The sequence below is a fragment of the Leclercia sp. UBA5958 genome (genome assembly GCF_002430365.1).
In the GTDB taxonomy this organism is placed as follows: Bacteria; Pseudomonadota; Gammaproteobacteria; order Enterobacterales; family Enterobacteriaceae; genus Enterobacter; species Enterobacter pneumoniae.
The window spans coordinates 1-55,618 of sequence record NZ_DJCE01000011.1 but is presented as its reverse complement, the minus strand read 5'-3'; the positions used below and the strand labels follow the sequence as shown (position 1 = coordinate 55,618).

General features: G+C 52.5%; 62 protein-coding genes, 3 tRNA genes and 5 pseudogenes (1 of these 70 cut by a window edge). 55 read left to right on the top strand and 15 right to left on the bottom strand.

Translation table 11 applies throughout. From position 1 onward, the window contains the following. From B2Q93_RS15755 to shiA, 3 genes are all read right to left on the bottom strand, one after another. Positions 1-1,719 carry the 5' portion of an aminopeptidase P family protein gene (locus B2Q93_RS15755; RefSeq protein ID WP_286933723.1) on the bottom strand. 57 nt of this gene lie to the left of the window's left edge, so the window shows 1,719 of its 1,776 coding nt (coding positions 1-1,719); its start codon is at positions 1,717-1,719; its stop codon lies off the left edge, out of view. A gap of 18 nt (positions 1,720-1,737) precedes the next feature. Continuing rightward, complete coding sequence (locus B2Q93_RS15750; protein WP_040074940.1) at positions 1,738-3,192, bottom strand: AMP nucleosidase; 1,455 nt, start codon at positions 3,190-3,192, stop codon at positions 1,738-1,740. Positions 3,193-3,305: 113 nt separating this feature from the next. After that, a complete protein-coding gene (gene shiA / locus B2Q93_RS15745) occupies positions 3,306-4,619 on the bottom strand; it encodes a shikimate transporter (RefSeq protein ID WP_286933722.1) in 1,314 nt (437 codons plus the stop codon). Between the two features lie 332 nt (positions 4,620-4,951). On the opposite strand from shiA, the gene B2Q93_RS15740 reads away from it, so the two are divergent. The 4 genes from B2Q93_RS15740 (at position 4,952) to B2Q93_RS15725 (ending at position 9,702) form a co-directional block, all read left to right on the top strand. Further along, positions 4,952-5,626: a fimbrial biogenesis chaperone gene (locus tag B2Q93_RS15740; RefSeq protein WP_286933721.1), complete on the top strand. Its 675-nt coding sequence runs from the start codon at positions 4,952-4,954 to the stop codon at positions 5,624-5,626. A 34-nt stretch (positions 5,627-5,660) separates the two neighbouring features. Further along, positions 5,661-8,195 (top strand): fimbria/pilus outer membrane usher protein, encoded by a 2,535-nt coding sequence (locus tag B2Q93_RS15735; RefSeq protein ID WP_286933720.1) that lies wholly within the window; start codon positions 5,661-5,663, stop codon positions 8,193-8,195. Further along, positions 8,179-9,132 (top strand): fimbrial protein, encoded by a 954-nt coding sequence (locus tag B2Q93_RS15730; RefSeq protein WP_286933719.1) that lies wholly within the window; start codon positions 8,179-8,181, stop codon positions 9,130-9,132. Before B2Q93_RS15735 ends, B2Q93_RS15730 begins: the two co-directional genes overlap by 17 nt. A 195-nt stretch (positions 9,133-9,327) precedes the next feature. After that, a complete protein-coding gene (locus B2Q93_RS15725; protein ID WP_207292015.1) occupies positions 9,328-9,702 on the top strand; it encodes a fimbrial protein in 375 nt (124 codons plus the stop codon). A 116-nt stretch (positions 9,703-9,818) separates the two neighbouring features. Here B2Q93_RS15725 and B2Q93_RS15720 read toward each other — a convergent pair. Continuing rightward, a tRNA-Asn gene (locus B2Q93_RS15720) sits at positions 9,819-9,894 on the bottom strand. A gap of 322 nt (positions 9,895-10,216) precedes the next feature. Between B2Q93_RS15720 and nac the strand changes: the two genes are divergently transcribed. From nac to B2Q93_RS15705, 3 genes are all read left to right on the top strand, one after another. Beyond that, positions 10,217-11,134, top strand: coding sequence for a nitrogen assimilation transcriptional regulator NAC (gene nac / locus B2Q93_RS15715; protein ID WP_040074943.1), 918 nt, complete (start codon positions 10,217-10,219; stop codon positions 11,132-11,134). A gap of 96 nt (positions 11,135-11,230) precedes the next feature. Beyond that, the gene (gene cbl, locus B2Q93_RS15710; protein ID WP_286933718.1) at positions 11,231-12,181 is read left to right on the top strand and encodes an HTH-type transcriptional regulator Cbl; all 951 of its coding nucleotides are present in this window, start codon (positions 11,231-11,233) and stop codon (positions 12,179-12,181) included. A gap of 317 nt (positions 12,182-12,498) precedes the next feature. Then, positions 12,499-13,506, top strand: a complete 1,008-nt coding sequence (locus B2Q93_RS15705) for a hypothetical protein (RefSeq protein ID WP_286933716.1) — start codon at positions 12,499-12,501, stop codon at positions 13,504-13,506. 61 nt (positions 13,507-13,567) lie between these two features. Here the strand turns inward: B2Q93_RS15705 and B2Q93_RS15700 are convergent. Both B2Q93_RS15700 and mtfA read right to left on the bottom strand, forming a co-directional pair. Beyond that, positions 13,568-13,643 (bottom strand) — tRNA-Asn (locus B2Q93_RS15700). 100 nt (positions 13,644-13,743) lie between these two features. After that, the gene (mtfA, locus tag B2Q93_RS15695) at positions 13,744-14,541 is read right to left on the bottom strand and encodes a DgsA anti-repressor MtfA (RefSeq protein ID WP_207292012.1); all 798 of its coding nucleotides are present in this window, start codon (positions 14,539-14,541) and stop codon (positions 13,744-13,746) included. Between the two features lie 93 nt (positions 14,542-14,634). Between mtfA and B2Q93_RS15690 the strand changes: the two genes are divergently transcribed. Next, a tRNA-Ser gene (locus B2Q93_RS15690) sits at positions 14,635-14,724 on the top strand. An 87-nt stretch (positions 14,725-14,811) separates the two neighbouring features. On the opposite strand, the gene B2Q93_RS15685 is transcribed toward B2Q93_RS15690, so the two are convergent. The 6 genes from B2Q93_RS15685 to B2Q93_RS15660 form a co-directional block, all read right to left on the bottom strand. Beyond that, complete coding sequence (locus B2Q93_RS15685; RefSeq protein ID WP_286933990.1) at positions 14,812-15,834, bottom strand: tyrosine-type recombinase/integrase; 1,023 nt, start codon at positions 15,832-15,834, stop codon at positions 14,812-14,814. Continuing rightward, entirely contained in the window at positions 15,773-16,099 is a 327-nt protein-coding gene (locus B2Q93_RS15680; protein ID WP_286933714.1) for a DUF4224 domain-containing protein, read from the bottom strand. The genes B2Q93_RS15685 and B2Q93_RS15680 overlap by 62 nt, the downstream gene beginning before the upstream one ends. 21 nt (positions 16,100-16,120) lie before the next feature. Further along, positions 16,121-18,706 carry an exonuclease gene (locus tag B2Q93_RS15675; protein WP_286933712.1) on the bottom strand — a complete coding sequence of 862 codons (2,586 nt, stop codon included), beginning with the start codon at positions 18,704-18,706 and terminating at the stop codon, positions 16,121-16,123. A gap of 152 nt (positions 18,707-18,858) precedes the next feature. Further along, positions 18,859-19,188: an Rrf2 family transcriptional regulator gene (locus tag B2Q93_RS15670; RefSeq protein ID WP_286933711.1), complete on the bottom strand. Its 330-nt coding sequence runs from the start codon at positions 19,186-19,188 to the stop codon at positions 18,859-18,861. A 43-nt stretch (positions 19,189-19,231) separates the two neighbouring features. Next, complete coding sequence (locus B2Q93_RS15665) at positions 19,232-19,414, bottom strand: DUF1482 family protein (RefSeq protein ID WP_286933710.1); 183 nt, start codon at positions 19,412-19,414, stop codon at positions 19,232-19,234. A gap of 397 nt (positions 19,415-19,811) precedes the next feature. Continuing rightward, positions 19,812-20,216 carry a helix-turn-helix domain-containing protein gene (locus B2Q93_RS15660; protein ID WP_286933709.1) on the bottom strand — a complete coding sequence of 135 codons (405 nt, stop codon included), beginning with the start codon at positions 20,214-20,216 and terminating at the stop codon, positions 19,812-19,814. A 122-nt stretch (positions 20,217-20,338) separates the two neighbouring features. On the opposite strand from B2Q93_RS15660, the gene B2Q93_RS15655 reads away from it, so the two are divergent. From B2Q93_RS15655 to B2Q93_RS15620, 8 genes and pseudogenes are all read left to right on the top strand, one after another. Next, positions 20,339-20,569, top strand: a complete 231-nt coding sequence (locus tag B2Q93_RS15655; protein ID WP_286933707.1) for a transcriptional regulator — start codon at positions 20,339-20,341, stop codon at positions 20,567-20,569. Positions 20,570-20,571: 2 nt separating this feature from the next. Then, complete coding sequence (locus B2Q93_RS15650) at positions 20,572-21,126, top strand: toxin YdaT family protein (RefSeq protein WP_286933706.1); 555 nt, start codon at positions 20,572-20,574, stop codon at positions 21,124-21,126. 27 nt (positions 21,127-21,153) lie between these two features. Beyond that, entirely contained in the window at positions 21,154-22,194 is a 1,041-nt protein-coding gene (locus B2Q93_RS21235) for a DnaT-like ssDNA-binding domain-containing protein (protein WP_349679666.1), read from the top strand. After that, positions 22,106-22,651 (top strand): replication protein P, encoded by a 546-nt coding sequence (locus B2Q93_RS15640; RefSeq protein ID WP_286933705.1) that lies wholly within the window; start codon positions 22,106-22,108, stop codon positions 22,649-22,651. Before B2Q93_RS21235 ends, B2Q93_RS15640 begins: the two co-directional genes overlap by 89 nt. A gap of 15 nt (positions 22,652-22,666) precedes the next feature. Further along, positions 22,667-23,086, top strand: coding sequence for a PerC family transcriptional regulator (locus B2Q93_RS15635; RefSeq protein ID WP_286933704.1), 420 nt, complete (start codon positions 22,667-22,669; stop codon positions 23,084-23,086). Beyond that, positions 23,083-23,409, top strand: coding sequence for a hypothetical protein (locus B2Q93_RS15630; protein WP_286933703.1), 327 nt, complete (start codon positions 23,083-23,085; stop codon positions 23,407-23,409). Before B2Q93_RS15635 ends, B2Q93_RS15630 begins: the two co-directional genes overlap by 4 nt. 521 nt (positions 23,410-23,930) lie before the next feature. Then, positions 23,931-24,185: a hypothetical protein gene (locus B2Q93_RS15625; protein WP_207291864.1), complete on the top strand. Its 255-nt coding sequence runs from the start codon at positions 23,931-23,933 to the stop codon at positions 24,183-24,185. A gap of 55 nt (positions 24,186-24,240) precedes the next feature. Next, a pseudogene (locus tag B2Q93_RS15620) lies at positions 24,241-24,469 on the top strand (DNA cytosine methyltransferase); the annotation flags it as partial. Positions 24,470-24,559: 90 nt separating this feature from the next. On the opposite strand, the gene wcaA reads toward B2Q93_RS15620, so the two are convergent. Then, on the bottom strand, positions 24,560-25,444 hold the full coding sequence (gene wcaA / locus B2Q93_RS15615) for a colanic acid biosynthesis glycosyltransferase WcaA (RefSeq protein WP_286933988.1): 885 nt from the start codon (positions 25,442-25,444) through the stop codon (positions 24,560-24,562). A gap of 9 nt (positions 25,445-25,453) precedes the next feature. Beyond that, positions 25,454-25,765: pseudogene (locus B2Q93_RS15610) on the bottom strand (pentapeptide repeat-containing protein); the annotation flags it as partial. A gap of 422 nt (positions 25,766-26,187) precedes the next feature. Between B2Q93_RS15610 and B2Q93_RS15605 the strand changes: the two are divergent. From B2Q93_RS15605 to B2Q93_RS15420, 38 genes and pseudogenes are all read left to right on the top strand, one after another. Beyond that, positions 26,188-26,421 carry a DinI-like family protein gene (locus tag B2Q93_RS15605; RefSeq protein ID WP_207291862.1) on the top strand — a complete coding sequence of 78 codons (234 nt, stop codon included), beginning with the start codon at positions 26,188-26,190 and terminating at the stop codon, positions 26,419-26,421. A 40-nt stretch (positions 26,422-26,461) separates the two neighbouring features. Beyond that, positions 26,462-26,707, top strand: a complete 246-nt coding sequence (locus B2Q93_RS15600) for a hypothetical protein (RefSeq protein ID WP_207291861.1) — start codon at positions 26,462-26,464, stop codon at positions 26,705-26,707. A 130-nt stretch (positions 26,708-26,837) separates the two neighbouring features. Further along, positions 26,838-27,044 (top strand): hypothetical protein, encoded by a 207-nt coding sequence (locus B2Q93_RS15595; RefSeq protein WP_286933700.1) that lies wholly within the window; start codon positions 26,838-26,840, stop codon positions 27,042-27,044. Further along, positions 27,041-27,397: a RusA family crossover junction endodeoxyribonuclease gene (locus B2Q93_RS15590; RefSeq protein WP_207291859.1), complete on the top strand. Its 357-nt coding sequence runs from the start codon at positions 27,041-27,043 to the stop codon at positions 27,395-27,397. Before B2Q93_RS15595 ends, B2Q93_RS15590 begins: the two co-directional genes overlap by 4 nt. Next, positions 27,397-28,404, top strand: a complete 1,008-nt coding sequence (locus tag B2Q93_RS15585; RefSeq protein WP_286933698.1) for a DUF968 domain-containing protein — start codon at positions 27,397-27,399, stop codon at positions 28,402-28,404. Before B2Q93_RS15590 ends, B2Q93_RS15585 begins: the two co-directional genes overlap by 1 nt. A 17-nt stretch (positions 28,405-28,421) precedes the next feature. Beyond that, on the top strand, positions 28,422-29,243 hold the full coding sequence (locus B2Q93_RS15580; protein WP_286933697.1) for an antitermination protein: 822 nt from the start codon (positions 28,422-28,424) through the stop codon (positions 29,241-29,243). 326 nt (positions 29,244-29,569) lie between these two features. Next, a complete protein-coding gene (locus B2Q93_RS15575; RefSeq protein ID WP_286933696.1) occupies positions 29,570-29,758 on the top strand; it encodes a hypothetical protein in 189 nt (62 codons plus the stop codon). A 127-nt stretch (positions 29,759-29,885) separates the two neighbouring features. After that, the gene (locus B2Q93_RS15570; RefSeq protein ID WP_212477837.1) at positions 29,886-30,287 is read left to right on the top strand and encodes a putative holin; all 402 of its coding nucleotides are present in this window, start codon (positions 29,886-29,888) and stop codon (positions 30,285-30,287) included. Further along, positions 30,284-30,559, top strand: a complete 276-nt coding sequence (locus B2Q93_RS15565) for a phage holin family protein (protein ID WP_286933694.1) — start codon at positions 30,284-30,286, stop codon at positions 30,557-30,559. The genes B2Q93_RS15570 and B2Q93_RS15565 overlap by 4 nt, the downstream gene beginning before the upstream one ends. Before the next feature lie 3 nt (positions 30,560-30,562). Beyond that, a complete protein-coding gene (locus tag B2Q93_RS15560) occupies positions 30,563-31,039 on the top strand; it encodes a glycoside hydrolase family 104 protein (protein WP_286933693.1) in 477 nt (158 codons plus the stop codon). Continuing rightward, complete coding sequence (locus B2Q93_RS15555) at positions 31,036-31,503, top strand: lysis protein (RefSeq protein ID WP_212477839.1); 468 nt, start codon at positions 31,036-31,038, stop codon at positions 31,501-31,503. The genes B2Q93_RS15560 and B2Q93_RS15555 overlap by 4 nt, the downstream gene beginning before the upstream one ends. Positions 31,504-31,609: 106 nt before the next feature. Further along, positions 31,610-31,798 (top strand): hypothetical protein, encoded by a 189-nt coding sequence (locus B2Q93_RS15550; protein WP_212477840.1) that lies wholly within the window; start codon positions 31,610-31,612, stop codon positions 31,796-31,798. Between the two features lie 129 nt (positions 31,799-31,927). After that, positions 31,928-32,191 carry a hypothetical protein gene (locus tag B2Q93_RS15545; RefSeq protein ID WP_286933692.1) on the top strand — a complete coding sequence of 88 codons (264 nt, stop codon included), beginning with the start codon at positions 31,928-31,930 and terminating at the stop codon, positions 32,189-32,191. Positions 32,192-32,349: 158 nt separating this feature from the next. Beyond that, positions 32,350-32,571: a hypothetical protein gene (locus B2Q93_RS15540; protein WP_207293398.1), complete on the top strand. Its 222-nt coding sequence runs from the start codon at positions 32,350-32,352 to the stop codon at positions 32,569-32,571. Between the two features lie 102 nt (positions 32,572-32,673). Further along, the gene (locus tag B2Q93_RS15535; protein ID WP_286933691.1) at positions 32,674-33,132 is read left to right on the top strand and encodes a hypothetical protein; all 459 of its coding nucleotides are present in this window, start codon (positions 32,674-32,676) and stop codon (positions 33,130-33,132) included. A gap of 489 nt (positions 33,133-33,621) precedes the next feature. Beyond that, on the top strand, positions 33,622-34,011 hold the full coding sequence (locus tag B2Q93_RS15530) for a hypothetical protein (RefSeq protein ID WP_286933690.1): 390 nt from the start codon (positions 33,622-33,624) through the stop codon (positions 34,009-34,011). 11 nt (positions 34,012-34,022) lie between these two features. Continuing rightward, positions 34,023-34,217: pseudogene (locus B2Q93_RS15525) on the top strand (glycosyltransferase family 2 protein); the annotation flags it as partial. A 390-nt stretch (positions 34,218-34,607) separates the two neighbouring features. Further along, entirely contained in the window at positions 34,608-35,096 is a 489-nt protein-coding gene (locus B2Q93_RS15520; protein ID WP_286933689.1) for a DUF1441 family protein, read from the top strand. Beyond that, positions 35,096-37,198: a phage terminase large subunit family protein gene (locus B2Q93_RS15515; protein WP_286933688.1), complete on the top strand. Its 2,103-nt coding sequence runs from the start codon at positions 35,096-35,098 to the stop codon at positions 37,196-37,198. Before B2Q93_RS15520 ends, B2Q93_RS15515 begins: the two co-directional genes overlap by 1 nt. Continuing rightward, the gene (locus B2Q93_RS15510) at positions 37,195-37,410 is read left to right on the top strand and encodes a hypothetical protein (RefSeq protein WP_001704123.1); all 216 of its coding nucleotides are present in this window, start codon (positions 37,195-37,197) and stop codon (positions 37,408-37,410) included. The genes B2Q93_RS15515 and B2Q93_RS15510 overlap by 4 nt, the downstream gene beginning before the upstream one ends. Then, positions 37,407-38,906, top strand: a complete 1,500-nt coding sequence (locus B2Q93_RS15505) for a phage portal protein (RefSeq protein ID WP_286933684.1) — start codon at positions 37,407-37,409, stop codon at positions 38,904-38,906. The genes B2Q93_RS15510 and B2Q93_RS15505 overlap by 4 nt, the downstream gene beginning before the upstream one ends. Then, positions 38,851-40,866 (top strand): ClpP-like prohead protease/major capsid protein fusion protein, encoded by a 2,016-nt coding sequence (locus B2Q93_RS15500; RefSeq protein ID WP_286933682.1) that lies wholly within the window; start codon positions 38,851-38,853, stop codon positions 40,864-40,866. Before B2Q93_RS15505 ends, B2Q93_RS15500 begins: the two co-directional genes overlap by 56 nt. Positions 40,867-40,949: 83 nt before the next feature. Further along, positions 40,950-41,276, top strand: coding sequence for a DUF2190 family protein (locus B2Q93_RS15495; RefSeq protein WP_286933681.1), 327 nt, complete (start codon positions 40,950-40,952; stop codon positions 41,274-41,276). 25 nt (positions 41,277-41,301) lie between these two features. Continuing rightward, positions 41,302-41,544, top strand: coding sequence for a DNA breaking-rejoining protein (locus tag B2Q93_RS15490; protein WP_230852446.1), 243 nt, complete (start codon positions 41,302-41,304; stop codon positions 41,542-41,544). Positions 41,545-41,553: 9 nt separating this feature from the next. Beyond that, positions 41,554-42,132, top strand: a complete 579-nt coding sequence (locus B2Q93_RS15485; protein WP_020884618.1) for a phage tail protein — start codon at positions 41,554-41,556, stop codon at positions 42,130-42,132. Then, positions 42,129-42,530 carry a phage minor tail U family protein gene (locus B2Q93_RS15480; protein ID WP_020690721.1) on the top strand — a complete coding sequence of 134 codons (402 nt, stop codon included), beginning with the start codon at positions 42,129-42,131 and terminating at the stop codon, positions 42,528-42,530. The genes B2Q93_RS15485 and B2Q93_RS15480 overlap by 4 nt, the downstream gene beginning before the upstream one ends. 9 nt (positions 42,531-42,539) lie before the next feature. Then, positions 42,540-43,283, top strand: coding sequence for a phage tail protein (locus tag B2Q93_RS15475; RefSeq protein WP_286933679.1), 744 nt, complete (start codon positions 42,540-42,542; stop codon positions 43,281-43,283). Between the two features lie 10 nt (positions 43,284-43,293). Beyond that, positions 43,294-43,725, top strand: a complete 432-nt coding sequence (gene gpG / locus B2Q93_RS15470; protein ID WP_286933678.1) for a phage tail assembly chaperone G — start codon at positions 43,294-43,296, stop codon at positions 43,723-43,725. Further along, positions 43,722-44,039 (top strand): annotated as a pseudogene (locus B2Q93_RS15465) (phage tail assembly protein T); the annotation flags it as partial. The gene gpG and the pseudogene B2Q93_RS15465, both read left to right, overlap by 4 nt. Continuing rightward, positions 44,032-47,169 carry a phage tail tape measure protein gene (locus B2Q93_RS15460; RefSeq protein WP_286933674.1) on the top strand — a complete coding sequence of 1,046 codons (3,138 nt, stop codon included), beginning with the start codon at positions 44,032-44,034 and terminating at the stop codon, positions 47,167-47,169. The pseudogene B2Q93_RS15465 and the gene B2Q93_RS15460, both read left to right, overlap by 8 nt. Then, complete coding sequence (locus tag B2Q93_RS15455) at positions 47,166-47,504, top strand: phage tail protein (protein WP_286933672.1); 339 nt, start codon at positions 47,166-47,168, stop codon at positions 47,502-47,504. The genes B2Q93_RS15460 and B2Q93_RS15455 overlap by 4 nt, the downstream gene beginning before the upstream one ends. A 53-nt stretch (positions 47,505-47,557) precedes the next feature. Further along, on the top strand, positions 47,558-48,295 hold the full coding sequence (locus B2Q93_RS15450; protein ID WP_286933671.1) for a phage minor tail protein L: 738 nt from the start codon (positions 47,558-47,560) through the stop codon (positions 48,293-48,295). A gap of 2 nt (positions 48,296-48,297) precedes the next feature. Continuing rightward, positions 48,298-49,017: a C40 family peptidase gene (locus tag B2Q93_RS15445; protein WP_286933670.1), complete on the top strand. Its 720-nt coding sequence runs from the start codon at positions 48,298-48,300 to the stop codon at positions 49,015-49,017. Beyond that, complete coding sequence (locus B2Q93_RS15440; protein WP_050863240.1) at positions 49,010-49,627, top strand: tail assembly protein; 618 nt, start codon at positions 49,010-49,012, stop codon at positions 49,625-49,627. Before B2Q93_RS15445 ends, B2Q93_RS15440 begins: the two co-directional genes overlap by 8 nt. 86 nt (positions 49,628-49,713) lie before the next feature. Continuing rightward, complete coding sequence (locus B2Q93_RS15435) at positions 49,714-50,190, top strand: hypothetical protein (RefSeq protein ID WP_286933668.1); 477 nt, start codon at positions 49,714-49,716, stop codon at positions 50,188-50,190. A gap of 64 nt (positions 50,191-50,254) precedes the next feature. Further along, positions 50,255-53,719, top strand: a complete 3,465-nt coding sequence (locus B2Q93_RS15430; RefSeq protein ID WP_286933667.1) for a host specificity protein J — start codon at positions 50,255-50,257, stop codon at positions 53,717-53,719. After that, positions 53,713-54,015 (top strand): hypothetical protein, encoded by a 303-nt coding sequence (locus B2Q93_RS15425; RefSeq protein ID WP_286933666.1) that lies wholly within the window; start codon positions 53,713-53,715, stop codon positions 54,013-54,015. Before B2Q93_RS15430 ends, B2Q93_RS15425 begins: the two co-directional genes overlap by 7 nt. Beyond that, positions 54,012-54,653, top strand: coding sequence for a hypothetical protein (locus B2Q93_RS15420; protein WP_061350382.1), 642 nt, complete (start codon positions 54,012-54,014; stop codon positions 54,651-54,653). Before B2Q93_RS15425 ends, B2Q93_RS15420 begins: the two co-directional genes overlap by 4 nt. Here the strand turns inward: B2Q93_RS15420 and B2Q93_RS15415 are convergent. Continuing rightward, positions 54,618-54,980: a hypothetical protein gene (locus B2Q93_RS15415; RefSeq protein ID WP_286933665.1), complete on the bottom strand. Its 363-nt coding sequence runs from the start codon at positions 54,978-54,980 to the stop codon at positions 54,618-54,620. The two genes, B2Q93_RS15420 and B2Q93_RS15415, sit on opposite strands and share 36 nt — an antisense overlap. A 126-nt stretch (positions 54,981-55,106) precedes the next feature. Between B2Q93_RS15415 and B2Q93_RS15410 the strand changes: the two are divergent. Beyond that, positions 55,107-55,618, top strand: a pseudogene (locus tag B2Q93_RS15410) (tail fiber domain-containing protein); the annotation flags it as partial.

Genomic DNA, 55,618 nt, shown 5'->3' with positions numbered 1-55,618 from the left:
ACTCTCTACCAGCGGCATGAGTACCTCCCGCACCTGCTGGTGGTAGTCGTCCAGCCACTGTTTTTCCTGCTCGCTCAGCAGGTGCAGTTCCACCTGACTCAAATCGATCGGGATAAGCGTCAGCGAGGCGAATTTGCAAAAGCCCGGCAGGCTCTCTACCACTTCCACCTGGTTTTCAATACGAATGCCATACGCATCGGCCAGATAGTAACCCGGTTCGATGGTCATAATATTCCCCGCCACCAGCGGCCATGGATTGACCTTTTTCGCGATGCGGTGCGGGTTTTCATGAATTAGCAATTGATGCCCCACGCCGTGGCCGGTGCCGTGATCGAAATCGAGACCCAGCTCCCACAGAGGTCTGCGGGCAAAGGCGTCAATCTGGTGTCCCTGGGTGCCGGACGGGAACTGCAGGCTAATCATCGACAGAAAACCTTTGAGCACGGCCGTATAGTGCAGACGACACTGAGCGCTCAGCGGGCCGTAGGCCAGGGTGCGCGTAGCATCGGTGGTGCCATTATGATACTGGCCGCCCGAGTCGTTCAGATAAAAGTCGCGGTGGGTGATGGCCTTGTTGGTGCTTTCGCTTGAGTGGTAGTGGCACATTGCCGCATTACTGGCGGAGGCTGAAATGGTGGCAAAACTGGGTTCGATAAAGCCGGGCTGTTGCGCGCGGAAAGCCAACTGCTGTTCTTGCGCTTCCAGCTCGGTGAGCGGATTGCCTGCCGCCTCACGCCGGGGCACTTCGCGTGCCAGCCAGGCGAGGAAATTAATCCATGCCGCGCCGTCATACTGGTGAGACTGACGATAGCCCGCCAGCTCCACCGGGTTTTTTAGTGCCTTCATCAGGGTGATGGGATCGGCATTCCAGACGATCTCACCCGATTTTTCTACCGCAAAACGCAGGGCTACGGGGGCGGTATCGGCATCCATCATCACGCGCTTGCCCGCCGAAAGATGCTGGCTCCGGGAGAGGAAATCACCTTCTGCAGAGAGGGTAAGGCTCGCCAGTAGCGCAGGCGAGAGCGAGCGGGTCTTATCGGCGTTAACAAACCACTCGACGCGACCATCGCGTCCCAGCAGGGCAAACGAGTTGGGCACCGGGCTGGTTGGAATATCACTGCCACGCACATTCAACAGCCAGGCGATGTTGTCCGGCTGGGTAATCGCCAGGTAATCCGTATTGTGAGCATCAAGCAGGGCGGCGATGCGCTGGCGTTTGTCGGCGCTGTTCTCCCCGTTGTACTCATAGGGCATTTCGCGGATAGCCCCAACCGGAGCCGGGGGGCGATCGTGCCAGATGTCGTCGAAGGGGGAGTCATTCAGCGGCACCAGCGTACACTGGCTGGCACGCAGAGCGTCGTATTGCGCCGGGGTCATCAACATAGCTTCAAACGCGATACGCGCACCGGGGCGGAGATTCTCGCGCAGCCAGGGGGCCAGCGGATCATTGTGCAGATGCAGGATCTCGAAGGCGTCTAAATCAACCTGCTCACGAACCTGAACCTGATAGCGGCCATCGACGAACATCAGTGCGCGATCCTGGAGGATCAACGCATGGCCCGCCGAGCCGTCAAAGCCGGTCAACCAGGCCAACTGGTCATCGTGCGGCGCGCAGTATTCGCTTTGAAAGGCATCGGCCCGCGGCACGATAATGCCGTCAAGGTTCTGCGCACGAAGCCATTCGCGCAGCGCGGATAGAGGGGATGGGGTTTGCATATCGCTCCTTTTTTATTATTAGCGAAACGGCGGCTCGTTAAAGGTTCGCAGTTTGCGCGAGTGCAGCTTATCGCCTTCGGCCCGCAGCCGATCAATGGCCCGAATGCCAATCTGTAAATGTTCGGAGATCGCTCCCTCGTAGAAGCGGTTCGCCTGCCCGGGCAGCTTAATTTCGCCGTGTAACGGTTTGTCGGATACGCACAGCAAGGTGCCGTAAGGGACGCGGAAACGGTAACCCTGGGCAGCGATAGTGGCGCTTTCCATATCAATGGCCACCGCGCGGCTCAGGTTGAAGCGCAGCGCTGAGGCGGAGTAACGCAATTCCCAGTTGCGGTCATCGGTAGTCACCACCGTACCGGTACGCAGGCGCTGTTTAACCTCTTCACCCGGCATACCGCTCACCTCTTTCGTGGCGTCGTAGAGCGCGCGTTGTACTTCGGCAATGCTTGGAATAGGGATGTCCGGAGGCAGGACGGCATCCAGCACGTGGTCATCACGCAGGTAAGCATGCGCCAGCACGTAATCGCCAATCAGCTGGCTTTCACGCAGGCCGCCGCAGTGACCAATCATCAGCCAGACATCCGGGCGCAGCACAGCAAGATGATCGCAGATGGTTTTGGCATTTGACGGTCCTACCCCGATGTTAATCAGGGTGATGCCCTGGCCGTCGGCGGTGATCAGGTGCCAGGCCGGCATCTGGTGTTTTTTCCACGCCAGATCAGAAATGGCCTGTTCTGGCGCCTCGGTCTCGGCGGTTATCCAGATCCCGCCTGCGCAGGAGAGGGCAATGTACGGGCTATCCGGATCGAGGATCTGGCTGCATCCCCAGCGCACGAACTCATCCACATAGCGGGTGTAGTTAGTGAACAGCACAAACGGCTGGAAATGTTCTGCCGGGGTGCCGGTGTAATGGCGCAGACGCGCCAGCGAGAAATCCACCCGGCGCGCATCAAAGTGCGAAAGGGGGGAATACTCGGCCGGATGGTAGATACCGTCAGCGGTCTCATCACCAATTTGCGACAGCTCGGTGGTCGGGAAATGGCGCGTCAGCCCGGCGCTCATGGAGCGATCCAGCGTCAGGGCAGAGCCATCTATCACGTAGGGATAGGGGATCTCGTGGCGCGAAGGCTCTACGGTGATATGGGCGTCATAATCCCGATACAGCAGCGTTAACTGCTCTTCCAGATAGGGGCGAAACAGCATCGGACGGGTCACGGTTGTGGAGTAGCAGCCCGCGTGCGTAAACCGGCCATAGGCGCGGGTTTTGGGGGAGTTGGTCACGCTGCCATCCCAGGTGACGGAAAGCGATGGATAGACAAACAGGCCGTTGGCTCTGGCTTCCACATCAGGAAGCGTACCGTCTTCAATATAGTCACTGATGGCACTACGTAAATCGCTTACTGACTGCTCGTACAGCGCGTTCAGTTTTTCCAGTGCCTGAGCCGGGGTGAGGCCGGAGCCCTTATTATTCATCTCTTTCTCCTTGTTCCACAGGTGTACGACATACCCGATAGTATGACACCGTCTTATGAAACAAAAGTCAGGCAACGCGAAGCAGCGAAGGCAGAACGCCTTCGCTGTAGAGATTATGCGTGGGCGGGAGATTTCATCAGCAGGGCGGTGAGGGCTGAAATCAGGCAGCCCCCCAGCAGATAGATTGCCACGCTGTGCCAGTCGCCACCGGAGAAGGTCACCAGTGCGGCGGCGATAAAGGGGGTGAAGCCGCCGCCGACTACGCTGGCGACCTGATAACCGACCCCTGCGCCGCTATAGCGATAGCGGGCCCCGAACATGCCGGTGAACATCGGCTGCTGCACGCATACCACCATGTCATGGGCCACGTTCGCCAGTAGGACAGAGAAAACCACAATCCAGAAGATGGACTGCGCTTCCAGAGCCATAAAGAACGGAAAGGCGCTGAGGCTGCCGATAAGCGCGCCGGTGATATAGACCCGACGACGACCATAGCGATCCGCAAGCCACGCGAAGCAGGGGATGGTCAGGCAGCTCAGCCCACCCACCAGCAGGCCGATATTGAGAAATAGCTCGCGCGGCAATCCCAGATTTTGCGTGGAGTAGTTCAGCGCGAACGCCGTGACGATATACATCGTCAACAGTTCACACAGACGAAGGCCGATAATTTTCAGGAATGCGCCCGGATGGCGGATCAGGGCCTCCATTACCGGTAAGCGCTCTTTTGCAACTGGTGTGGTTTGCTGCTGTTCAAATTCGGCGGACTCTTCCATCCCGTTACGCACCCACAGTGCGGCAATCACCAGCACGATGCTGAAGAGAAACGGAATGCGCCAGCCCCAGCTCAGAAACTGCTCATTGGTGGTGAGGGCACTTATCAGCGAAACCAGACCGGTCGAGAGCAGGAGACCCACCCCGTAACCCACCTGTACGCCGCTGCTGTAGAAAGCTTTCTTTTTCGCAGGTGCGCTCTCGACGGAGAGCAGTGCAGCACCCCCCCATTCGCCGCCTACGGCAAAGCCCTGAATGGCGCGCAGGGTGACCAGCAGAACCGGAGCCCACCAGCCAATCGTGGCAAAAGAGGGCAGTAAGCCAATCAGCGCCGTGGCAATCCCCATCATCCAGACGGTAAGCATCAGCATCCGCTTGCGGCCCAGCTTATCGCCGAAGTGGCCGAAGATAATCCCGCCCAGCGGACGAAAGAGGAACCCAACGCCAAAGGTGGCAAAGGCGGCGAGCGTTCCCATCGCCGGGCCTATCTGCGGAAAGAATTCACTGTTAAAGACCAGCGCAGCGGTGATGCCATATAACAGAAAATCATACCAGTCGACGACGGCACCAGCGAAGCTGCCGAGGGCTGCCCGGCGGGCACGATTGAGCGAAGGTGCCTCCGGGTCGGGGCAAGGGGAGGTGAGGGTGGAATCCATAGTTATCCTGTCGGTCACTTATTTCTTTTTATAGGTATCGATTAAAGATTACTCACATAGCCGTCGCCGAAACATTGGCAACGCTTATGAGACTACCGCGACTGCGCACAGGAGAAAACGATTAAATCGTCCGGAGATGAAAACCGCCCCGCCGGGCCATGCCAAAGCCTGAACGGGCACGCCATCAGGAGCAAGATGTTACGCGAATAAAATTACACCGCGCCTCGATTGTTGCCTATGACGAAGCATTAAATAATAGATGTTAGTAATAAATAAGCCGGGTACGGCAGATGTCAATAGCGTTATCAGCCACATGAAATAACGGATTTTTAATGAAAGCTCTTCAGAAGGCATTATTAACTTTGTTGCTGCTGTTATATATCACGTCGGTTAACGCCGGGGTGAATATCGGCGGCACTCGCGTCATTTATGACGGCGGGAAAAAAGAGGCAGCACTGAGCGTTTCCAACCCGGACAACGTGCCCTATTTAATTCAGTCCTGGCTAGATAATCCGGATAAAAGCGCCGGGAAGGTGCCTTTTATTATTACGCCACCGCTTTATCGACTGGATCGCGGGCAAGAGAACGTGATGCGCATCGTGCGGGCGGGAAATCTGCCGGATAATAAAGAGTCGATGTACTGGCTTAACATTAAATCAATTCCGGCGGCTGAAAAAAAAGCCAACTCATTGCAGATCGCGATAAAAACGCGCATCAAATTAATATATCGCCCGGTAGGACTGCGAGATAAAGGGGCGGAAAACTTCGCCAATGACCTGGTGTGGCGAATCGCCGGCGGACAAATTCTTGTCAGCAACCCCTCTCATTATTATATGAATTTTAACCAGATTACGGTTGCAGGGAAAAATGTCCCCGAGCCCACCTACGTTGCGCCTGGGGCATCGGCCGCTTTTGCCTTACCCGCGGGCGTTAACACCGGGCCGGTGACGTTCAAATTGATTAATGACTATGGTGGCGTGGGTGCCATTCATCGCGCCGCTATTTAACGGATATAAAACCAGGGAATAGGTATTACGCGTTATGCAGAAGAAAATGTATCCCTGGTTTCCCCGGGCCCGTCTCGCCTGTCTGATTGCACTGGCGCTCCCCGCGGTCATGCAGAATGCCAGCGCGGAAGAGTATTTTAATCCGGCATTACTGGAAGTGGACAACCCTTCAATGAAAGGGGTCGATCTTTCACAATTTGAGGCCGGTGCTCAGGCGCCAGGTAAATATCGCGTGGAGGTCGTACTCAACGATCAAACGGTAGATACCCGCGAGATTGAATTTGTCCGCGTAGAAAATGCGCAAGGGGATCACAGCCTGCAGCCCTGCCTGTCGGAAGGGTTGCTGCAAAGCTATGGCGTAAAAACTGGGCTTTACCCCCGGCTCGATGACGGTCGCGGATGCGTTAATTTAGCCGCGATCCCCGAGGCGTCGGCTGATTTTATCTTCGGTTCACAAAAGCTGTTGTTAACCCTTCCTCAGGCGGCATTAACCTCGCAGGCCCGGGGCTATGTTGCGCCGGAGATGTGGGATGAGGGGATTAATGCTCTTTTACTGAATTACAGTCTCAGCGGCGACAATAGCTGGAGCAGAAACCGTACCTCTGATAACAGCAACAGCCAGTACGCCAACCTGCGTCCGGGGATCAATATCGGGCCGTGGCGCCTGCGCAATTACACCACCTGGAACCGTGATTCTGACGGTAAGGCGCGGTGGGATTCGGCCTATACCTATGCCCAGCGCAACATCGTGCCCTTAAAAAGCCAGATGACCCTCGGTGACAGCACCTCGCCTTCCGACGTCTTTGATAGCCTGCCCTTTCGCGGCGGCCAGCTGGCTTCCGACGACGATATGCTGCCCGATAGTCTGAAAGGCTATGCGCCGGTGGTGCGCGGTATTGCGCGTACCAATGCGCAAGTCATTGTGCGACAGAATGGTTACGTTATTTATCAGACCTATGTTGCGCCGGGCGCGTTTGAAATTACCGACATGTACCCAACCGGTGGCGCGGGCGATCTCAATGTCGCCGTAAAAGAGTCGGACGGGAGCGAACAGGATTTTGTTGTGCCTTTTGCGTCGGTTCCCGTGTTGCAGCGGGAAGGGCGGCTGAAGTACAGCCTGACGGGCGGTCACTATCGCCCCAGCGACAGCAATGTGGATAAAAAAAACCTCCTTCTTGGCACTGCTATTTATGGTCTGCCTCAGGGATTTACCTTGTACGGCGGCGTGCAGCAATCCACTCCGTACCAGGCTTACGCTCTGGGCGTCGGTAAAAATATGGGCGGAATGGGTGCGTTATCTGTCGATGTGACCCAGGCCTGGTCAAGCCCGAAAGGGGCGAGCTCGTCGAAGGGACAAGCCTGGCGCATACGCTTCAGTAAGAATTTTACCGATACCGGAACCACCTTCTCTGCCACCAGCTACCGCTACTCCACGGCAGGTTATTACGGTATGCAGGAGGTGCTGGACTCCTGGAGTGACGATAATACCCTGCAGGATCGTCGCCGCAGCCGGGCCGAGCTGACGCTAAGCCAGACGCTGGGACCCGCTTATGGCTCTCTTAGCGGCAGCGCAATCCGGGAGGATTACTGGAACGCCAGCAAGACCATGAGCTCGTACAGCCTGAGCTATAACAACACCTGGCAGGGTATCTCATGGGGGATCAATTACACCTACAGCAACAACGCCAGCGCGGGGGGCGGCAACGAAGGGAAAACCTACCCGAAAGACCAGATTTTTGCGGTGAATGTCAGTATTCCGCTCGACCGGTTCCTGAGCCATACCTGGGCCAATTACGGCCTGAATACCAGTAAACAGGGGGAGACCACCCATTCGCTGGGGTTGAGTGGCACAGCCATGCAGGGGGATGCGCTGAGCTGGAGCCTGCAGCAAGGCTATGGGAATGACGGTGCAGGGCATTCGGGTAATGTCAGCGCCGATTACCACGGGACCTATGGCGAAGTCATCGGCGGTTATAGCTATGACGAAACCCGCCAGCGGATGAACTATGGCCTGAACGGCGGCATTCTGGCGCATGCCGACGGCATTACCCTGGCACAGCCTTTCGGCGAAACGCTGGCGCTGGTCAAAGCGCCAGGCGCATCCGGCGTCGGCGTGACCGGTCAGTCCGGCGTGAAGACCGACTATCGCGGCTATACCGTAGTCAGCAATATCTCCCCGTATCGTAAAAATACCCTTTCCCTGGATCCGGCGACCTTATCCGATGACGTTGATCTGCAGTTAACCACGCAGACCGTGATCCCCACGCGAGGCGCCATCGTGTGCGCGCAATATATCGCCAACGTCGGTAATCGCGTCCTGATGACGCTGACCCAAACCGATGGTCGGCCTGTGCCTTTTGGCACGACGGTCACCCTGAGAGGCGAGCAAAACGGGGCGGGATTCATCGTGGGAGACGCGGGGCAAGTCTATTTAACCGGGCTACCCGTTAACGGTGATCTCCTGGCGCAATGGGGCAAGGAAAAGAATGAGCAGTGCCGGGTGAACTTTACCCTTCATCAGCAGGATGCAGAATCAGGAGTGGTGCTAAGCAATGAACATTGCAAATAAAATTGGGTTAAATAACGCCCTCAGGTTTTTTATGCTGGTGATAATCTTTGGCGTCAGCGAGCCGGCCTGCGCAACCTGTAATTTTGCCAGCGGCATGGAGCCACAAACTCTTGGGTTCACACCCAGCGGGGTTATTGTGCAGCGGGATGCGCCGGTGGGGTCGGTAATATACTCCAGCTCTTCCGGTGAGGGGGCGACATTACTGAGTTGTACCGGCGACAATACCAACTATTACAAGATGACCTATCTTGGCGGGATACCCACTTCTATTGCTCACGCCTATGCCACCAATATTCCAGGCGTCGCCATAGAGGTTGATTTGGGCTGGGGAAAATTAGACAACCCGGCGTCAACAGACCAAACGGGCAACGCTACGGTGAATATGCCGTGGGTAAGATATCGGTTATATAAAACAGGGGATATCCAACCGGGATCATTTACGGTAGCACAGTTAGGCACCTGGACCGTTTCCGGTATCACGCCGGTGACCATTAATCTGATGGGGGGCTATGTTGCACAGGTCGCCTGTTCTGTCACGACGCCCCAGTTAACATTTCCTGTTGGGAATGTATTGAATTCAGAATTCGGTACAACGGTCGGTTTTATTGCAGCGAAAACCAGCACCCAAAATCTCGGGCTGAATTGCGACAGAAATGCAAATATCAACGTGACATTAAATGGCACGCAAAATCCAGATGTAAGTGACGCCAGCGTACTGGCACTGAATAATCAAGGGAGGGCAAATACAGCGCAAGGCGTTGGAGTACAGTTATTATATGATGGGAAACCACTTATTATTAACAGCACACTTGCATTAAAACACTCCAGCGGCGGGAGCGAAACATTTCCTATTACTGCGCGTTATTATCAAACAAAAAACCATGTATCCGTCGGCGAAGCCAATAGTTCAGCTACGCTCACGCTGACATATCAATAATCCAATGTAATCTCTAAATACCGATGCCAAGGCAGGCTAAAAATGAAAAAATATTTATGTTATGTGGCGGGTTCCGTTTCGGCCATGCTGTTTGCGGGAAATATCTATGCGGCAGATAACGTTAATATTAACGTAACAGGAAAAGTGATTGCTTCACCGTGTACAACAATTAATGGGGGTTCAAATGCGCTGAATGTGGACTTAGGACAAGCTATTCAGGCGTCCAGCCTGGCAACAGCGGGCGCAGGTACCACGTTAAAAACCTTCGATCTCCCCGTGGCGGGCTGCCCGGCAAGTACCACCAACGTGAAGGTGACCTTTACTGGCACACCTGATTCTGGCGACAGCACCCTGTGGGCAAACAGTGCCGCTAATGCGGCAGCCAACACCGCTGTCGAGTTATCGCAGCAGACGACCGACACCATATTGAGCAATAACAGCTCACTGATTGGTGCCGTCAGCGAGGGCAGTACGACGTTTAAACTGCAGGCACGCGTGCTGTCAAAAGCGGGTTCGGTGATGCCCGGCGATGTCTCGTCGGTCATTGTGGCCGCGTTTGAATACCAGTAAATCAGGACGCGTTGTCTTAGTCGGGCCAGGGCAGAAGGCCATGCGCACTCTGCCCGAACCCTTAAGGGCAAACGTAAAAAAACCGCTCAGGTTTCCCTGAGCGGTTTCTTAAAATTTGGCTCCTCTGACTGGACTCGAACCAGTGACATACGGATTAACAGTCCGCCGTTCTACCGACTGAACTACAGAGGAATCGTGTGAACGGGGCGAATATTAGCGGCGTCCGATGCGCTTGTCAAAGGGGGAAAACCGCCTTGTGTATCGTTTGCTGACAAAATCAACAAAGTGCTGATTTTGCCAACGGATTGCACAGATTTGGTGCACTCATACCCCTAATGGGGCAGATCAGAAACCACTGTTACGCTTCTCTTTTTGCGATTAACAATTGGAATCTCTTATTTTCAGGCGCTTAGCGAACATATCCGACCTCATCTCCAAATCTGGCAAGCATCTTGCAAAACCCCTTACAACAATTCGCGCCGGAACCGGCAACGCATTTCGTACAGGGGGCAAAATGAACTTAAGACGACTGAAATACTTCGTAAAAATCGTCGACATCGGTAGCCTGACTCAGGCCGCAGAAGTGCTGCATATTGCGCAGCCCGCGTTGAGCCAACAGGTTGCTACTCTGGAAGGCGAAATGGATCAGCAGCTGTTAATCCGTACCAAGCGCGGCGTCACGCCAACGGAAGCCGGAAAGATCCTTTATACCCATGCACGGACTATTTTGCGTCAGTGCGAACAGGCACAGCTGGCGGTGTGCAACGTCGGGCAGACGCTAACCGGACAGGTTTCAATTGGCCTGGCGCCCGGAACGGCGGCCTCCTCTGTGACCATGCCGCTGCTGCAGGCAGTTCGCGCCGAACTGCCAGAAGTACTGGTTTATCTGCATGAGAACAGCGGCTCCGTCCTGAACGATAAATTACTGAGCGGCCAGCTGGATATGGCCGTGCTCTACGATCGTTCGCCGGTGGCAGGCATCACCAGCCAGCCGTTGCTAAAAGAAGATCTTTTCCTGGTAGGAACGCGCGATTGCCCAGGGCAGAGCGTGGATCTCACGGCCGTCGCAGAGATGAACCTCTTCCTGCCCCGTGATTACAGCGCCGTACGCCTGCGTGTCGATGAGGCCTTTTCCCTGCGCCGCCTGACGGCGAAAATCATCGGTGAAATCGACTCTATCTCGACCCTGACTGCGGCGATCGCCAGCGGTATGGGCGTGACGGTTCTGCCTGAATCTGCCGCGCGTTCTCTCTGCAGTGCAGCGAACGGCTGGATGGCCCGTATTACTACGCCTTCGATGAGTTTGCCGCTCTCGCTTAATGTCTCTGCCCGCGGTTCGTTGTCACCTCAGGCTCAGGCGGTTAAAGAGATCCTGATGTCGTTGGTGAGTCGTCCATCGCTGGAGAATCGAGAACTGCAGTTGGTGAGCTAATATTCCATAAAAGCATAAGATGCGGGTTTTTATTATTTGTTCTCGTGGTAGGCAGGCTCTAACAATAGAGCCATGTCAGATGCCCCGGAGCGAACAGTGAACTTCCAGCAACTTAAAATTATTCGCGAGGCGGCCCGTCGGGATTACAACCTGACCGAGGTCGCCAATATGCTTTATACCTCTCAGTCCGGCGTCAGTCGTCATATCCGTGAGCTGGAAGAGGAGCTGGGTATCGAGATTTTCATCCGCCGCGGTAAGCGTCTGCTGGGGATGACCGAACCGGGAAAAGCGCTGCTGTCCATCGCAGAGCGTATTCTCAACGAAGCCAGTAACGTTCGCCGTCTGGCCGACCTCTTTACCAACGATGCCTCCGGGGTGCTGACTATCGCCACTACCCATACCCAGGCACGTTACAGTCTGCCGCCGGTGATTAAGGCTTTCCGCGAGCTGTTTCCGCAGGTGCGCCTGGAGCTGATCCAGGGGACACCCCAGGAGATAGACGTTCTGCTGCAAAATGGCGGGGCGGATATCGGTATCGCCAGCGAGCGCTTAAGCAATGATCCGCAACTGGTGGCTTTTCCCTGGTTCCGCTGGCATCACACGCTCCTGCTGCCGACCGATCACCCCCTGACGCAGATAAACCCACTTACGCTGGAAGAGATCAATAAATGGCCGTTGATTACCTATCGGCAGGGTATTACCGGGCGTTCGCGCATCGATGAAGCCTTTCATCGTAAAGGGTTAACGCCAGACATTGTGCTCAGCGCCCAGGACTCCGACGTGATTCGCACCTACGTCGTGCTGGGCCTGGGAATCGGGCTGGTGGCCGAGCAGTCCGGCACTGAGAGCGAGCCGGGTAATCTGGTGCGCCTAGATACACGCCACCTTTTCGATGCCAATACGGTCTGGCTTGGTCTGAAGCGCGGCCAACTGCAGCGTAACTACGTCTGGCGTTTCATTGAACTCTGTAACGCCGGCCTGTCGGTGGATGAAATTAAGCGCCAGGCCATGGAGCCGGAAGAGGTGGCGCTTGATTATCAGATTTAGAACCCGCGCACCTGCGAAAAAAGCCTGCCTTGCGCAGGTTTTTTTATGCCCGCACTGGCGCGCGTTGCGACAATGGTCGCACGCAAAAGTGTAGGTTTAATCCCCATCAGACTTATGGCGAAGCCTCACTCGCACATCCTGTAAAGGTAGATACCTTTTTATCTGTCAGCCAGGCACACTCCCTCCTGTAGCTTTACACCTATACAGCTTGTGTTCTATGTTCAGGAGATCCCGTATGGGCGATCAAAACGACGGACAGTTTTGATGAGTGGTTTGATTTGCAGGGCTGCAACACAACATCAGGAGCCAGAGACAAGATGGACGGTGAATTAATTTTTTGTACCGATTCGGTACTGCGTTTCCGCTCACATTACGATGAGAAAACAGCGTTGCCCTTGCTGGCAATACAGAACACCACTGCCGCTACCGATCCCTGGTTCCTCCTCAGATTTTTTCGCCATCCCGTCATCATTGAAGCAGGAACAACCCTTGCCAATATCTTCGTGGCGATTGAGCCCTGGAAAGACCTGCTTGGCGCCTATCTCGACAGAGATGTCGGCGCATGGATTGACGAGGCAAGAAAACCTTCCAGCCCTGGCACCGTGGATCTGGAGTGGATTGGCATTGATCGCCGAAGTTCAGTCTATCGCTGCTGGGTGCGGGAAGGCATGGAGGAGAGCGAAGACGTGAGCGACTATTTTAATCGCGAGCGCCTCTCCACCGATGAATTTGATATTGAAACCGTCTGCGATGCGTCTGGTTTTATCCAGGGCGAGAAGGAGCGCTGGAGTCTGAGTGAGAATATCCACGAAATTAAAAACTTGCCGGTTATTCTCTACAACAAGCAGACGCTCACGGTTTCGCAGAAAGAGGAACTGCTCAATGAACAGGTCTCGGGAGTGCGGCGCAGCGAACGTGGCCTCTACGTTTACGGCGACACGACCTTTGCCTTCTTCGAGGTGATGGAAGCGTTATTTATTAGCGGGTTATTTTTCTATTCACCGAACGCGGCAGAAAACAACCTGGCGTTCTTAACCAGCAGGCTCAACGAGCTGGAGAACACCCTTACCGGGGAAGGGGAGCGCGAACCCAGCGAACGTCATGACGATCAGCCTGTCAAGATTGAGGTCGTTGAAGGGGCGTTTGATACCCTGATAAGTGACATGGAGTCGGAGGCAGAGGCGTGGCAACAGCTGAAAAAAGCGTGCCAGCAAGCCGATGCGTTATCAGTGCGAATTGGCGTTATCACGCCTGCAGAGCCGCCAGAAATGCGCCTCTGCGGTGAGGTGCTCAACCGTGACGCCCCGGAGCGCGGTGGAAAATAGCAAAAATGCGTCCCGGACGCAGAAAAGCAAAAAGCCTGCTTAAAAGCAGGCTTTTCAAATTTGGCTCCTCTGACTGGACTCGAACCAGTGACATACGGATTAACAGTCCGCCGTTCTACCGACTGAACTACAGAGGAATCGTGTGAACGAGGCGCATGTTAATGGCCTCGCTATTTTGTGTCAACACTAAATTTAACGCACTGAATCAACTGATTAATTAAGCCACAAACCGCTGATTTAATGTACCTGAACGCCTGTATCGCCATCACGCGCTTCGTTATTACGAATTCCCTGCAGGGGATCTTGCTGATAAAAATGGCAGAACCGTTGCCAGAGCGACGGGAAGCGAGGGGCGAACAGTTCAGGGGCGCTGAAGAAGTATTCGGACAGCACGGCGAAACACTCCGCCGGATCGGTTGCGGCGTAAGCATCTATGCTTGCTGCACTCTCTCCCACCAGATCGATCTCATCCTGAATATTGTTCATGGCGGCATGGAGATCGTGCTCCCAGCCTGCGACTTCCCGCAGCGGGATAAAGGGCACACCGCTCGCGCGATCGCCATTGCGGGTGTCGAGCTTATGCGCCACCTCATGCACGATAAGGTTAAATCCGGAGGCGTCGAAGGAGTCCTGAATATCGAGCCAGTTCAGGATAATGGGCCCCTGTTGCCAGCTCTGGCCAGATTGCACCATGCGTTGATTGTGCACCAGCCCGATGTCATCTTCCCACTCGTCATCGACGACGAAGGGGGCGGGGTAGATTAGCACTTCGTGGAAACCATCCAGCCACTCAATACCGAGTTTAAGCACGGGTAGGCAGAAGAGCAGGGCGATACGCGCACTCTTCTGTTCATCAAGCTCAAAACCTTGCAGCGCAACCAGGCGTTTTTGCTGTAAAAAACGTTCTGCCAGCTGAGCGAGTTGATGTTTATCCTCGTCCGGAAGCCAGGCCAACACCGGGATCGCCAGCGCTTCTTCCCAGGGGAATGCCGTGTTACGCGCGGATTCATTAGATTTCCAGGGCCACTTAATCATCGCTTTGCTCGCAAACTCGTCACTTGAACAAAATTGAACGGTTATGGACTGTTAAAATGCCAAATTACCTGGCATCATGGCAACCATCAAAACGGAGAGATGCCGGAGCGGCTGAACGGACCGGTCTCGAAAACCGGAGTAGGGGCAACTCTACCGGGGGTTCAAATCCCCCTCTCTCCGCCACTATTCAAGCACTTACCCGCTCCGCTTTCAACGAGCCCGGTCACACTTGGTATGATATTGGTATACTCTCTTGGTATATTTCCTGCTTTAGTCCCCATCTGAATTATCTAAAACAGGCCTGTCCAAGGTCGGCGAGATCTTAACTTTTCTGTCATAGACTAACACTTGGCTTTCGGTTTTGTGGCCAGAGAAAAGCTGCTTCTCTTTAGAAGATCCTTCATAGTCAGAAATACCTTTTGCCTTGATATCGTGAAACGTGCAATTCAGTTGCCGGCCGAGCTTTTCACCTGCTGCAGCACGCGCCTCTTCCCATAGATCGTTGTAGCCACTCTTCGAATATTTTGTTTTTTTACTACTGCAGATCACCGTTTCTTTACCGCCAAGACTCCTGCCTATTTCTACAGCATTTTTCAACCGTTCGTTCCATGCCTTGATCTGCTTTATTCCCGTTTTGCCCTGCTGAATAAATATTCCCTTCTCGCTTATCTGTGACCATTTCAATGACCTCACATCTGAAACGCGAGCTGCGCACAGATAAGATATTTCCATTCCGGCGCGTAGTGCTGGCGCGGCTTCATCATAAATGGCCTGATATTCTTCATCTGTGATGTAAACCTCCCGCGCTTTGAGTGTGAATTTTCTGATGCCCTTGCACGGGTTTCCTTTCACATAGCCACGCTCATATCCCCAGCCAAAAACTCGAGACATACTGGCGACTTCTTGGTTCGCCTGGGTCTTACTACCTAGGCCTCGACGATCCATAAAGATGCGGACCTGCTCAATCTTGATATCATCGGCCATCATCTTGCCGAACACCGCCAGCAATTGCTTCTGGTGCTGCCTGTAATCCTTCTGAGTCCTGGGGGCTAGCTCGGTAAAGGTTGGGCTTTCCAAAAACATATTCCAGAGTTTGGAAAAAGTCATAACGTCATGACGTTTCGCCTTTTCTTCTTCATAACGCTGCCAGAGTTTTGACATGCTAGTGTCACGGATCTTTCCCAGCGTAATGCTTAGCTTCGTCCCTTTTGGCTTCCAGACGTAACTGTATTTATTTTTGGTAACCCGCGGAGGCAATTGAGCGTCCTTTGGATCCTTTCGTGGTCTTCCCATAAATGGCGTCGTAGTCAGGTTCTGTTGCAACATGTTCGTCAACCTTTGGTAATTCAGTCGTATTTGGTGCCAGATTTCGACGCAAAACAATTGGCCTGTTTCTACCATCCGTAGTGAATGGGATGCCGTGGCAACGCAGCTGGCGCTGCTGCTCTGTGTAACGCCGATAGCCCGTAATCTCTGCAATTTCCGCTGGTGACAGTGTAAGTTCGTGCATGGCTATCACCTCAGATAGCCAGCCAGTAAACAATAACTGGCTGGACATTGAATTTCTGTAAATGAAAAATCAGTTTTCGGTCAGGTGCTGCCAGATGGCAGAAACATATTTCGCCTGATGCCGGGCATCCGCCAGGGCATGATGCGGATCACCTTCGAAGGGGATGTCGTAGCGGCAATTCAGTCCGACAGCTTTTCCCAGCTCAACGACGGTTCGCACGTCCCGGTAATTCCAGTGCGGAATAGGGAAGGGGGTGTCAGCCAATTCAAATGCAGCTTCCAGGAGGGAACAATCAAACGAACTACCATTCCCCCAAAGCTGCACATTCTTAGAGCCGTTGGCTGCGTTTTCAGCAATGAAGTCGAGAAGCTGCTCGAGTGCTTGTACCAGCCCGACCGTATCATCGACCACGATTGCAGATCGGGCTTCCGGCGATTGCTTCAGCCACCAGAGAATGGTACTGGCGTCTGGCCTGGCCCCGAATGACATCGACGATTCGAGGTCAATCACCTGATAATGCTCGGCGCCAGTTGTCCCGCTGGACGGATCAAAGAATACTGCCCCGACTGAAACGATCGGCGCGCCAGGTTTATTACCCATAGTTTCAAGATCCACCATCAGGTGCGTGAACAAGGTTTCCGAATTAGCGGAACCACGATCCAGCGCTTCCAGCTCTTCTTTCAGACCTGTCTCCATCTCCGCATAGACTGCATCGCCAGCCACTGCGCCGCAGTCAGGACAACCGCCGCCACCTTCGGTACCACAGTCGGAGCAGTAGGTCTGCGCTACTGCATCTGTTTGCGTAGCAATTGCATCAGCGCTTTCGCCTGGTGATACCGCATCAGTAACTTCGACTTTCTCTGGCTGAGCCTCTTCCATCTGCACATCGCTGGTGGTCTCCGTTACTGTTTCCGTTTTTTCGACTTCGTTTGAGGTGTTATTGATGACCGGGTCAGTATTTCCACCCATCAGGCCATCAATGGAGAACATGCCGCCGCCGAGGTTGGCGACCTGCGGTTGGCTGGCGGACTTAGGAAGGTTCTGCGTTTCTGCTTCATCTTGATCAGCGAGTTTTTGCTCACCTGCTTCTACCCATTTTGGCAATACGTGTTGCTCAGCAGCTGGCGCAGGCACAGTCACCAACTCAGTTGCAGCATTGAATTCAGCCGTCATCGTCTGGTTAATGAACTCCAGGTGAGCAACAGGCGTCAGGTGGATGTTCTCCGGTGCGATGCGTACCAGGTTGAAGATGGCTGCACGGTTTACCGACAGAATGCCAGGCTGATTGCGAAGGATCGCACTCCAGGACTTCCAGGGCTGCTCTTTGCTGGCGACAATCTCTTTGGCGCGGCGGTGAATGCTGCCAGGGATTTCACGATGGTTAAAGTCCATAGGAAGTAGGGCACAGGCGATTTCCTGATCCAGAGTATCCAGCGTGTGATGGGCACCTTCACCGCGGTCGGTGATAAAACCGCCGTCTGCATTGGTGCCTGAGTCAGTGCGCTGCACATTACTGATACGGTTGCCGGCAGCCCATTCGCGCGCCAGGATACCGCGGTTGATGTAATCAGTTGCAGCCCATATTCTGGTGAAACGGAGTACCAGAGCCAACTCGTGACGCTTATCCTGACTGAATACCTTGCGAATGGCGTCGGTGAAACGCCAAAGATCCTTGGTGTCGTACCCCTTCACTTCCGGGCAGCTCTCAGCGGCTAGCAGCAAGTTCTGGACGTAGCTGTTATCAGTATCCATTTCAAGCACGCCAAGCGCTGCGAATTCTTCACGGGTTACGTGGTGACGCAGTTCGTCAGCAGTGAACTGGGCGAGCAACTGTTTACGAAAGGGCATCTGCACAACGGGATAACGGGTGTCTTCGTCGTCATGCTCGTCAATCACCAGACCTTGCTCGACTTGCCCGGTGCCGTCAGCTGCATCGGTTTCAAAACTTGCTTTAATCAGTGGGAATTTGCCGTTCAACCAGTCCTCTACCAGCTGGTTACGATCGCCAGTTTCTGCTTTCGTCCAGTCGGACATGAAAGCTGCGATAACATCAGCTTTATGTTCTTCGCCCTGAGCGAAAATATTTTTAACCGCCTGAACCAGTTTCCATTCAGCGTGCAGGCTGAGTTCATCAACTTCAGGCGTTTCGCTTTTGGCCTGAAGCAGGGTCTGGAGATATGTGTTGCCTTCATCCAGCGACATTTCGCTGGCAACCAACTGCTGCTCTTTAGTTATATGTGTTTGATATTTGCTGCTGGTCAGGTGCACGGCAAAGCGGACAGCTGGAGTACGGTTTTCTAACGATACGGTCTCTTCTCCAGTCGTAACGTCAGCAGCGATGTTCACATCGTCAGGAATGGTGGCTTCAACGGTACCAGCAGCCTTTGGTAGCCAGGTGCGTCCGTCGTCCTGCAGTTCGTAGCGTTCGCACCAGGTGTAGTCAACTGCGCCTTCTTTAGGCAAATCGTTACACACTGGCAGGTCAGTGCGGATCGGCTTGGCGTAATCTTTACCGCGGCCGGTTTCAATTTCGGCGTCTTCAAGCGCGACATCCAGCTGCAGGTTGGCGCGCGCTGCACTTTTCGCAGTGAACCAGATCACGACATCTTTCTTGCCTGATTTTTGCGTTGCCTTGATTAAATGAAAGAATTCCATATCGGGTCCTTAAATTTGGTTGTAAGATACCCGCAGCTAATGATTGCCGCCTTGGGTAGTGGTCATTGGTCAAAACTCGATTCCGGAAAGCTTTGGTCGGCTGACCGGGTACTTAACCCGCCTTGCGCGGGTTTTGTGCTTTTTGGGCGCTGCTATTTTTTCTTGAGCTGGGAGACCAGCACTAAGTCGAGCGCATCCAGCACGGGATCGAAGGCAGTGTTCTCAGGTACTTTACTGACAGCCCGGATCACCTCTGATACTGAAATCTCACCATCGCGTGGCACATAGCCGCCGCCCGGCCCTCTATGCGATATAACAAGTTTTCCGCGGCGCAGCTGTTTAAATATTTGCTCAAGGTATGAAATCGAGAGCTTCGATTCTTTACTTACTGCTGCGATTGTTACCGGAGCGCCGTTATAGATGGTGTCCAAAACTGCAATGGCCTGGACAGATGCCATTACTCGCTTCATACCGAATTCCATAATTGGTTTCCTTCGAGGCCTGCGGCCATTGGTCAAAACTCGATTAAAAACGAAACGCAGGCTGTTGGTCGTCAGCCGCTTTATATGGGTAACAGTCTCCTTTCACATGCTGCTCTGCGGCAGCTGCTTCACATACTTTCTCGCTCTGATAAATACCGAGCATGATGTCTGAACATTCGCCGGTGAGGGCGCAGACGGTTACGATCAAAGCGAAGAAAGAGCTCATGCGTTTAACTCTGGATTGCCTTTAATGCAAAGCACCCTCCACAGAAAACGGAATGGTGCGGTGAACGCATTCCCGCGAACGGCCTGAATGCGTGCTGGCTGACGTGCGAAATCAATCATGGTTATCTCCTGTGTGCCCTTAACGCCAGGCTGGCGGAACGGTAAACCTGCTGCGCGAATGTATTGTCATCTCATCCGGTGTTTCGTATGTCGCCGGCAACTACTTCGTGGGCGTCCTGCCTTGATGACTGATTTTCTAAAATCAGACTACAAATTTAGTTTTCATTGGTCAAGGATTTAGTGAAAATAAAAACTTCAATGAAGGCGTAAGCTTTCGCTATACGTAGATTTGAGGCGAAAAAAAAGCCGCGTACGCGGCTGTTTAAGGGGGGAGACAATCAGTTATCAGAGGATGGGGGCTCGATTTTTCTCTTCTTCAGAAATTCGGCCATAAACTTATCCAGCTCATCAAGCCTATCGTTTGCAAGAGTTATAAAGCGATCTTGCTCTATTTCTGGCAACTGATCGAAGACTTCAAGTAACCGTCTCTGCTTTTCATTAAGGACAGTTTTGCTCTCTGTGGTTTCCTTAAGCCATCGCTCTTCTTCATCAGACATGAAGAACCAATACAAGGGCTTATCAAGAGCTTCAGGGAGTAAAGCCAACTTTTCTTTTCGTGGAATTATACCTGAATTGCACCAGCCACTGACCGATTGAGAGTTTACACCAACACGTCGGCCTAACTCAGACTGAGATATGCCTGCCTCTTCAAGGGCTCTTATAAGTCGTTCTTCAAAGTTCATATTCATATCCAAATCAAACCATTAAACAAGGATACAAAGTTTCTTTGTAGTTGGGATCGTTCTATTTTCTTGACAATGAAAATTTTATTTTCAATCATATGAAGACAATTTAAGGAGATGATATGAACGAACAGACCCAGAAAAGAATACTTTTGCTTTGTGGTAGCCAGTCCGAGTTAGCGCGCCGGCTTGGTAAAAACTCACAAACTGTCTCAGCTTGGTTCCGCGCGCAAGTAGCAAGTACTGAGGTTCTTAATGCTTGCAGGGCTTTGAATTGGGAAATTACTCCGCACGAATTACGTCCGGATCTATATCCAAACCCAACAGATGGATTACCTCAGAAGGAAGCTTAATCATGCAGTCAGCCACATATCATCATCATAACCAGCATCTCGCTGCACCGCTGAAAACTCAAAATCAGTTTATGGCGCGTCGGCGAGATAGCTTCAGGCACCGTTCCTTACTGGAGGCAGTGCGGGAGTGGGAATCCTCTTTACCTGGCCAGGCTCAGGAAAAGATCGCGCAGCTGGTGGCCGAGCAGTGGGCTAAGGAAGGGGGCCGCGGTATAGCGGTCAATAAGCAGAACCTATTCCGCTATCTGAAGAATGAGGGAAGCTCGGATAAATACACTGCTTACGTTATGCAGCTGTCGGACGCAATTGTCGCAGCTATGCCTGTAGAGATTGCCAGAAAACATGGCCTCAGTAATGCCAGAACGGAAGCCGAACTGGTGGCGAATGCAATCAAGGAATGCAGTGAGGCACACCAAGCGAAGCTGCTGGGAGCACCGTTGCAGAAACTTGAGAAGGAAATCCGTGAAGCCGCAATCGCTTTATTCAACATGTTACCTGCTGACGCGGCGGGACCACTAATGGCGAGTATTAGCGCCGTAGCGCCGCAATTTTTTTAATCGAGTTTTGAACAATGACCACCAGCGATGCTGGTTAAAAAGAGGTTTTTGATGGCCCGCATCAGAACAGTTAAACCTGAATTCTGGACAGATGAGAAGGTGGTGGAATGCTCAATTCCAGCGCGCTTATTGTTTATCGGGTTATTTAACTTCGCAAATGATATGGGGTGCCTTGAGCGGTCTCCGAAACGCCTCAAGATGCAAATCTTTCCGGCTGACATGATCGATTGTGAGCCACTGCTACTTGAATTGATAACTCATGGACTGCTCAGTGAGTATTCAGTGAGTGGAGTTAATTACCTTCAAATAAAAGGATTCCTTAAGCATCAGAAAATCAATCGCCCGTCGGCCACAAAAATACCGCTCCCACCTGAATTCACTGAATCGGGCAAGGATGTTGGGGGTAATTCAAACACTAATCACCGATGCCTCAGTGAGGACTCAGTGAGTACTCATGGAGAAGTCACTGAGTCCTCACTGACGGATACGGATACGGATACGGAAGGGAAGGGAATAAACCCCTCTCTTAGCGCTGGCCATACAGAAAGCCCGGGTGGGGTAGTTCCACCAGCTGACCCAACCGCCCCGCGTTACCTGGAAGGCATGAATGAACCGATCGGTAAATTCACAATGTCATGCTCCTGGTTGCCGTCCAGAGATTTTCGACAGCGCGCGGCTATGTGGGGGATCGCTTTGCCTGAGCCTGATTATCTCGTTACCGAGCTCGCAGAGTTCACGTCGTACTGGGCGTCTGAGGGGAAGGTATTCACTCAGGTGCAGTGGGAGCAGAAATTTGCCAGGCATGTACAGCGCGTGAGAACGAACCAAAAACCACAGACCGGAGGAAAGCAAAATGCGGCAGTTCAATCAGAACCAACAGCATCCCGAGCTGTTCAGCAAATTCAGTCAGCACACGCAAAATGGCGGCGTGCGAACGGACTTGATGGCAACGGAGACGGCATGGCGGTTGTGGCAGGTGATGGGGGAAATCTTCTCCAACCGATGGACGCAGAAGAATGGGGCAGAACCTACGGACCTCTGGATTGCTCAGATAGGTTCGATGACTGAGAGTCAAATCAGCCTTGTATGCCAGCAGTGCATGGAACGTTGCGCAGTTGGTAATACCTGGCCCCCGGATCTCGCTGAGTTTGTTTCTCTGGTTTCAGAGAGTGGCGCCAATCCGTTTGGGCTGACCTCGGAGCAAGTGATGTTGGATTACCGGCGCTGGCGAAACGAATCATATCGATATTCGGGCAGCGATAAATATCCTTGGCCGCAGCCGGTGCTGTATCACATCTGCATCGAGATGCGCAGAACAGGCGTTGAACGCCAGATGACAGAGGGGGAATTGAAGAAACTGGCAGAAAAACTTCTCACGAAGTGGACCAAACACGTTAGCAACGGTCTATCGGTTCCTCCGATCCGTCGCCAACTGGCAGCACCGCAGCACCCGGCAGGACCAACTCCGGCACAGCTGCTGATGGAAGAGTACAAACGCCGCAAAGCGGCTGGTTTCAGCAACTAAATCGAGTATTGACCAATGACCAAACAGTTAACCCAAAAAGAACAGGTGGCGGTTTTTGTACGCTATCGACCGAACTGCGCCGTAGGCGACGTATCCGATGCACTGGACATGGCTGGCGCCACCGCTGGCAAATTGCTGCGGGAGCTGAGTGATGAGGGTGTAATCATCCGCACCCGAAACAGCGTGCAGTTCGTCTACACGGCTGCGCCCGATGCAAACATTCCAGACGTTATCTTGCCCTGCATGATCCTGAAAAGTGACCCGGCGAGAATCATGGCAGCTGAACAGAAAGCGAAGGCGCTGGCTGATAAGGGTTTATGGCGCCGTGCAGCTGGTGTTTATACCGACATGTTCAGCATCGCCTGCAGCTCAGTTGAAGTGGCACGTATAGCCAAACGCCGCAATGAATGCCTGCGCATGGCGAGGAGAGCATGAATATGGCCAGCAATAAGCTTTGGACAATCATTCGCGCTATCCAGTCCGGTGGTGAGATTACACCGCGTCAGGTTTGCCGATTGCTCGACTGCGACAGCAAAAAGGCGTGTCGCATGCTTGAGCACCTTGTATCTGCAGGCGCAGTAAAGAACATTGGCCAGCCACGGCATCCCGTGTTCGTCATGCTGCCGGGTGGAGAGAAGCGCATCAAGCCATTGCAGGTGGTGCTGGTGGAGCGCCAACAGCCAAGTATTACAGAGGTCTGTCGCCAGAACTGGCTGGGCTATCAGGTACACAAAATTTTCGGGAGGGCGCGGGTATGAACGATTCACTGAACAACAAACAGCTGGTGGCGGTTGGTCATTAGTTTGCGAAGGCGATGAGCAGCGACACGCCGATCATCGATATGGCGAAGATGTTCACTCGCTTGGGCGATCGGCTGGACTGCACCACACTGGCGCTGCGCTGGATGCTTACCGCGCCGCCATGCTTCAGGGTGCCGAACCTGTAAGCCAGTCTTACATGTTGCGAGAAGGATGTGTTGAATAAGGTTGCCTTTGTCTCTTGAATGACAAACCCCAAATAGACACTTAGAGCGGAAGAGGGATAATGTGCTCTCTTTCACAAAGGAGGGTTTATGGCTAATTTCATTAAGATTCAGTCTAGTCAACAAGAAATTTATTATCGTCAAATAGCGGCCGCTTTGGGGTTAACGTGGGATGAGTATCTTAGAATGAATCCCCACTTGAAAAAATTATTTGGTGAAGTGTTCTACTAGTTCATCACTGTAGCTATTAGGCTGTGGTAGTTTTAACAAAAATCTGAAATTGATTGTGAGGTTCGTATGGAAGTAGATATTTTACTAATCGGAAATGGACTGACTGGCGAAGTAAAAATGTATGATTATCCGAATAAAAAGTTTTTGGTGACTGAAGTGACGGTACAGTCCGCTAATGCGGCCCGTGTTTTTGATGTTGTGTTGCATGAATACAATGGAAAAACCTATGCGATAGGAATCGGAAAAGCGACGGACTCGCTGCAGGTCGAAAGCTTGATCGATACCAAACAGCCAAAGCCAATACCAGGAAACCTGCTTTAAAGGTTCTAAAAGCTAAATTCGGTTTTAATAATTGGATGGCAAAAGTCATGGGATCATAATGAGCGTGGAGTACCGTATTGTGGATATCAGTATGCGCATGCTGCAGAGCTGTGCCACGCCCGAGGTTTCCCGGAGTGGTAGATCATCGACCGAGACTATCGTGGTATGAAGTATGCGAAGGATAAGCAAGTTGCCCGGTGTGGCAATTCAGTACTAGGGCCGTTTGCTGAAGCACGGGTAAGGACAACATGCCAGAAATGCGCATCATTAAGAATGCGACATAATTGACTAAAATGTAGCCGCGAAGTCGCGGCTACATTTTAGCGCTTTGTCCGTTTGAAACGGTGGAGGAAACGATATTTTTTATCAGGCAGTTAGAACTTTCTGTTTCTAAAACTGGAATACATCATCAGATATCTTTTAATATTGCGAAGTGTCATCAATTTCATCAGCGTTCGCGAACTCATGCTTTTATTACGGATATAGTACAGGGTAAAGAGTTGATATTTTCTACTGGAAGCATCTAATTTAGATTTATGCTTTCGATAGAAATCCAGATAACCTGCGAACTTTCTCCCTGAGCATGTAATTCGAGCTTCTCCATGATTTACATAAAGCACTTGAGTAATGTCATCCAGTTTGAATGGGTCGCCATATGTTTCAGCCAATCGATAAAAAGCATCATAATCCTGCGCTGCGCTTAAATTCTCATCAAACAATGTTTTACGCAGTCTGTCGGTTAATGTCAGGATCTGATTGCCAATTATATTTCTTTTATCAAACAGGCTCTTTTTGTATGCGGGTTTAGGATAATCTTTCAATTCGCTTAAATTTTGATAACTATTGCTTTCACATAGGTAATCATTTGCATACAAAAATGCGTGAGTCTCAAGCTTGTACTGATAGGCAACAAACGACGAAAGACGGGTAGGTAGCCATTCGTCATCATCATCCAAGCCTGTAATCAAATAGCCTTTGGCCATTTTTATGGCCTGATTTCGGACAGCGCAGGCACCCGAATTAAATTCGTTACGAATATAGGTTATACGTGGATCTTTAATTTCAGCAACAAATGCCTGCAGCTTCTCAAAAGAAGAGGAAAAATCATCAATAATGATAAGTTCCCAATGAATATAATCTTGCCTAATTACAGAATTTATAGCCCGTATTGTCAGCGCTTCACGATTCCATGTCGGCATGTAAACAGTGATAAGAGGTGTAGCGGTCAACGTAGCCTCCGGCACGTAATCATTATCCATCAATGCACCAGTAAAACTTGCGGCTTTGATATTACTTCCAGAGAAGTCAACGCCAGCGCAAACCGCATGATCGAAGATAGCCCCCTCTGTATTGCAGTGACTCATATTAGCCCCGTTAAGATTGGCAAATGAGAAATTAACCCCACGTAGATCACTGAAAGAAAGGTCACTTCCGGATAAGTTGATATTTTTCAAATTTAGCCTCCGGAGGTCCATAAAACGCAAGTCAGCGCCTGCTAGATCTGAATAATAGTCTGGATTTTTTAAAGATTTATTGTGATGTTTGAGCAATTTTCTCTGTGCCACTTTTTTGCTGTTCATGTTTAAATTTTTTGCTTTATGTAAGCGCATATAACAAACATTCTGCACAGTTAAACACTGCTGTTGCTGTTCAGCAATCATGCCAATAATTTTTAGGATATATGCCATGGAACTTACAAAGAAAGACGATCATGTTGCCTTAACAATAAAGCAACTTAAGGTTAAATTTTATGTAACTTCTTGGCCTTGACCACTCGAGAAGACAATGCTTCCGAAACAGCCTGATCGATAAGTAACCAAACATGGAGCGAGGCGTACGTTGTGTGCAAGGATCTCCTGGGGTTTCTAACAAAACATGGTCGATGCGTCCTTATCTTCATCAATACAAACCGCATTTGATGCCCCGAAATTATTGCAAACCAGAAATGAGAGGTTTATAAAGTAACTGTATAAATATACAGTTTTTCAGCGAGGAGGGAAAAATGAAAGTTGATTTAACCATTGATCGGACTAAAAAACTTCCAGATGGCGCGCTCCCGGCGCTTCAAACAGAACTATCTAAACGATTACAGAATGAGTTTGAAGATTGCTCGGTGACTATTCGGCGCGCAGGTATGGATGGGTTGAGTGTTTCTGGTGGTGAGAAAGACGTTAAAACGAAAGTTGAAGAAATCCTCCAGCAGACCTGGGAAAGCGCTGACGACTGGTTTTATTAATACAGCATTCAATGACTTTTCCAGGCTGAAGGGGGGACTGGTGAAACAAAAAGAAGAATTACCAAAAAAGGGATATGCGGTTATTAGGTGTCACGATGGGGTTATCGTTGCACGACTGCAATCATTTCCAGAATGTGAGCGAGCGCTGATGTACAGGCGTGGCGATGAAGTATCCTTCATGCCGCTCCAGCGAGATGAGATAGTAGGCACACCAACACTCTTTACACAGATGCTGGAGAAGGCGGGTATTCGCGTTTCTCTAAACTCTGATACACTCCCCTCATAGGCCTGAACAACCTATACCTGCTGCGCCACTGGAGAGATACCATGGCGCAAAAACCAATCAATAAAACCTTACCACTGACCCCATCCGGGGACAGCGATTTTTTATTGTCTGCAGCTTTACGGGGGCAGGCATGAAAAAGAGCTGGTTCACCCACACCAATCTGACTACAGACGAAGCAGAGGAGCTGGTTAAGCGCTATCGCGAAAAAGGCGTTCGCGTAGAGAAAACCCTCGACAGGGATCCGCGATACTGGACCGTAAGCGCAGAGCTGCCCCAGCAAAAGTCCAACCCAAAAACAGTACAAAGCATGCGTTCCCGTGCGTGGGGTCACTCATGAAAATCTATAACGTAGTGCCGATGGGCAAGCCACGCATGACCCGCGCAGACAAGTGGAAGAAACGACCAGAAGTGCTTCGGTACCGGGCATTCTGCGATCACGTCCGTTTGCTTGGAGTTAAGCTGCCTGAGGCAAACTCCCACGTTACGTTCATCCTCCCCATGCCCAAGAGCTGGAGCAAGAAGAAACGCGCTGAAATGAACGGTAAGCCTCACCAGAGCAAGCCCGATAAGGACAATCTGGAAAAGGCGTTGCTGGATGCTCTATTCGAGGATGATGCCCATATCTGGGATTCACGCGTAACGAAACTTTGGGGAGAAGTAGGGCAAATCATTATTCGGGAGATTAACTGATGCGAGGGTTATTAAAGCCAGTTATTGCCCGGGAACTTGGTGTGGTTCTGCTTAAGCCGGGCAGTGAACTAATGAGCCTTTTCAGCGGTGGCAGGGTTCTGGTGGAGCGCCAGCCTGAAAGCATGAAAAGCTACCCAGCTGGCCGGGTTCCCGATGCTCTGCAGCCGTTGGCTTTCGAGCAGGATCTGATCCAATTCTTCCATTCGGAGAAAGTGATTTACGCAGCTGGTGGGCTGCCAAGTCTTGAGAACTGGTTACTCAGGAGTAGCTCTGGGCATTGCCAGAACGAACATAGCGATTATCACTATCACGAAATGACCATCCTGCGACAGGAACCAAGCGCGCTGCGGTTGTGCGGCTACTGTGACAACTTATTGAGAGGGCAGTATACAGAAGCGCTGGCAGAGCTGGCTCGTCAAAACCTCATCGACTGGATTCTGGACACTATCCGCTACACGCTTCTGCTGGACAAGACACGCCAGATCTCCCTGTCTGAGTTGTGCTGGTGGGCTGTCATTAAGGGCGTTTTCGGAGAGCTGCCAGAGTCCGTCGCACGTAAGGTCCTTCGATTACCTCAGGAGAAGATGAGTAATCGGGAAAGTGACATCGTCCCGAGCGTGTCGGCCACCAGCATTATCGCTGACAAAGTGGCTGAAATGCCTATTCCTCAACCCGTAGTTGTCACAGTTGTTGAACCTGAATCGCCGTTGACCTTCATGAAGCGCCCCAAGCGCATCCGCTGGGAGAACAGTAATTATCTTGCTTGGGTTAAAACCCAACCTTGCGCCTGTTGTGGTCAGCAGGCTGATGACCCCCATCACTTAATCGGCTGGGGGCAGGGTGGTATGGCAACGAAAGCGCACGACATTTTTGTGATCCCGCTCTGCCGTATCCATCACACCGAACTGCATAACGACCCAACTGAATTTGAGCGCAAGTATGGCGCGCAACCGGTACTGATTATTAATTTGCTGGACCGGGCATATGCGCTCGGCGTTCTGGCGTAGACGGATTGGAGAATACGATGAATCTCGACAGCGTATTAAAGTTTTTTGCACCTAAAGGAATGCACATTTCGGACAGCGTCCGCGCAACAGCTGGCGATCAGTTAACTGTAACCGATATCATGGCGGCATTGGGCATGACTCAGGCAGACGCCGGCATTGGCCTTGCCATGTATCTGGGAAAGGCAGGAATAAGTCCACAAGATAAGGAGGCCGCGATATCCTGGTTATCGGAATACGCTAAAGCGCATGCTCCTATGGCGGTACGTAAAGCTGCTGGTAAAAAATTCCCGCTGTGCATGCGGATTCTCGCCCGGTTCGCCTTCAAAGACTACGCCTCATCAGCTGCTGACAGTGTCGATTGTCCAAAATGCCAGGGCAAAAGCATCATCACCAAAATCAGCGTGATTACCAAAAGCCATTACACGATGCGCCTGCCTCAGTTTGCTAAGGATCTGGGCCAGTCTCCATCTGACTTTGAGGTCACCCGTCAGGTTAAGGATGTGGACCACCAGCTGTGCGGCAACTGCAACGGCACGGGCCAACTGAGTAAGCGCTGCCAGTGTGGAGGAACGGGAAAAACCCTCGACCGTAAAGAAACTGATTTCCAGGGCGTACCCGTTTATAAGGAGTGCAAACGGTGTGAGGGAAGAGGGTACAGCAGGCCGAAATCATCGGTGGCGTATCGCGGCGTTCTGGCTGAGCTGGATAGCCTTCCAGATCGCACCTGGCGCTACAGCTGGAAACCGTTCTATGAAAGCCTGGTGACGAAATGTTTTCAGGAAGAAAGCAATGCTGATGCTGAACTGAAGAAAGTAACAAGAGCGCATAATACGATATAAATATCACTATTTAGCGTCACGTTACTTGCAAAGTTGCCGTTTTTGTGTAAATTTGACGTTAACGATGGGCATTGTATGTTCAGAGTTAAGAAACCCGCCACCGAGCGGGTTTTTTTATGCCTGCAATTCTCCGCGCCACGCTCGGCGCAATTCAACCACAGAGCCTTTCAGGGGTGAGCCATAGGGAACGGTCGGTGTGACTGTCTCTGTGGGCTGATCATTACTGAGCGCGGATCAGTGCATCGCTTTATTCATAATTAAGTATCCCTCACACAAGCCCGTAAACAGAATGGCTACACTCTATCGTTAGTGAGGGAGGGTAAGGTATGAAAGAAGGTTTTTACTGGATAAAACACAATGGCAGGGTTCAGGTAGCCTTTTACGCAGATGGCGAAACGGAAGATCTCCGAACAGGACGGATTATCAGGGGTATATGGCAACTGACTCAAGGTTATGATATTTGCGATGACGGCGAAGCTGAGATTCTTCAAGGTCCCATTGCTCCGCCATGTTAAATATATACACGTATTTTAAGGCTGCCTTTAGGCGGCCTTTTTCATTTTCAGGTCCTGGGAATCAACATCAGATGGCTTCGTTGTTAAATGCAGCCCGAGGGCCTGATCCTATACACACGGAATAATTATGCCTGAGACCTCAACTATCGTAGGCGTTGGTCTTACATCGTCTTCTGTCGGTGTAACCTTTGCCACGCTGTTTCCGGAGGCGACTCCTGCAGTGATGCTCGGATCGCTTGCCGGAACCGCGTTATACGTTCTGACCTCAGACCCCCATCAACTCTGGAAGCAGGCTATCTTTGCGCTGATATCATTTATCAGTGGCGTGTTCTTCTCCGTGCCCATGGCAAAAATCATGGCCGGAATCATAAACACGCCATTAAGCCTGATGAAGCCACCGGCCAGCATCGAGGTATCCCCAGCTGTCGGCGCCATCGTTACCGCTTCCATTTCCGTGGCAGTCCTGCTGCGCATTCTTCGCAAGTCCAAAAGCGGGAAGATGCCAGGGCTGGGGGAGGAAGATAAATGACATGGCAACTTCTTCTGATGAATGCAAACGCCATAGTTTGCCTGTTAATCATGGTCAGGCTGATGTTTTTCCGGAAAGAGGGGAAGCGTTATCGCCTGAGTGTCGCGGTGCTGGCCTACCTGATCATCCTTGCCGCCGGATTCAACGCCTTCAGCATTCTTTTCGGCCATTACGTACAGGTTAATCTCGGCGATCTGCTGCTGAACTCCGTCATCTGCATGGCGGTATGGCTGGCGCGTGGGAATCTGGCTAAGGTCGTTATCTCGGAGTAAATCATGCAAGCTCTCAACGCACAGCGTAAAGCCTTCCTGGACATGCTCGCATGGTCAGAGGGAACCGATAAGCCAGGTCAGCCAACAAAGAACCATGGCTATGACGTGATTGTGGGCGGCTCACTCTTTACGAGCTACGCAGATCACCCTCGCAAACTGATCACCCTTAACCCCCGATTGAAATCTACTGCTGCCGGCCGCTACCAGCTGCTTTCTCGCTACTGGGATGCTTATCGGTCGCAGCTTGGCCTCAGGGATTTCTCCCCGGCCAGCCAGGACGCGGTGGCATTGCAGCAGATTAAAGAACGCCGCGCCCTGCAGCTCATCGACGAAGGCTATATCCGTCAGGCCATTGACCGCTGCAGCAACATCTGGGCGTCGTTGCCCGGCGCAGGTTATGGCCAGCATGAGCACAAGGTTGAAAACCTCCTGAAGAAATTCAAAGAGGCTGGTGGTTTTATAGCGGAGCCAAAGGCATGATCGGCGCCGTTATCAGGAAGTTATGGCTGCCGATTGTGGTCATAGTGCTGCTGGGTTCATTGGTATGGGCTGTTAATCACTATCGCGACAACGCCATCACCTATAAAGACCAGCGCGACAAAGCGACTGACAAGCTGAGTCAGGCTAATGACACCATTGATGACATGAAGGTGCGCCAGCGTGATGTGGCCGCGCTGGATGCCAAATACACACAGGAACTCGTAGATGCGAAAGAAACCATTGAGCGTTTGCATAGCGATGTCATTGCTGGGCGTAAGCGGCTGCAACTCAACGCAACCTGCAAGATTAACTCCACCGGAACCTCCGGCATGGATGATGCAACCAGCGCCAGACTTACTGACTCCGCTGAACGGGATTATTTCACCCTCAGACAGCGAATCGAAACCGCAACCAAGCAACTGACAGGTCTGCAGGAATATGTCCGTACGCAGTGCCTGAAATAGAGCCTCATCCCTGAGGTTCAGACACAGTCTCTCCTCTGGACTTTAAACGTAGCAAATTCTCACGGCCTCGCTTAACACGGGGATTTTTACTAACTGAGGGTTAAGAATGTCATCTCCGATCATGAAGTATTTTGCGTACCAGCATCTTCCGGCACACCTGCAAGAAGTGAGTAAGCCTATTGGCGATCTTGCGACGCTGATGGATGAAACCTTGCCGGACGGCGCAGAAAAGGCAGCAGGCCTGCGCAAACTGCTAGAGGCCAAAGACGCATTGGTACGCGCTAAGCTGGGTTAAGTCATTACAAAGCTCATCTGCTGGTGGGCTTGATAATGGGAAAACAGTGATGCCTATAAGTTTTGGTAATTAGAAAAAACCTCAGATAAGTGCTAAAAATTTTCCCAGTAAACAACGATGAGATGAAGAATGAAAATCCTGGGATTTGATGAGCACAGAACAAAACGTGGGAGTGGTGCATTAAAGTTCTTTGAGCTGGAGCGTGTACCAAGCAGTGACTGGGTAAAGATATTCGAAAGCCTGTTCACAAAAAGTGTTGATAAGGCATGGGTTGAGGGGTATTGCATAGTAACGAACTGCCCAAGCAGTGACATAGCTGAAAGGCTAGTGCAGTTACAATCAAAGTGTGAAGAAGCAAACACAATATTCAGAACTAAGAACTCAACTCTTTGAACAGTAATCGCCGCCTACGGGCGGTTTATTATTGCCATTACAACGCTCATCTACCGGTGGACATTGATAATGCCTCTAGCTGCAGGTTTGCATTAGGAGTAAATGGCTGGGGTTTTTAGTCTACGTTTAAGGCTTACAACTATGAGCGAGGCTGAATTATGCAAAGCGATAAAGAGGAATACCTTAAGCAGGCGTTACTGGTAGTCCTGTCTCTTAATGAGGACTCAGGTCTGAGCCTGGATGGGGTTGTGAATGACGTACGCCGGGAAATGAGTAAGGGCGGAAAGTACAACCATTACTGTCCAGATGGTGCTGAAGAAGTATGTGGCATCGTTAAAAAGTCAGTAGAAGAGGTCAAAGCTAAAGGCCAAAAGCGCTGACGTTAAGCAATCAGTTCGCTTCCTCATTTACAGGAAAAGAATATCCTCGGATGATATCCCTGATAAGCTGTTGCCAAGTTCAACGGCTAATGAGGCAAAACGGTGATTGGAATTTTGAAACGTGGTCCCGCTGCAGTTAAAGTTAAAAATCATGTCACAGACTTGATGGCTGCCATGAGGGCCTCCTTCCGTAAATTAACGGCTGGAGAGCGCTTTGATGAGACTACGCTGCATATAGTTTGCACAAGCATCATCGTTGCGGCGATTATGGAGCGAGGCGTCAGCTCACCCAGACTAATGACCGCTCTCTCTGATCATGTAATGAATTCATACGGATTAAGTCTGGAAGAAATGCAGCTTACGCCTGTCCTTGCGCATGGCATGCTCAAAGGATTGAATGGAAAAGATACTCTGCAGGTTAAAATGAGCATGCTAAATGACATTTGCCCCGGACATGAGTTTGGTATCGATGGAATTAGATGGTTTGAAACCAGCGTGAATTCAGCAAAGGATCAAATCGATTCGAACCTTAAGGATGCGATTCATACTTTGAGTAAATAGTTTGTTTGCTGGTCCGCCACGCCAATAACGACACCTCTCGTTAAACTTGATAAGCCACTTGCTTTCGCTGGTGGCTTTTTTATTGCCATCAACATGGGCAGTCTCATCATAATTGCTTTATCCCATTCAGCGGATAATCAACCAAATATCCTCAATAAGAGATAGGCATTACAGCAGGCATTCACTTAGTGCCTGTGATAATGTCGAAACACATTAATCAGGTGCGCGAGATGTCGGGTAATACCGATCCGGACGAAGCGTGACGCTGCTATAAGCTGGAGGGTGGTGCAGACGACCAATATCTTCTGGCTCAATGGTTCGAATCCATTCCTGATTACCACGCCCAAGCCACTGGCATCTGCTGGTGGCTTTTTTTATGCGCATCGCACGCGCACATCAAAGAAAGTCTTTCAGTTGTGAGCCTGGGCAAACCGTTAACTTTCGGCGGCTTTGCCGTGCGACAGGCTCACGCCTAAAAGGAAACATTCAATGAGTAACAAAATCATTACGCTCTCTGGTGCTGCTTCTGATGTGCTTTACGCGCTTTTTTATCGTGGTGCTCTTGTGTCTGGTGATCTGCCATCTAAATCCGGTACTGCCGAACTTCGCGAACTGGGCTTTGCAGAAACAAGGCATACAGCTACGGAATACCAGAAAGAAAAACACTTCACCTTCCTGACCCCTGAAGGGCAGAAATTTGCCGTTGAACATCTGGTCAATACGCGATTTGGAAAGCAGCAATATTGCTCTTCGATGATGCTTCGCGTTGAGATTGATACCTCTGCCATAGAACAGGCAATCGACAGGCTGGATGTTCGAAAAGCCATTCAGGAAGAATGTCAGCCTGGCGGTCTAATCTGGAATCTGCGTGGCCGCTGATAGGAGGTTGTATGCAGGTCATTATTGATGGTGTCCCATACGTCCCCGCCAGCGTCATTTCATCACGGATTGGCATTGCTATCTCAACCCACCAGCGTACTGAAGCTCTGAAGCGAGCGCTTGAACAGCACATGAAGCACCTGCCAGCCGGTGCGCTGGTGGTTGTTATTGATGATGGTTCAAAACCTGCAGCGGCAGTGCTCGACGGCGTGCTTGGAAGCCTTGCAGAAGAAGCTAAATACCATGCTTGACGAGCTGAAGAAATCTACGGAGCAGGAATGACTTGTGAGCGCATCTATAACTCCGTGAAGAATCCAGCCCATCCCCTATCCCCTTATGGGGATAGAAAGCTGGGATTGTTCGAAGGGCTGTTATGGCTTTCATCTCGCGTGGACCACACCCCGCATCAAATGAAAATGACTTTCATTAGCTTTTGATGGGTCCTCCCGGCGGGGTGGCCTACCACGGGGCGGCGCGCTCGCGGGAAACGGCTAGTTTTTCGTATCCAGGAGCATCATCATCATGCAGGTAGGTCTTTGTTTTATCTGAGGACCATTTTTTAAAGATGTCGATTTGTTTAAAAAGCGTTCAACATCATGGACCAGGAAATAGCTTCTCTTAAACTCAATATCAACCAGCTTGCTGCCATCACTGATGTGCATCGCCAAACAGTAGCCGCCAGGCTTAAAAATATCGAACCTGCAGCGGGCAGTAATAGCAAACTCAAGCTTTACCTCATCACCGACATTTTGACCGAACTGATGATCCCAACGGTTTCTTCCAGCCTTGAAGACATGCAACCGTCCGACAGGCTGGCGCACTGGAAGGCAGAGAATGAACGCCTTAAGTTCGAACAGGATACCGGGCAGTTGATACCCGCTGATGAAGTGGCGCGAGAATTTTCACTGATGGCTAAAGCAGTCGTCATGGTGCTTGAGACCCTACCTGACATTCTTGAGCGCGACTGCGCGCTGCCACCAGCGGCGGTGTCGCGCGTCCAAAGTGTGATCGACGACTTGCGTGATCAGATGGCTCAGAAAGTCCAGGACGCAGAACAAGAGGAGGCCGATACCGAGGAGGAGTGATGGCAAAGCGTGCATCGGCATGCGGTATTCGCCGGGATGTTTCCGGCATCCTTCGCGCGCCGCGTCGCATGGATGTGGCCGATGCGGTCAGCGCATATATGCGTGTGCCAATGGGAGCGGGGAACTCTGTACCGTGGGACCCCGATCTGGCGCCCTATGTTATTGAGCCGATGAACTGCCTGGCATCACGCCAATATGATGCCGTGGTCTTTGTTGGCCCCGCGCGAACGGGTAAAACCATCGGGCTTATTGATGGCTGGATTGTTTATAACGTCGTTTGCGACCCGGCAGATATGCTCGTTATTCAGGTTTCAGAGGAAAAGGCGCGTGAACATTCGAAAAAGCGTCTGGACCGAACTTTTCGCTGTAGCCCTGAAGTGAAAACCCGGTTGAGCCCAAGGCGTAACGATAATAACGTTTACGATCGTACTTTCCGCGCCGGTAATTATCTGAAACTGGGCTGGCCATCCGTCAACATCATGTCGTCCTCTGACTATAAAAGTGTGGCGCTGACGGATTACGACCGCTTTCCGGAAGATATCGACGGAGAAGGCGACGCTTTTTCACTGGCGTCGAAGCGTACCACGACATTCATGTCCTCCGGGATGACGCTGGTTGAGAGCTCGCCCGGGCGGGATATCAGAGACACAAAATGGCGGCGTTCCACGCCCCATGAAGCCCCTCCAACTACCGGAATATTATCGCTCTATAACCGTGGCGACCGTCGCCGTCTGTACTGGCCGTGTCCGCATTGCGGCGAATATTTCCAGCCGGAAATGGACAATATGACCGGGTATCGCGACAGCAGCGATCCTGTGCTTGCCAGCGAAGCGGCGATTCTACAGTGCCCGGCCTGTAAGGGCAGGATCACACCGGATATGAAGCGTGCGCTTAACATGAAATGTGTGTGGCTCCGCGACGGGCAGAGTATCGACAGTAAAGGGCAGGTAAGCGGTGATGGCCGACGTTCCCGTATTGCCTCCTTCTGGATGGAAGGTCCGGCAGCGGCTTACCAGACCTGGTCGCAGCTTATCTATAAATTCCTGACCGCCGAGCAGGAATATGAATCCACCCGCAGTGAAGAAACCCTGAAGACGGTTATCAACACCGATTTCGGCAGGCCCTATTTGCCTCGGGCCAGCATGGAGCAGCGCAAAAGTGAATTGCTCGAGCAGCGTGCCGAAGATGTCCCTAAACGTTCGGTACCGGATGGCGTGCAATTTCTCACCGCGACCGTTGACGTACAGGCCGGGCGCAACAGGCGCTTTGTTGTGCAGGTCACGGGTTATGGAAGTATGGGGGAGCGCTGGATAGTTGACCGTTACAACATCCGGTATTCGCTGCGCTGCGACGGCAACGGGGAGAGCATTCAGGTAGATCCGGCAAGCTACCCTGAGGACTGGGATCTTTTACTCACCGATGTCTTTGATAAAACGTGGCCGCTCGCGTCTGACCCGTCAAAGGGCATGCGGCTTATGTCGATGGCTGTGGACTCCGGGGGCGAGGACGGCGTGACGGATAATGCCTACAAGTTCTGGCGAAGATGTCGCCGCGAGGGGCTGGGTAAGCGTATCTATCTCTTCAAGGGTGACAGTGTCAGGCGTAGCAAACTTATCCAGCGAACATTTCCTGATAATACGGGCAGATCAACGCGTCGCGCACAGGCGACGGGTGATGTGCCTCTTTATCTTCTCCAGACTGATGCCCTCAAAGACCGGGTGAATAATGCGCTGTGGCGGGATTCACCTGGCCCTGGCTATGTGCATTTTCCCGCTTGGCTGGGCAGCTGGTTCTATGACGAACTGACGTATGAGGAACGTTCGAATGAAGGGAAGTGGAGTAAGCCCGGGCGGGGCGCAAACGAAGCATTCGACCTGCTCGTTTATGCCGACGCGCTCGCCATCCTTAGTGGTTACGAAAAAATCAAATGGCCGTCAGCTCCTGAGTGGGCACGGCGGGAAACGTGGATCGAGGTCACGCAGACGGAAACTGGCGAAGTGCCATCCCCGTCGCCTGCGCCGAAATCAAAATCAAAACCAAAACGCGAGAAGCCCGTAACCGAGCAGGCTAATCCGTGGTCTTCATCAGGAGGTTGGGTGTGAATCCAGCAGATATTCAAAACATGATCGACCGCTACGCCGCAGCCGAGCTGTCTGTTCTGGAGGGTAAATCAATCACTTTCAACGGGCAGCAGATGACGCTCGAAAACCTGTCGGAAATCAGAAAAGGCCGTCAGGAATGGGAGCGCCGACTGGCAACGCTCAATAATAAACGCCGCGGGCGACCCGGCTACAGGCTGGCGAGGTTTGGATGAGTTTTTTAGATGATGCGATTGGCATCTTTTCGCCAGGCTGGAAAGCCTCACGCCTGCGTGCCCGTGCGGTAATTAAGGCGTATGAGGCGGTTAAGCAAACGCGTACCCACAAAGCCCAGAAAGAAAATCGCTCTGCCGATCAGCTCAGTCAGATGGGGGCGGTTTCACTGAGGCAGCAGGCGCGCTGGCTGGACAACAACCATGATCTGGTGATCGGCGTTTTCGACAAGCTGGAAGAAAGGGTGGTGGGTGCGAAGGGCATCATAGTTGAACCGCATCCGATGCTGAGTAACGGGAAGATCGCTAAAAAACTGGCCACTGATATCCGCAGAAAGTGGGGCGAATGGTCTGTAAGACCCGATGTTACAACCCAGTTTACCCGCCCCATGCTGGAGCGGTTGATGCTGCGAACGTGGCTCCGGGACGGTGAGGTATTTGCTCAGCTGGTTCGTGGTACCGGAAATGGGCTTCAGCCCGTTGCTGGCGTACCGTTCTGGCTGGAAGCGCTGGAGCCGGACTTCGTGCCAATGAACAGCGATGCCGCCACCCAGCTCAATCAGGGTGTTTTTGTCGATAACTGGGGACGGCCTAAAAAATATCAGGTCTATAAAAGCCTGCCGGTGTCCGGGCGTCAGTTCGATACCAAAGAGATAGATGCAGAGAACATGCTTCATCTCAAATTCACCCGACGCCTGCACCAGACCCGTGGGACATCTCTTTTGTCAGGTGTCCTGATGCGGCTGAGCGCGCTGAAAGAGTACGAGGACTCTGAGCTGACTGCAGCAAGAATTGCTGCTGCACTCGGCATGTATATCAAAAAAGGCGACGGACAGAGCTTCGAGTCTGATTCCAGCAGCGATGACCGCGAGCTGATGATTCAGCCCGGGATGCTCTATGACGAGCTGCAGGCCGGGGAAGAAATCGGGATGATTAAATCCGATCGCCCGAACCCTAATCTCGAGTCGTTTCGTAACGGACAGCTGCGTGCTGTATCGGCCGGCAGTCGACTCAGTTTTTCCAGCACATCCAGAAACTACAACGGCACGTACAGTGCCCAGCGGCAGGAGCTTGTCGAGTCAACCGACGGATATCTGATTCTTCAGGACTGGTTCATCGGTTCAGTGACCCGGCCCATGTACCGGGCTTGGCTGAAGATGGCTATTGCTGCCGGAGAAATCAAGCTGCCGAGAGGCATCGATATGGACTCGCTGTATAACGCGGTTTATTCGGGGCCCGTTATGCCGTGGATTGACCCCGTTAAAGAAGCGAATGCCTGGAAAACGCAGATCCGCGGCGGTGCTGCTACTGAATCCGACTGGATACGTGCCAGCGGTCGCAACCCGGATGATGTTAAGTCACGCCGTAAAGCGGAGGTTGACGAGAACCGTGAACAGGGCCTGGTGTTTGACACAGACCCCGCCAATGATAAAGGAGGCACCAGTGCCGAAGCCAAAGAACCGGGCGCGCCACCGTCCGAAAGCCAGCGTAAAAAGTAATTCGTGGTTCCGCATGCAGGCCAGCAATAACAGCGAGGCCGACATTTTTATTTATGACGAAATCGGGTACTGGGGCGTAACGGCGAAACAGTTCGTCAATGATCTCCGGGCACTTGGGGACGTCACCCACATCAACCTTTATATCAACTCACCCGGTGGTGATGTCTTCGACGGCATTGCTATCTATAACGCGCTGAAGCACCACGGCGCGGCGATTACCGTACATATCGACGGTCTGGCCGCTTCAATGGCATCAGTGATCGCTATGGTAGGCAATCCGGTCATCATGCCTGAAAACACGATGATGATGATCCATAAGCCATGGGGGTTTGCTGGTGGTGACGCGAGCGATATGCGCGACTATGCGGATCTTCTCGACAAGGTTGAATCCGTTTTGATACCGGCTTATGCGCAGAAAACCGGAAAATCCACCGATGAAATTGCGGCAATGCTGGAAGACGAAACCTGGATGAACGGCAGCGAGTGCCTTGAGCTGGGTTTTGCCGACCAGGTGACACCATCCCTTCAGGCTATGGCCTGTATTCATTCAAAACGTATTGAGGAATTTGAAAAAATGCCAAAAAGCATTCGCAACATGATCACCCCGCCGCGCAACACTACCCAGCGTGACCCGGTTATTACCCAGCCTCAGGCACCGCAGGCAAAAACAGACCCGACGCCGGATGAAAATACCATTCGTGCGCAGGTGATGGCTGAGCAGAAAGCCCGAGTTAACGCTATCGGCGATCTCTTTGCCATGTTCGGCAATAAACACATGGAACTGCAGAATCAGTGTGTGGCTGACCCTGATTGTTCCGTCGATAAGGCGAAAGATTTGCTGCTGGCAGAACTCGGTAAAACGGCTACCCCATCCAATAAAACCACCCAGCCGCATATTCATGCGGGTAACGGTAACTTTGTAGCGGACGGTATTCGCCAGGCACTAATGGCGCGTGCCGGGTTCGAAGGTCAGGAACGGGATAACGTTTATAACGGTATGACGCTGCGCGAGTATGCGCGTATGGCTCTGACAGAAAAAGGTATTGGCGTGGCCAGCTACAATCCGATGCAGATGGTTGGCCTGGCGCTGACCCACAGCACTTCTGATTTCGGCAACATTCTGCTCGATGTTGCGAACAAAGCGCTGATTCAGGGCTGGGACGAGGCGCAGGAAACCTTCGAGCAGTGGACCAAAAAAGGCCAGTTGTCAGACTTCAAAACGGCGCATCGTGTCGGCATGGGTGGTTTCCCTTCTTTGCGACAGGTTCGCGAAGGGGCTGAGTACAAGTACATCACCACCAGTGATAAAGGCGAAACTATCGCGCTTGCCACTTACGGTGAAATCTTCTCTGTAACCCGCCAGGCGATCATTAACGACGATCTGAACCAGCTCACCGACGTACCGATGAAGATGGGGCGCGCGGCGAAAGCAACGATTGGCGATCTGGTTTACGCCATCCTGACCAAAAACCCGAAACTCTCCGACGGAAAGGCGCTGTTCCATGCCGATCACAAAAACCTGAGTTCGGGCGCAATTTCCGTGGCAAACCTGGATGAATCGCGCAAGCTGATGCGTCTTCAGAAGGAAGGGGAGCGAACCCTGAATATCCGTCCGGCCTACATGCTGGTGCCCGTCAGCCTGGAAACTCTGGCGAATCAGACTATCAAGTCGGCCAGTGTTAAAGGTGCAGACATCAATGCCGGGATCGTAAACCCTATCCAGAACTTTGCAGAGGTCATTGCCGAACCACGCCTGGATGAAGCTGACGCGAAAGCCTGGTATCTGGCTGCCGCGAAGGGCACCGACACCATTGAGGTCGCTTATCTCAACGGCGTCGACACGCCATACATCGATCAGCAGGAAGGCTTCACCACTGATGGTATCGCCACGAAAGTGCGCATTGATGCCGGTGTTGCTCCGCTGGACTATCGCGGCATGACCAAATCCTCTGGTCAGTAAAAATACAGTCCTGACAAACAGACGCCCGTTAGGGCTTTTTTTATACCTGAAACCAGCCCCGCAAGGGGCTGAATGGAGAAGTTATGGCTAAGAACTATGCGCAGGACGGGAAAACGATCCCTCTGGTAAACAGTGGTACAACCGACATTCAGAGCGGCGATCCGGTTGTGGTTGGCAAACTTATCGCTGTGGCGATTACTGATATTCTTGTCGGCGATACCGGGGACGGCATTACTGAAGGGGTATTCCTCCTGCCAAAAGTCCCCGCTGATGCAGTTACTGCCGGGGCGCAGGTGTATCTGAAGGACGGCAAAATCACGATCGAAGAAACGGATGCCGTTGCCGCAGGTATCGCCTGGGAAGAGGCAGGGGCAAGCACCACCGTTGTTGAAGTTAAGATCAATGCCTAACCCCTTTGACCGGATGGCGGCGCGCATGGACGCGGCCACCATAAAAAAGATGGGAAAGACAGCGATCATCAATGGCAGCAGCTATGACGTTGTTCCCGCCGAGCAACTGGAGGAAATGGGGCCATTGTCGGGAACAGGTACTTCGCTGGTGGTTTTCTCTGAGCTTTACCAGCCACGCCGAAACGACAGTGTCGACTACGACGGTAAGAACCTGACCGTTACCCGCTATGACATGTTCAACGGAAAACCCCGCATCCATCTCGAATGAGGAGGCGCTATGTCCGTGAAAGGACTGGAAAGGGCTATTCAGAACCTGAACAGCCTCAGCCGGTTAATCGTTCCTGAGGCAACCGCAAAAGCGCTTAACCGGGTGGCCAGCAGAACGATAAGCCAGGGGAGCAAAGCTGTAGCGAAAGAAGCAACAGTTGATGATAACCGGAAGAAGGGGCTTCCGGTTCGTCTGGTCCGCCAGCGTTCCCGTCTGCGCAAGGCCCGTCACGATCGCCCGGTCGCGTCGATAAAAATCAACCGCGGTAATCTTCCTGCGATAAAGCTCGGCACGGCGCGCGTCCGGCTCTCGCGTAAAAAAGGGGCAAGAAACGGAGCGGGTAGCGTCCTCAAAATCGGCCCCTATACCTTTCGTAACGCTTTTATTCAACAGCTTGCCAACGGGCGCTGGCAGGTCATGCGGCGCGTAGGTCAGGCCCGTTATCCGATTGATGTGGTCAAAGTTCCTCTTGAGACACCGCTCACTGTGGCATTCACCGCTATTTCAAAGCGCCTTATTGAAAGCGATATGCCCAAAGAACTTTCCGCAGCCCTGAAAAACCAACTGAGGATCCACCTGAAGCGATGAACAGACACAGCGCAATTCGTGCAGCCATTCTGGCAAAACTGAAAGCCGATATCACCGACACTGTCACCTGGTTTGACGGGCGCCCTGTTTTTCTTGAAGAGCAGGATCTCCCTGCCGTGGCTGTTTACCTTTCTGACGCGGAGTACACCGGCGATTCGCTTGACGAAGATTCGTGGCAGGCGGTTGTTCACATCGAGGTATTTCTTAAAGCCTCCAGCCCCGACAGCGCGCTTGATTCCTGGATGGAAGAGAAAGTGTATCCGGCAATGGCCTTCATCCCGGGTCTGACCGAACTGGTTGAGACGTTCACCCCGCAGGGTTATGACTATCAGCGGGATGATGAAATGGCCACCTGGGGTTCAGTCGATTTCACGTACTTAATCACCTATTCAATTTAAGAGGTACTTATGCCTACTCCAAACCCACTGGCTCCCGTGAAAGGTGCCGGTACCACACTTTGGCTTTACACCGGAACGGGCAACGCTTTCGCTAACCCACTCTCGGATATCGACTGGAACCGCCTTGCGAAAATTAAAGAGCTGACGCCGGGCGAAATGACCGCCGAATCGTATGACGACACCTACCTCGACGACGAGGACGCTGACTGGAACGCGACCGCTCAGGGGGCAAAATCTGCTGGCGACACCTCTTTCACCCTCGCCTGGAAGCCGGGTGAAGAAGGGCAAAAAGACCTGGTCGCATGGTTTATTGATGGCTCAGTACGCTATTACAAAATCAAATACCCGAACGGTACCGTCGACGTTTTCCGCGGCTGGTGCAGCAGCCTGGGTAAAGCCATTCCGGCAAAAGAGGTTATTACTCGCACAGCGAAAATCACCAACACCGGCAAGCCGGAGCTGGCTGAAGAAAGCGGGAGCCCGAATATCCCAGTCACCGGCGTTACGCTCGATAAAGCCACGGCAAGCGTGGCCGTCGGTGCAACCACAACGCTCAATGTGACGGTTAATCCTGCCAGCGCCTCTGATACCTCGTTCCGCGTGGCAACCTCCGACGGCGCAAAAGCAACGGTCACCGTTAGCGGCAACGCGATCACCGTCACCGGCGTGGCGGCAGGCACCGCTGACATTATTGCAATGACCAGCGACGGTAGTTTCGTTGCGGTCTGCAAAGTCACCGTAACTGCAGCGTAAGGAAGGACGCATGTTTCTGAAAAAAGAGAAGTTCACCTGGCAAACAGAATCCCTGACCATCTTCGAGCTGTCGGCGCTTCAACGTATTGAGTTCCTCACGTTTATGGCCGCAGAGGAAAGGGCCGTCAGTGCTGACAGCGACGGCATCAGCGATCAGGAAATGACGGCCAGGCTGATTGGCTCAAATATTCGCTGCGGTGCGCGTTTGATCGCGATGTCTTTGTGGCATAACGATCCGGCTGGCACGGATGTGGAGACGCTTTATCAGCAGGTGCTTAGCGGCTGGCCGCCGGAGGCGATCGGTAAAGCAGAAATGGAAATAAAGCTGCTCTCCGGCATGCTCGTTCCGGTTGATGATGACAACTCTGCCGATCCGGATGCCTCACCCGAGGCTGAAGGCGCAGAACCCGTTACGGCGGAAAAGCCCTTGCCAGCGAGCTGAAGTTTGTCCTGAATCTGGCGCGCGAGTTCGGGCGACCCGACTGGCGCGCCATGCTGGCTGGAATGACTTCCAGTGAGCTGGGCGACTGGCACCAGTTCTACCGGGAGCATTATTTTCAGGACGCGCAGCTCGATGCGCATTTCTCAGAGCTGCTTTATTCCATCTCCACTCTTTTCTTCCGCGACCCGGAACTTACCCCCGCACATTTCAGCCTGCTTTCTCCTTCCGGTACCGTCATCAGCGATGAAGAGCCGGATGATGATTCGTTGATGGCCGCAGCTGAGGGGATAACAGGAGGTATCCGATATGGCCCAGCAGATTAGCGATCTGGTCATCAACCTTGACGTCGACAGCGCCACGTTTAGTGAGCAGGTTGCCCGCATAAAGGGGCAGCTAACCGGGATGGCTGAGGACTCTGAAAAAGTCCAGACGCGAATGCAGCGCGCTTCCGAGCGGCAGGCGGCTGCGTTTAAAACCGTGGGTGACGCCGGCACGGCGGCTGTCGCAGATATGAAAGCCCGACAGTCTGCAGCAACGGAAGGGCTCACCAAAGACTGGCAGAACGTTTCTAAGTCCGTTGATGAAACTCACCGCCGCGTGACCGAGCTTAACCAGCGTATGCGGGAAAATGACGGACAGGCCGCAGCGCTTGCCCGCCGACAGGATGAACTGGCGGCATCCTTTTTCCGCCAGATTGACGGCGTTCGCCAGCTCAATGGGGAAACGCAGTCGCTTGCGAACGTGCAGGCGCGCTTTCGTGCGGCAAGGGCACAGGGCAATATCACCCAGCAGGATTATCTCGCCCTGATTTCCCGCACCACGGCCAGGCAAAAAGAGCTGCAGATCGTAGAAGAAAAATCGGCCGCCGCGCGTACCCGATTCCTCAGTCAGCTTAAGCAACAGATCGCAGAGCAAAAACTCTCCGGTACCGAGCTGCTGCGCATGAAGGCGGCGCAGGTCGGTGCAGGCGATGCGGCTGAGGTCTATATCCGCAAGCTTGAAGCTGCCAAAGTGGCCACGCATGGTCTGGGACTGCAAAGTGCTGCTGCCCGGCAGGAGCTGGGGGTGCTTATTGGCGAGGTCATGCGCGGTAACTTCGGTGCACTGCGCGGCTCCGGGATCACGCTGGCGAACCGGGCAGGATGGATAGACCAGCTGTTGTCGCTGCGCGGGCTTGGGATCGCCGGCATGGTTGGTGGTATTGCCGCGGCGGTTTACGGGCTGGGTAAAGCCTGGTATGACGGCAGCAAAGAGTCCGAGGAATTTAACAGGCAACTGATCCTGACCGGGAATTACGCCGGGAAAACGTCCGGACAGCTACAGGCACTGGCGCGCTCACTGGCAGGTAATGGCATCACACAGCATGCTGCTGCAGGTGTGCTGGCGCAGGTTGTCGGAAGTGGTGCGTTTAGCGGTAATGATGTCAGCATGGTGAGCAATGTTGCTGCCAGGCTACAGCAGGCCACCGGGCAGGCCGTCGACGAAACCATCAACCAGTTTAAACGCCTGAAGGATGATCCGGTTAATGCAGTCACAACGCTCAACGATTCGCTGCATTTTCTGACGGCCACGCAGTATGAACAGATTGCCTCTGCTCAGGCAATGGGAGATACGCAGAAAGCATCAGAGCTTGCCATGCGTGCGTATTCTGATGCGGTCATTCAGCGGGCCGGGGCGGTTGAGGAAAATCTTGGCTCCCTCGAAAAAGCCTGGAACTGGGTGAAGAATGCGGCCTCAGGCGCGTGGGATGCGATGCTGGGCATAGGGCGTAATCCTGACACCGCGATGAAGCGCCAGGACTCTTTTGCTGAATGGCAGGCAGCAGAGAAAGAGTACCGTGCTCTGTCCGGCAATCTCAAGGTTGATCCGGACTATGCCGGTAACAACGTTCTGCAAAAGGCAGATGCGGAAAGGCTGAGAAACGCGCGCCAGCAGGTAGAGCTTAAAAAGCAGGCTTACGATCTTGCCGATAAGCAATATGCCCAGGAAGGGCTGGCAGCTGCCAGGGAAAAAATGCGGACGGAACAGCAGACACAGGCCGTCCGGACCCAGCAGCAATTTAATCAGATGGTTGAATCCGGGGCGACGGCGGCAGAAAAACGTGCCCTTGCGGAGAAAAAACTCAATCAGCTTATTGCTAAAAACCGCCAGGATGCGAAAGACGGCATCGCCACGTTGTGGACTGAAAAGGACATAGCGGCAGCACGCGCCGGGATTGAAAAGCAGTGGAAGGATCCCAAAACGCCGAAAGGCAAAAGCTACTCAACGCCAGCCGGGGACAAAGCTGAAGAAAAAGCGCAGGCTGAACTTCTCACCCTTCAGGCCCAGCTTAAAACGCTCGAGCAGCACACCAGCGTAAACGACGTCATAAGTAAACAGCGGCAGGATCTCTGGCAGACTGAAAATCAGTTCGCCGTTCTGCAAGAGGCCGCTGGTCGTCGTCAGCTTACGGCCCAGGAAAAATCCCTGCTTGCGCACAAGGAAGAAACGCTCGAGTACAAGCGGCAGTTGGCCGACCTGGGCGATAAGGTTGCCAGGCAGCAAAAGCTCAACCAGCTGACCGATCAGGCCGTGAAGTTTGAGCAGCAGCAAAAAGCCGCCAGGGCGGGTTTGCAGGCTCAGTCTCAGGGGGTATCTACTCGGGAGGCTGGGCGACAAGTTACGCTGCAACGTCTCAACGAAAGCTATTCGTACAACCCTCAGGCGCAGCAAAAGGTTCTGGAAGGGCAAAGGGCGACGTTCGAAGCTGAGGATGCCCTGCGCGCAAACTGGCTGGCCGGTGCGAAACAGGGCTGGGCCGAATATCAGGATTCAGCGACAAACGTTTTCAGCTCCGTTCAGCAGATTTCGCAGGCAACGTTCAGCGGGCTGGCTGGACAGCTTACCAGCCTGACGACAACCGGGAAGGCGAGCTTCAGGAGCTTCACCAGTTCGATCCTTAAAATGATTGTGTCCGTTATCAACCAGCTGCTGGTGGCTTACACCATCCAGAGCGCAATGGGCTGGGTTAGCGGCGGGGCGAAAGCCTCCTCTGCTGGTCAGTCATTCGCGGTCCCGTCATACCGGCCTCCGGGCTACGACGTGGGTGGTTTTACCGGGCACGGCGGCAAGTACGAGCCAGCCGGTATCGTTCACCGCGGGGAGTTCGTCTTCACCAAAGAGTCAACCAGCCGCATCGGCGTGGCTAATCTCTATCGCCTGATGCGCGGGTATGCCTCGGGTGGTCTGGTCGGCGGCGGGAGCGCAGCCGGTGCTGGCATGGGCGGGATCAGCGTTTACGCCCCAGTCAGCATCAGCCAGCAGGGGAGTGACGGAAGCATAAATCAGGCGAACGCCACGGGGACGGCGAAACAGCTGCAGGCGATTGTTCAGCAGACAATCACCGAGAGACTGAAAAAAGAAATGTCCGCAGGCGGCGTGCTTTACTCGAGGAGGACACCGTGATAGACACGTTTACCTGGCGCACGCGAAAAACCGCGCAGGGCGCTGAAACGGCTCGAACGCTGCAGGCCCAGTTCGGGGATGGCTACAAACAGATAGCGGGAATGGGGATCAACGATAAACAGGAAACGTGGAACCTGGACTGGACGGGCACCAGACAGGAGGCCGCTGCGCTGCGTGCTTTTCTGATGTCTCACGTCACTAAATCATTCTGGTGGACCACGCCATGGGGTGAAAAAAAGTTGTTCAGAATGAAGGCCGATTCGTTCAGCGTTTCATTCCCCACAGGGAAAAAAGCCACGGTGGCCTTCACTTTTGAACAGGCGTTTGCGCCCTGAGAATATCGAGAACATTGAAGCTGCCTCCGGGCGGCTTTTTTTTTGGGGGTAATATGAGTTTTACCGGAGATATACAACAGCTTGAGCCCGGCAGCGTTATTCAGCTGATTGAGATCGACGGCACCGAATTCGGTATGGATCAGGTGCTGCGGTTTCATGCGCACAATATCCAGGAGGAGGGGTGGGCAGCCTTCGCCGCTGAGAACCTGCCCGCCATAATCTGGCAGGGCAACCAGTACGATCCTCATCCTTACGAACTGAAGGGTATGGAGTTATCAAGTACCGGGTCCCAGCCGACGCCCACGCTCTCAGTCGGGAACGTCGGGAACTATGTCACGGCGCTATGCCTGGAGTATGACGACATGGTCCGGGCGAAAGTAAAAATCCACACAACGCTCTCTAAGTACCTCGATGCCGCCAACTGGAAAGACGGCAATCCGGGGGCCAGCCCGGTCGATGAGCGCGTACAACTCTTTTTCGTCAATGCCAAAACCGCAGAGACGAGAGTACAGATTGATTTTGAGCTGTGCTCTCCCTTCGATATTCAGAGCCTTCAGCTGCCTACCCGGCAGATTACGCCTGTCTGCACCTGGTGTATGCGGGGCTGGTACCGAAGCGGAACCGGATGCGACTACAACGGTACGAAATATTTTACCAAGGATGGCACGCCTACCGATGATCCGTCGAAGGATGTATGTGGCGGTCGCCGTCAGGACTGTCAGGAGCGTCACGGCCCGGACGCGCCGCTGCCATTCGGGGGCTTTCCGGCCGCCAACCTGCAGGGGAAATGATAATGCGTGAAAAATTGCTGGATGCTATCCGTCAGCACGTCGCTGGTGAATACCCCAAAGAAGCCTGTGGCCTGATTGTTCAGTCAGGACAGCAGCAAATCTTTATTCCCTGTCGCAACATCGCGGATAAACCAGAGGAAACATTCACGTTCTCTCCGGAAGATCAGCTTGCTGCCCGCGCGCTCGGTGAAATCATTATGGTCATTCACTCCCATCCGGATGTGGTCCGGCTGGTGCCCTCCGAGCTGGACCGCATCCAGTGTGACTGGTCGGGTATTGAGTGGGGGATCATGTCCTGGCCGGACGGGGATTTTTGTACGATTTCCCCGCGTGAAGACCGGGATTATGCCGGGCGGCAATGGTTGCTGGGTTACGCGGACTGCTGGTCGCTGATCCGGGAATATTATCAGCGTGAATATGATATTGGCCTCGGGAACTATTCAGTGCCTTACGAATGGTGGGAGAGCGGCAAAGAGCGGTTCTACGATGACAACTGGGAGCGTGAGGGGTTCGTTGAGATTGACGCCGGTGCTATGCAGCCCGGGGACATCATCATGATGAGTGTGCAGGCATCGGTGACCAATCACGCCGCTGTGTATTTGGGTGACAACATCATTCTTCACCATTTGTTCGGGCACCTTTCTTCGCGTACGCCGTATGGGAAATATTATCGCGACAGAACGGTCCGGGTGGTCAGGCATAAGGACAACATGAATGCTTAAAACGCTTATTCTCGACGGTAAGATGGCTAAAAAATTCGGGGTCCGCGTTCAGTTTGATGTTGCCGATCTGCGTGAAATGCTCAGGGCAGTATGTTCGCAGGTTCCCGGCTTCAAAAAATACATGTCGGAAGCCCATATGAAGGGGATCCGTTTCGCCTTTTTCAACGGGGATAACAATATCGGGCTGGAAGAGTTCGATATGACCCGCGGGGGAAGCGTATACCGGATCGTGCCCGTTTATGAGGGGGCCAAAAACTCTGGCGTTCTTCAGATAGTTGTTGGTGCCGTTGCGCTGGTCGCTGCATTCTTTACCGCCGGTGCGAGTATGGCAGCCTGGGGGGCGGCGATGAGTGCAACAGCCATCAGCGCCACGTCAATTTTGACCGGGGTCGGGGTATCAATGATGCTGGGTGGCGTTGTCCAGATGCTCACGCCCCAGCCATCCTTCGGCGCGGGTAAATCCTCAAGCACGGATAACACGCCTAACTATGCCTTCGGGGCGCCGGTCAATACCGTCGCTATGGGGCATCCTGTCCCCCTGGCTTACGGTCTGATCGAGGCAGGGGGAGCGATAGTCAGCGCCGGTATGTACTCGAGCGATCAGCAATAGCGTTATGCAACCGAAATAAGATGAACGTTACATTGCAATCACCCTTGGTTATCATGTCCAAAATGATGCCAATCAAGGAGATGTAAGTGAAAAGATATGGTTTGGTCTTATTAATTGTGTTGTTTATTTCAGGTTGTGCCCCCCAAAATCAGAACAACAATTTACAAAAACAATATGCTGACTTAGCAAATTGTGAAGATAACATTACGATGCCAAAACAAATGCCGCAAAGTAAAAAGGAGTTTGCGGAGTTTTTATCCAAGGCTGCGCTTAATGCTTCGGCAGATCAGTTTGTTACCCAGAAGCGCATAGAAATTCTGCAATTAGTTGGGTGGGATAATTCGGTAGCTGATGCAATAACGACATGTGGCGTTACAAGAAAGAGCAAGCTGAAAGAAATTGGGTCTAATGTGTTTGAAACAATGAAAGCCAGCACTAAAGATACTGAAGAGCGTCGTGCTCTTGTTGAGGCTTACAGTTCGTGGGAGGCTTATGTAACCAGCCAAACGCCACTAGCAAAACAGGACTTTGACTCTAAAGTAAGTTATTACAAAAACATGTAATAAGACGCCATCATTAATGCTAACAAATAACCCAGCTCATGCTGGGTTTTTTAATGGGGTAAAAATGCAACTTCTCCATAGTGAAACCATCCTACAGGGTGCAAAAGGTGGCGGTGGCAGCGCGCATACTCCGGTTGAGCAACCTGACGATCTGCTGTCGGTTGCAAAATTAAAAATGCTCATTGCCGTTTCTGAGGGGGAAATACAGGGTGATCTGACCGCACAGAACATTTTTCTCAACGACACGCCGCTGGCAAACGACAGCGGGGAGTACAACTTCAGCGGCGTGAAATGGGAGTTCCGCAAGGGCACACAGGACCAGACTTACATCGCCGGGATGCCCCAGGTCGATAACGAGCTGGCGGTGGGCACCACTGTCACTACCACGTCGCCCTGGACACGCCAGTTTACCAATCTTTCTCTGGATGCCATTCGTATTAAGCTAAGCGTTCCGGTCCAGTATCTCTATAAAGATAACGGCGATATGGTGGGCACGGTCACCGAGTATGCGATCGATTTATCAACAGACGGTGGCGCCTGGAAAACGGTTGTAAACGGCAAGTTTGGCGGAAAAACCACGACGGAATATCAGCGTGACCACCGTATCGATCTGCCAAAATCCACGTCCGGCTGGTCTGTCAGGGTCAGACGTATTACGGCTGATGCCAGCGGATCAAATTCGAAACTGGTTAACGCCTTCAAGGTGTTTTCGTATGCGGAAGTTATCGACAGCAAGCTTCGTTATCCTCTGACCGCGCTACTGTATGTTGAAGTGGACAGCAGCCAGTTCAACGGCAGCGCACCGAAGGTGACCTGTAAGATAAAGGGCAAGCTGATAAAGGTTCCGGATAACTATGATCCGATAACACGAACCTATTCTGGCTCATGGTCCGGTGGGTTTAAAATGGCCTGGTCCAATAACCCCGCTTGGATATTTTATGATCTGGTTTTGGATGAAATTTACGGCATGGGCACGCGCGTGGATGCGTCCATGGTGGATAAGTGGGCGCTGTACTCAATAGCCCAGTATTGCGACGAAATGGTTTCCGACGGTGCCGGTGGCACCGAACCGCGTTTCACCTGCAACGTTTTCATTCAGAGCCAAGAGGATGCTTGGCAGGTACTTAACGATCTCGCCGCGGTATTTCGTGGCATAACGTTCTGGGGCAACGATCAGATTTACGTCCAGGCAGACGTCCCGCAGGACGATGTTGACTGGGTTTATAACACCTCAAACGTTATCGATGGGCTGTTTACTTATGCGGGCGGCTCATACAAGAATCGCTATAGCTCCTGCCTGGTGTCCTGGTCCGATCCGCAAAACCATTACAGCGATACCGTTGAGGGGGTCTACGATTCGGCGCTTGTAGAGCGTTATGACGTCCGGCAGACGTCCCTGACCGCAATCGGCTGCACCTCGCAAAGTGAAGCGCACCGGCGCGGGCGCTGGGTACTACTCTCCAATGCCAAAGACGGTACCGTATCATTTGGCGTGGGGCTGGATGGCTACATCCCGCTGCCTGCTGAAATTATAGGTGTCGCCGATCCTTTCCGTTCCGGCAAGGAGAACGGGGGACGCATCAGGGCGGTCAATGGCCGCCAGATTACGCTGGATAGAGTAATAGACTATGCGGCGAAAGACCGGCTGGTGGTTAACCTGCCTGACGGAAAAGCCCAGGCGCGCACAATAAGCGCGGTGAGCGCAGATAAAAAAACGGTGACGGTTGCCACCGCATTTAGTCAGGCACCTGTGGTGGGTGCTGTCTGGGCGATAGACAGTGATAACCTCGCAATACAGTATTTCCGGGTCACTTCAATTGCGGCTAACGACGACAGCACAGGCGGTTTCACTATTACGGCCGTTCAGCACGATCCAAATAAATACCGTTACATCGATGACGGCGTTCGGGTCGAGTCTCCCCCGATCACCGTCACGCCGATAAGCGTCCTATCAGCGCCGAAGAATATCGTGGTGACTGAGAGCGATCATGTTTCACAGGGCCTGACGGTAGCAAGTCTAGACGTTTCATGGAATAAGGTAGAGGGCGCAATCCGGTACGTTGCCCAGTGGCGTAAGGACAACGGGGACTGGATAAACGTTCCGGTTACCAGCGCGCAGGGTTTCTCGGTTCAGGGCATTTATTCTGGCAGCTATGATGTGCGCGTCCGGGCGCTGAATGCGCAGGATACGTCGTCACCATGGGGATACGGCGAAACAACTTATCTCTCTGGTAAATCGGGAAAACCGGGTACTCCGCTCAACTTCCTGGCGACCGAAGATGTGGTCTGGCATATCGACCTGACCTGGAAATTTCCGGATGGCTCTGGCGACACGGCCTATACAGAGATTCAGCGCGCCACAACTGCCGACTACGCCAATCCTGAACTGCTGGTCCTGGTGCCGTACCCGGCTGCAGATTATCAGCATGGCCCCATGCCGGCCGGCGTTCGTCAGTGGTACCGCGCGCGCCTGATTGACCGTATCGGTAACGCCGGGGACTGGACCGACTGGGTCATGGGCACGTCCTCGATAGATGTCAGCGAAATAACCAATGACATTCTGGAGGATATGAAAGGCTCAGAAACGTTCAAAGACCTGATCGAGAACGCGGTGGACAGCAATGAAAAAATTGCTGGCATGGCCGACGACATCAGACAGAACGCTGACGATCTGGAGCAACAGGCGCTGGCCATCAAGGAAAATGCAGATGGTCTAGCGCAGGCCGAGGTGAAGATTGACGAAATCTCTGTCTCAATGGATGGCATGACAGGAGGCGTTAAAAACTCCTCTATCGCGGTTATCCAGAACAGCCTCGCGCAGGTCACCAGTCGTCGATCCCAGGCAGCCACCAACGCCGGGAACAGCGCCAGTATCGACCGCATCGACACCACCATTGCAGATACCAGCCAGGCGGTTGCCCGTGCTCTGGTGACGCTTGATGCGTCTGCCGGTGGCAACGTTTCCAATGCAACTGACCTGACAGAGACCCTGGCCAACTTCACGCAGGCCTCGGCCACGAAAATAAACTCCCTGACGGTTACGGTAAACGGCCAGACTGCGGCTATTAATCAGACCGCACAGGCGGTGGCTGATGTAAACGGTAACCTGAGCGCGATGTACAACATCAAGGTGGCGGTGGACTCCAATGGACGCCAGTACGCCGCAGGGATGGGGATCGGCGTTGAGAATACACCGTCCGGCATGCAGTCACAGGTGCTGTTTGTCGCTGACCGTTTCGCAGTGATGTCTCAGGCTGGCGGGGCTGTTACGCTGCCATTCGTGATCCAGAACGGGCAGACGTTCATCCGGGATACGTTCATTCAGGACGGAACTATCAGCAATGCCAAGATCGGCAATTTTATTCAGTCGAATAATTACGTTGCAGGCTCGGCAGGATGGAAGCTGGATAAAGGCGGGAATTTCGAAATCAACGGCGTGGCTGGTGGCGGCAGAATGCTGATATCCAGCACCCTGATCCGCATTTATGACAGCAATAACGTGTTACGCGTCAGAATGGGGTTATGGTAATGCCACAGGGTCTACAGTGCTGGGACGGTGCCGGTCGTGTTGCGGTAGATTTAAGTGATTATTCACTTCGATATATGGGCAGCAAGTCCTTCAATTTTCCGTCGGGTGTGAGCAGCGTTAACGTTGCATTTCCGGGAGCTACACAGGACGGGTCTTTTGTTTCAATAGTAACCACTGGCGTCGGGATGAATGAGTATTTTTGCCGCGCTTATAATGGCGGCTTTACTGCTTATTATTTACCGACAAAAGCCAATCAGGCTACAACACTAAATGTGGAGGTTTACAACTTCCAATGAGCGGATTCGAATCTTATAACGATGCCGGAAAACTTCAGGTTGATTCGGAGAACAGGTCGACACTTTTTTATGACCAGAGAACGCTGGGCGCTGTTACTGATAAAGGCTTTTACAGAGTAAACAGCCCGTTTGGTGATGGTTCGACGCTGGGGTATACCCCCACTCAGTTCTGGAATGACGGAAGACTCAGATGGCTTCAGCTGGGGACAAATAAATATGGGTTACCTGGCGCAAACCTTCTTGAGGATAACGCCGGGAGTATGATCCGCACTGCGCGAAATATTGGACTGGAGAGCGGATACCTTGATGTTTTGGACAGCTCAGGGAACCTTATCTGGAGTGCTGTGTCAGCTTCGAAAATGCCCCGGGTGGTTGGCTTCTTTGATGTGCCGGCTAACTATGACCTGCAGAACAACACGTTTAGCATCACGCCAGGGTTCAACCCATGGATTCTGGTAAACAACTGTCCTGGAAATCTCAGCGATGATGGAACGGTTGTTGGGTATTCAGGTATTGCGCTTAAATGGACTGGTTCGCAGTTACAGGGGAGGTACATCTCAAGTAATCAGCGAACCTGGGCCCAGACCATGCAGGGGAGAGGATTAAGAATTCCGATCGCCAGGTTTGTTGGAATTTGATGCCGGAGGAACGCGCGGGTAATGAGTGGCGATCATATCTTGCTTCACGCCCTTTGCTAAATCAAAACGATAAACAACATCAAACTTATTCGTTTTTTTATAGCAAATATTACTCAAGCGCTTATTGATATGGCGGCTGAATATTCCGTTGCTACTGTCGGAAATAACTTCGACCTCCCTGGTGGCACAGTCGATATTTACGTGAATATCGCCAGCCAAAGATAAGCGAGCGGCATCAACCGGGTAATCCATCTGGAATGCGTTTTCTGTGTGCTTATTCGTACATCCAGTCACGAGCAAAATCGCTGCAACAAATAAAAGTTTCATCTCAACATTCCTGTTTATGCGGGAACTTCCATTTTATTAGAGTTTAAAAAATAGTCAGATTGATATGAGCGATCAATTTTACATTATTGATCGCTTTAAACGATCGTTATTATCGTGAGGTAGTTCATGCTTTATACCATCGGCACATTATCTGTTAACGGAAATACCGCCACCGGCACCGGTACAAACTGGACGGCTCCCGCCAGCCAGATTCGTCTCGGGCAGACCCTGATGGTTCTTTCTAATCCCGTCCAGCTTTTCCAGATTACCGCCATTAACAGTGCAACGTCGTTAACAGTAACACCTGCTGCGTCACCCGCGCTCACCGGCCAGAAGTATGCCATTCTGGTGACAGATGCCTTGTCAGTCGATGGCCTGGCACAGAGCATTTCGCAGCTCATTAACGAGTACGACGAGAATATTGGCGGCTGGGAAACGTTCGCCACTACCTCAGCAAACCAGAACATCACGGTCACCATCAACGGTAAAGCAGTCACCATTCCCGCTATTGGGGGACTGGCCCGGAAGGGTTCAAACAGTGACATTACCGAACTGAAAGGGCTCACTACTGCGCTATCCATTGCGCAGGGTGGGACTGGGGCAACAAAGGCAGAAGACGCTCTCTCAAACCTCGGTTT

Bases quoted from the DNA above. Each gene is read 5' to 3' on its own strand.
- B2Q93_RS15750 (WP_040074940.1), bottom strand. From the start codon at position 3,192: ATGAATAATAAGGGCTCCGGCCTCACCCCGGCTCAGGCACTGGAAAAA.
- shiA (WP_286933722.1), bottom strand. From the start codon at position 4,619: ATGGATTCCACCCTCACCTCCCCTTGCCCCGACCCGGAGGCACCTTCG.
- B2Q93_RS15740 (WP_286933721.1), top strand. From the start codon at position 4,952: ATGAAAGCTCTTCAGAAGGCATTATTAACTTTGTTGCTGCTGTTATAT.
- B2Q93_RS15735 (WP_286933720.1), top strand. From the start codon at position 5,661: ATGCAGAAGAAAATGTATCCCTGGTTTCCCCGGGCCCGTCTCGCCTGT.
- B2Q93_RS15730 (WP_286933719.1), top strand. From the start codon at position 8,179: ATGAACATTGCAAATAAAATTGGGTTAAATAACGCCCTCAGGTTTTTT.
- nac (WP_040074943.1), top strand. From the start codon at position 10,217: ATGAACTTAAGACGACTGAAATACTTCGTAAAAATCGTCGACATCGGT.
- B2Q93_RS15705 (WP_286933716.1), top strand. From the start codon at position 12,499: ATGGACGGTGAATTAATTTTTTGTACCGATTCGGTACTGCGTTTCCGC.
- mtfA (WP_207292012.1), bottom strand. From the start codon at position 14,541: ATGATTAAGTGGCCCTGGAAATCTAATGAATCCGCGCGTAACACGGCA.
- B2Q93_RS15685 (WP_286933990.1), bottom strand. From the start codon at position 15,834: ATGGGAAGACCACGAAAGGATCCAAAGGACGCTCAATTGCCTCCGCGG.
- B2Q93_RS15680 (WP_286933714.1), bottom strand. From the start codon at position 16,099: ATGTCCAGCCAGTTATTGTTTACTGGCTGGCTATCTGAGGTGATAGCC.
- B2Q93_RS15675 (WP_286933712.1), bottom strand. From the start codon at position 18,706: ATGGAATTCTTTCATTTAATCAAGGCAACGCAAAAATCAGGCAAGAAA.
- B2Q93_RS15670 (WP_286933711.1), bottom strand. From the start codon at position 19,188: ATGGAATTCGGTATGAAGCGAGTAATGGCATCTGTCCAGGCCATTGCA.
- B2Q93_RS15665 (WP_286933710.1), bottom strand. From the start codon at position 19,414: ATGAGCTCTTTCTTCGCTTTGATCGTAACCGTCTGCGCCCTCACCGGC.
- B2Q93_RS15660 (WP_286933709.1), bottom strand. From the start codon at position 20,216: ATGAACTTTGAAGAACGACTTATAAGAGCCCTTGAAGAGGCAGGCATA.
- B2Q93_RS15655 (WP_286933707.1), top strand. From the start codon at position 20,339: ATGAACGAACAGACCCAGAAAAGAATACTTTTGCTTTGTGGTAGCCAG.
- B2Q93_RS15650 (WP_286933706.1), top strand. From the start codon at position 20,572: ATGCAGTCAGCCACATATCATCATCATAACCAGCATCTCGCTGCACCG.
- B2Q93_RS21235 (WP_349679666.1), top strand. From the start codon at position 21,154: ATGCTGGTTAAAAAGAGGTTTTTGATGGCCCGCATCAGAACAGTTAAA.
- B2Q93_RS15640 (WP_286933705.1), top strand. From the start codon at position 22,106: ATGGGGGAAATCTTCTCCAACCGATGGACGCAGAAGAATGGGGCAGAA.
- B2Q93_RS15635 (WP_286933704.1), top strand. From the start codon at position 22,667: ATGACCAAACAGTTAACCCAAAAAGAACAGGTGGCGGTTTTTGTACGC.
- B2Q93_RS15630 (WP_286933703.1), top strand. From the start codon at position 23,083: ATGAATATGGCCAGCAATAAGCTTTGGACAATCATTCGCGCTATCCAG.
- B2Q93_RS15625 (WP_207291864.1), top strand. From the start codon at position 23,931: ATGGAAGTAGATATTTTACTAATCGGAAATGGACTGACTGGCGAAGTA.
- wcaA (WP_286933988.1), bottom strand. From the start codon at position 25,444: ATGGATAATGATTACGTGCCGGAGGCTACGTTGACCGCTACACCTCTT.
- B2Q93_RS15605 (WP_207291862.1), top strand. From the start codon at position 26,188: ATGAAAGTTGATTTAACCATTGATCGGACTAAAAAACTTCCAGATGGC.
- B2Q93_RS15595 (WP_286933700.1), top strand. From the start codon at position 26,838: ATGAAAAAGAGCTGGTTCACCCACACCAATCTGACTACAGACGAAGCA.
- B2Q93_RS15590 (WP_207291859.1), top strand. From the start codon at position 27,041: ATGAAAATCTATAACGTAGTGCCGATGGGCAAGCCACGCATGACCCGC.
- B2Q93_RS15585 (WP_286933698.1), top strand. From the start codon at position 27,397: ATGCGAGGGTTATTAAAGCCAGTTATTGCCCGGGAACTTGGTGTGGTT.
- B2Q93_RS15580 (WP_286933697.1), top strand. From the start codon at position 28,422: ATGAATCTCGACAGCGTATTAAAGTTTTTTGCACCTAAAGGAATGCAC.
- B2Q93_RS15575 (WP_286933696.1), top strand. From the start codon at position 29,570: ATGAAAGAAGGTTTTTACTGGATAAAACACAATGGCAGGGTTCAGGTA.
- B2Q93_RS15570 (WP_212477837.1), top strand. From the start codon at position 29,886: ATGCCTGAGACCTCAACTATCGTAGGCGTTGGTCTTACATCGTCTTCT.
- B2Q93_RS15565 (WP_286933694.1), top strand. From the start codon at position 30,284: ATGACATGGCAACTTCTTCTGATGAATGCAAACGCCATAGTTTGCCTG.
- B2Q93_RS15560 (WP_286933693.1), top strand. From the start codon at position 30,563: ATGCAAGCTCTCAACGCACAGCGTAAAGCCTTCCTGGACATGCTCGCA.
- B2Q93_RS15555 (WP_212477839.1), top strand. From the start codon at position 31,036: ATGATCGGCGCCGTTATCAGGAAGTTATGGCTGCCGATTGTGGTCATA.
- B2Q93_RS15550 (WP_212477840.1), top strand. From the start codon at position 31,610: ATGTCATCTCCGATCATGAAGTATTTTGCGTACCAGCATCTTCCGGCA.
- B2Q93_RS15545 (WP_286933692.1), top strand. From the start codon at position 31,928: ATGAAAATCCTGGGATTTGATGAGCACAGAACAAAACGTGGGAGTGGT.
- B2Q93_RS15540 (WP_207293398.1), top strand. From the start codon at position 32,350: ATGCAAAGCGATAAAGAGGAATACCTTAAGCAGGCGTTACTGGTAGTC.
- B2Q93_RS15530 (WP_286933690.1), top strand. From the start codon at position 33,622: ATGAGTAACAAAATCATTACGCTCTCTGGTGCTGCTTCTGATGTGCTT.
- B2Q93_RS15520 (WP_286933689.1), top strand. From the start codon at position 34,608: ATGGACCAGGAAATAGCTTCTCTTAAACTCAATATCAACCAGCTTGCT.
- B2Q93_RS15515 (WP_286933688.1), top strand. From the start codon at position 35,096: ATGGCAAAGCGTGCATCGGCATGCGGTATTCGCCGGGATGTTTCCGGC.
- B2Q93_RS15505 (WP_286933684.1), top strand. From the start codon at position 37,407: ATGAGTTTTTTAGATGATGCGATTGGCATCTTTTCGCCAGGCTGGAAA.
- B2Q93_RS15495 (WP_286933681.1), top strand. From the start codon at position 40,950: ATGGCTAAGAACTATGCGCAGGACGGGAAAACGATCCCTCTGGTAAAC.
- B2Q93_RS15490 (WP_230852446.1), top strand. From the start codon at position 41,302: ATGGACGCGGCCACCATAAAAAAGATGGGAAAGACAGCGATCATCAAT.
- B2Q93_RS15485 (WP_020884618.1), top strand. From the start codon at position 41,554: ATGTCCGTGAAAGGACTGGAAAGGGCTATTCAGAACCTGAACAGCCTC.
- B2Q93_RS15480 (WP_020690721.1), top strand. From the start codon at position 42,129: ATGAACAGACACAGCGCAATTCGTGCAGCCATTCTGGCAAAACTGAAA.
- B2Q93_RS15475 (WP_286933679.1), top strand. From the start codon at position 42,540: ATGCCTACTCCAAACCCACTGGCTCCCGTGAAAGGTGCCGGTACCACA.
- gpG (WP_286933678.1), top strand. From the start codon at position 43,294: ATGTTTCTGAAAAAAGAGAAGTTCACCTGGCAAACAGAATCCCTGACC.
- B2Q93_RS15460 (WP_286933674.1), top strand. From the start codon at position 44,032: ATGGCCCAGCAGATTAGCGATCTGGTCATCAACCTTGACGTCGACAGC.
- B2Q93_RS15450 (WP_286933671.1), top strand. From the start codon at position 47,558: ATGAGTTTTACCGGAGATATACAACAGCTTGAGCCCGGCAGCGTTATT.
- B2Q93_RS15445 (WP_286933670.1), top strand. From the start codon at position 48,298: ATGCGTGAAAAATTGCTGGATGCTATCCGTCAGCACGTCGCTGGTGAA.
- B2Q93_RS15440 (WP_050863240.1), top strand. From the start codon at position 49,010: ATGCTTAAAACGCTTATTCTCGACGGTAAGATGGCTAAAAAATTCGGG.
- B2Q93_RS15430 (WP_286933667.1), top strand. From the start codon at position 50,255: ATGCAACTTCTCCATAGTGAAACCATCCTACAGGGTGCAAAAGGTGGC.
- B2Q93_RS15425 (WP_286933666.1), top strand. From the start codon at position 53,713: ATGGTAATGCCACAGGGTCTACAGTGCTGGGACGGTGCCGGTCGTGTT.
- B2Q93_RS15420 (WP_061350382.1), top strand. From the start codon at position 54,012: ATGAGCGGATTCGAATCTTATAACGATGCCGGAAAACTTCAGGTTGAT.
- B2Q93_RS15415 (WP_286933665.1), bottom strand. From the start codon at position 54,980: ATGAAACTTTTATTTGTTGCAGCGATTTTGCTCGTGACTGGATGTACG.